Genomic DNA, 56,310 nt, shown 5'->3' with positions numbered 1-56,310 from the left:
ATGTCCCCGGTCCTGGAACCGGTCATTCCACTGTCCGCCCGCCGCCGCGGTGTGCCGCGCTGGCTGCGCCGTACCACCGGCCCGGTCTTTCTGCTCGCGCTGTGGCAGGTGTGCAGCGCGACCGGCGTACTCCACCCCGACACCCTCGCCTCCCCCGGCACCATCACCAGCACCGCCGCCGACCTCATCGAGGACGGGACCCTGCCGCACGCCATGCTGGTGTCCGTTCAGCGCGTCGCTGTCGGGCTCGCCCTCGGCGGCGCCGTCGGCGTCGCCCTCGCTCTTCTCTCCGGGCTCTCCCGGCTGGGTGAGGACCTGATCGACGCCACCGTGCACATGCTGCGCAGCATTCCCTGGGTCGGCATGATCCCGCTGTTCATCATCTGGCTGGGCATCGGCGAGGCGCCCAAGGTCGCGTTGATCGCGCTGGGTGTCGCCTTTCATCTCTACCTCAACGTCTACGCGGGCATCCGTGGCGTGGACGCCCAGCTCATCGAGGCAGGGACGTCCCTCGGGCTGAAGCGCTGGGGGCTGATCCGCCATGTCGTGCTGCCCGGGGCCCTGCCGCACGCGATGACCGGGTTGCGGTACTCACTGGCGACCGCGTGGCTCGCGCTGGTATTCGGCGAGACGATCAACGCCGACGACGGCATCGGCTTCCTGCTGAACCGGGCGCGGGAGTTCTTCCAGACCGACGTGATCGTCGTCTGTCTCCTCGTCTACGCCGCCCTCGGCCTGATCGCCGACTTCATCGTCCGCACGCTGGAAAGGCTGTTGCTGCAATGGCGACCGACGTTCACGGGCGCGTAGCCCCCACCGCAGGTCCGCCCGGGAGGCAGGGCCTTGAGAAGGCCCCGAAGCGCGGCGTGGAACGTGGGCGAGGCGCGGTGGCGGAGACCGCCGTCGGCTCCGCGGCCGTCCGGGTTTCCGGGCTGACGCGCGCCTTTGCCGGGCGGCCCGTCATCGACCGGCTCGAACTGACGGTGCGGCCCGGGGAGTTCGTCGCTCTGCTGGGGCGCAGCGGTTGCGGCAAATCCACTCTCCTGCGCGTCCTCGCCGGGCTCGACCGGGAGATCGAGGGTGAGGTGCTGGTGCCCCGACGGCGGGCCGTCGCCTTTCAGGCACCGCGGTTGATGCCGTGGAAGCGGGTCTGGCGCAATGTGCTGCTCGGATTGCCGGGGCGGCCCGAACGCGCCGTCGCCGAACGGGCGCTGCGCGAGGTCGGCCTCGGTGACCGGTGGGCCGACTGGCCCAAGACGCTCTCCGGCGGTGAGGCGCAGCGCGCCTCCCTCGCCCGCGCGCTGGTGCGCGAGCCCGATCTGCTGCTGCTCGATGAGCCGTTCGGCGCGCTGGACGCCCTCACCCGCATCAAGGCCCAGCGCATGGTGGCCGAGGTGTGGCAGCGGCGCGGCTGTGCGGTGCTGCTGGTCACGCACGACGTCGAGGAGGCGCTGCTGCTCGCCGACCGGGCACTGGTGATGGACTGCGGCGTGATCGCGTACGAGACGCGCGTGGATCTCCGCCGGCCGCGTGACATCGCCGATCCACGCTTCGCCGCACTGCGGACCGAACTCCTCGACCGGCTGGGGGTCGCGGCACCCGGCCACGGCAGCGCCGCCCCGTCCGGCGCCGGCGACCCCACCGTCGATGACGCCGCCCCCGCCGATGGCGCCGCTCCCGCCGTACCCCCCGTACCCCCCGTACCGCACCGACGAACGGACCCGCTGACATGACCGTGCGCACCGCCTACGCCGCCCCGGCCCTGCTGCTGCCCCTGTGCCTGCTGGTGGCGGGCTGCTCGGGGATCTCGTCGGCGAACGGCTCCGGCGGCTCCGGAAACACCGACGGCAAGGGGTCGGTGACCTTGAACGTCGGCGACCAGAAGGGAGGTTCCGAGGCGGTGCTGCGCGCCGCCGGGGAGCTCGACGACCTGAAGTACAAGATCAAGTGGTCCACCTTCACGTCCGGGCCGCCGTTGCTCGAAGCGGTCAACGCGAAGGCCGTGGACATCGGCGGCGTCGGCAACACCCCGCCCGTCTTCGCCGCCGCGGCCAAGTCGAGGATCAAGGTGGTCGGGGCCTCGCACGGCACCGCGAACGGCGAGGCGGTCCTGGTGAATAAGGGCTCCGAGCTGCGGGAGACCGCCGACCTGAAGGGGAAGTCCGTCGCGGTGGCCCAAGGCAGCTCGGCGCACTACCAGTTGGCCGCTTCGCTGGCCAAGGCCGGACTCACCCCGAAGGACGTCAGACTCACCCTGCTGCAACCCGCCGACGCGCTGGCCGCGTTCACCCGGGGGAAGGTGGACGCCTGGGCGGTGTGGGACCCGTACACCTCGCAGGCCCTGCGGCAGGCCGACGCCCGCGTGCTGACCACCGGCCAGGGCGTCGTCAACGGCCTCAGCTTCCAGGTCGCCTCACCGTCCGCGCTCGGCGACGGCAAGAAGTCGAAGGCCATCGGCGACTACCTGGACCGGCTGCGCCGCGCCCAGGACTGGGTGTTCGAACACCCCGAGGAGTGGGCGAAGGTGTGGGCCGAGGAGACCGGGCTGCCGTACGGGACGGCGCTGGACTCGGTGCGGCGTACGCACGGCATCCGGGTGACCGTCGCCGTCGACAAGCCCGCCGTCGCCTCGGAGCAGCGGATCGCCGACACCTTCGCCCGGCTGGGCCTGACCCCGCGGCGCTACGCGTTCGCCGATTTCGTGGACACCCGCTTCAACGCCGGGCTGCCCCCGTCCAGCACCAAGCCACGCTCCTACGGAAAGGCCCACTGATGTCCGTACACCTGCACTGGTTCCTGCCGACCGGCGGCGACGGGCGCACCCTCGTGGACCGGCACGCCTACACCGACGGCGGAGTGAAGCGCTCCCGCGTCACGCCGGTCAGCGGGGTGCGCGCGCCCAGCATCGACTACCTCACGCAGATCGCCAAGGCAGCCGAACAGCTCGGCTTCGAGGCCGTGCTCACCCCGACCGGGACCTGGTGCGAGGACGCCTGGCTGACGACGGTCGCGCTGGCCCAGCACACGGAGCGGCTGAAGTTCCTGGTCGCCTTCCGGCCCGGGGTCATCTCCCCGGTGCTGGCCGCGCAGATGGCGGCGACGTACCAGCGGATCACCCGTGGGCGGCTGCTGCTGAACGTGGTGACCGGCGGTGACTCCACCGAGCAGCGGCGGTTCGGTGACCACCTCGACCACGATCAGCGGTACGCGCGTACGGCGGAGTTCCTGTCGGTCGTCAGGGGCGTGTGGGGCGGCGAGCCGTACGACTTCGACGGCGAGCACTACCAGATCACGGGTGGGCTGACCGCCCTGCCGCCTGACCCGCTGCCGCAGATCTTCTTCGGCGGTTCGTCAGCGGCGGCGGGGCCGGTGGCGGCCCGCCATACGGATGTGTATCTCACCTGGGGCGAGCCGCCCGCGCAGGTCAAGGAGAAGATCGACTGGGTCCGGGGGCTCGCCGAGCGGGAGGGCCGGGAAGTGCGCTTCGGCATCCGGCTGCACACCATCTCGCGGGATTCCGCGAAGGACGCGTGGGCCACCGCCGACCGGCTTCTCGACGACCTCGATCCGGACACCGTCAGCGCGGCGCAGGAGGCGCTCGCGCGCAGCGAGTCGGTGGGCCAGCAGCGGATGCTGGCGCTGCACGGCGGCTCGCGCGACAAGCTGGAGATCTCGCCGAACCTGTGGGCGGGCGTGGGCCTGGTGCGGGGCGGGGCGGGTACGGCACTGGTCGGCAGCCATGAGGACGTCACCGACCGGATCGAGGAGTACCACGCGCTGGGCATCGACCATTTCGTGCTCTCCGGCTATCCGCATCTGGAGGAGGCGTACTGGTTCGGGGAGGGGGTCACTCCGGTCCTGGCGGCGCGCGGCCTGCTGGACGCGCCGCCGCCCTCCCTGGTGGCGCCCCATGCCGGTATCGCCACGAACGGACGTCCGGCGTCCGCGCCCGGCGGCGCACCGCTGCTGGTCGCCGGGGGGCGCTGAGGGGCGCGGGTGTGACGGTGGGCCGCCGTCCGGCGCCGCTCTGGCCGCGCGGGGCCGGACGGCGGCCGCCACCGGCGGGCGCAGGCGCTGGGAAGATTCCCGCACCCTCCCGAGTTAATAGAAACGTGAACGATTTTGTGGCGGTGCCAGAGGCAGCGGCGGACCACGGTGTGGCCATCAGCTCGGACCTGGCCCGATCCCGCACGACGGACATGGCCGTCCCCGCAGAGGCGGCAGTCGCCGTCGACGCGCGACGGGCCGCGACCCCGGCTGCGGCCACGCTCGTCGACGTCGTCGTGATCGGAGCCGGGCAAGCGGGCCTGTCCAGCGCGTTCCACCTGCGGCGGCGTGGCTACGAGCCGGACACCGGCTTCGTCGTCCTCGACCACTCCCCCACCCCCGGCGGCGCCTGGCAGTTCCGCTGGCCGTCGCTCACCTACGGCAAGGTGCACGGGATGCACGCGCTGCCGGGCATGGAGCTGACCGGCGCGGACCCCGGCCGCCCGTCCGCCGAGGTGATCGGCGCGTACTTCGCCGACTACGAGCGCGCCTTCGACCTGCGGGTACGCCGCCCCGTCGCGGTGAGCGCCGTACGCGAGGGCGACGGCGGCCGACTTCTCATCGAGAGCTCGGACGGCATCTGGGCGGCCCGGGCCGTGATCAACGCGACCGGTACCTGGGACCGCCCGTTCTGGCCGCGTTATCCGGGCCAGCAGGGCTTCGCCGGACGCCAGCTGCACACCGCGCACTACCCCGGCCCGGCGGCGTTCGCCGGGCAGCGGGTGGTCGTCGTCGGTGGCGGCACGTCCGGCGTGCAGCATCTGCTGGAGATCGCGGAGGTCGCCGCGGAGGCCACCTGGGTGACCCGCCGCCCACCGGTGTTCCGCTCGGGGCCCTTCGACGAGGACCAGGGGCGGGCCGCCGTCGCCCTGGTGGAGCAGCGGGTCCGGCAGGGGCTGCCGCCGCAGAGCGTGGTGTCCGTGACCGGGCTGCCGATGACGGAGGCGATGGAGCGGGCCCGGGAGGCCGGTGTCCTGGACCCGCGACCGATGTTCGACCGGATCACCCCGACAGGCGTCGCGTGGGACGATGACCGGCACGTCGAGGCCGACGTGATCCTCTGGGCCACCGGCTTCCGCCCCGCCATCGACCACCTCGCTCCGCTGCGCCTTCGCGAGCCGGGCGGCGGCGTGGCGCTGGAGGGCACCAGGGCCGTCCGCGACGCCCGGGTCCACCTCGTCGGCTACGGCCCGTCGGCCAGCACCATCGGCGCCAACCGGGCGGGCCGGGCCGCGGCCGGTGACATCCACCGGCTGCTGGGAGCGGACGCGCTGGTCGCCGCCTGAACCAGCCGGGCCGCGGACACGGCGCGGCACGGTACGCGGGCGTTCCCTTTACGCGGGCTCATCGCCTCCAAGACCCCCGGCCCGGCGGCGGAGTGTCACGCCGTGTGATCCGGATGGGTGACACGGATTTTCGACTGGCCGTGCGGGCGCCGCTCCCAGTCGTCCATGAACGTGGCGGCCAGGCCGTTTTTCCGGGCCAGCGCGAGCAGCGTTCCGGTGCGGTAGTAGAAGTCCTCGCGCAGCACCTGGTGTTCGGTCCCCTCGGTGCGGTCGAAGGTGAAGTCGAAGAAGCCGCCGGGGGCCATGACGCGTCCGACGTGGGCCAGGCACTCGTCGATGACGGACAGCGGTGAGTGCGAGAAGACGCTGTGCGCGTGCACCACGTCGAAGTACCGGTCGGGCAGGAAGTCGAGCGTCAGGTCCCGGGTCATGGTCAGATGCGGGAGCTTGTCCTGGAGCCCGTAGGTGGTCACGGTCTGCTTGGCCGACACGAGGATGTCGGGCGAGATGTCGATGCCGTAGTAGTGACCGGGGTCCAGGTAGTCGATGAAGCGCCAGCCCGCGCGCAGGTTCCCGCAACCGATGTCGAGCATGCGCTGTCCGGGGGTGAGGCCGTGCTCGATGAGGTAGTCGAACTGCATCTTGCCGAGTGCCAGCCACCCGGCGTGGCTCTGGCTGCCCACCGCAGCCTCCGGATCGCGACCGGCGTCGGAGGCCATCACGGCCCGGTAGTACGCGACGTGATCGGGATGCTTGATCCGCAGCAGGCCGTCCCGGAGACTGCGCCGGAAATGGGGGACGATCCGGTCCGGGTTGCGCAGCGCGTAGCGGACCTTGTGCGTGACACTGCCCCGGTTGGCGGACAGGGACGCGGGAGTCTTCATGGCCATCGCGGGTCCTTCAGCGTGGAGCGTGAGCGGCTTCTTCAGCGGGGGGCGTGCGGGCGGGGGCGGGACCACAGCCGGTCGGGGCTGTCCGCGCGGGGAGCCACCGGGGGGCGGGCCCTCGCGGCGTGGCGCGGTGCTGACTTCATCATGCGGCGAGCGGGACGAGTCCGCTCGCTGTCCGCGTCCGGGCCCACCGGCGGGACCGAGCGGGCGGCGGCGTTCCGCCGCACTTCACAGCCGTCAGGCACTGCGGCAGTATGGCCCGGCGAACGATCACCCGCCGGGACCGGCCGACGGGAGGCCGCCGTCTCCAGCGCCATCGGCGGCCAGAAGGAGCAGCCGTGCGCGTAGCCCTCTTCGTCACCTGCGTCAACGACACTCTCTATCCGCGCACCGGGCAGGCCGTCGTCACCCTGCTCGAACGCCTCGGCGTCGAGGTCGGCTTCCCCGCCGACCAGTCGTGCTGCGGCCAGCCCCAGTACAACACCGGCTACCGGCACGAGACGGAACCCCTGGTCCGCCGCTACGCCCGCGTCTTTCGCGACTACGACCACATCGTCACCCCCTCCGGGTCCTGCGCGGCGATGGTGCGGGACAACTACCCGCGTATCGGGGCGCGGGCCGCGGCCGAGGGACGCGGCACGGCGCTCGCCGAAGCGGCGGCGGGCGCCGTGCCGAAGACGTATGAGCTGACGGAGTTCCTGGTGGACGTGCTGGGCGTCACCGATGTCGGCGCCTACTACCCGCACCGCGTCACCTATCACCCCACCTGCCACGGGCTGCGCCTGCTCCGGCTCGGCGACCGGCCGCGCACGCTGCTCCAGCACGTCAAGGGGCTGGAACTCGTGGAACTTGAGGGAGCGGAGGAGTGCTGCGGCTTCGGCGGCACGTTCGCCGTCAAGAACGCCGCCGTATCGGCCGCCATGGGCGCCGACAAGGCCCGTGCCATCACTGCCACCGGAGCCGACGCCGTGTGCACGGTGGACAACTCCTGCCAGCTGCACATCGGCGGCACCCTGACCCGGCAGGGCTCGCCCGTCCGCCCCGTCCACCTCGCTGAGATCCTCGCCGGAACGGAGGCAGACCCACGATGACCAGCACCTACCTGGGCATGCCCGGGACCGCCCCGCCCGCTCCGCCCTTTCCCGTGGCCGCCGTCAGCTCCACCGCTGACGCCCAGCTCCGCGCGAACCTGCGGCACGCCACCCACACCATCCGCGCCAGGCGCGCCGCGGCCGTCGCCGAGCTGGACGACTGGGCCGAGCTGCGCGCCGCCGGGGCCGCGATCAAGGACCGGACGCTCCACCACCTCGACCACTACCTGGAGCAGGCCGAGGCGGCGGTCACGGCGGCCGGTGGCCAGGTGCACTGGGCCGCCGACGCGGCCGAGGCGAACGCGATCGTCACCCGCCTGGTCCGCGAGACGGGCGAACGCGAGGTCGTGAAGGTCAAGTCGATGGCCACTCAGGAGATCGGCCTGAACGAGGCGCTCGCGGACGCGGGGATCACCGCGTACGAGACCGACCTCGCCGAACTCATCGTGCAGCTCGGTGACGATCTTCCCTCCCACATCCTGGTGCCCGCCATCCACCGCAACCGCACCGAGATCCGCGACATCTTCCGCGCGAACATGGCCCGCTGGGGCCGCCCGGCGCCCGAAGGGCTCACCGACTCCCCGGCGGAGCTCGCCGAGGCGGCGCGGCTGCACCTGCGGGAGAAGTTCCTCACCGCCAAGGTCGGCGTCTCCGGCGCCAACTTCCTCGTCGCGGAGACCGGCACCCTCGTCGTCGTGGAGTCCGAGGGCAACGGGCGGATGTGCCTGACGCTGCCCGAGACCCTGATCTCCGTGGTCGGCATCGAGAAGGTCATCCCCAGCTGGCGGGACCTGGAGGTCTTCCTCCAGTTGCTGCCCCGGTCCTCCACGGCCGAGCGGATGAACCCGTACACCTCGATGTGGACCGGCACCTCCGACGGGGACGGCCCGCGGACCTTCCACCTCGTCCTCCTCGACAACGGCCGCACCGACGCCCTCGCCGACCAGATCGGACGCCAGGCCCTGCGCTGCATTCGCTGCTCCGCCTGCCTGAACGTCTGCCCCGTGTACGAGCGGGCCGGCGGCCACGCGTACGGCTCGGCCTACCCGGGGCCGATCGGCGCCATCCTCACCCCGCAGCTGCGGGGCACGGCCGGCGCGCTGGACGCCTCGCTGCCGTACGCGTCCTCGCTGTGCGGCGCGTGCTACGAAGTCTGCCCGGTCGCCATCGACATCCCCGAGATCCTGGTACGGCTGCGGGAACGGGTCGTCGAGGGCGGTGAGGTGACGCTGCGCGGCACCAGGACCGTGATCAAGCCCGCCAAGGGCCACGCGGCGGAGCGCGCGGCGATGCGTGCCGCCCGTTGGGCCTTCGAGCACCCGCGCGCGCTGCGCACCGGGCAGCGGCTGGCCGCCCGCACCCGCCGCCTTCATCCCCAGCGGCTGCCGGGCCCAGGGCGCGCGTGGTCCGACACGCGGGCGCTTCCCGAGGTGCCGCCCGAGTCCTTCCGGGACTGGTGGCAGCGCACCCGTGGCGAAGGAGAGGCGAAGGCGAAGTGAGCAGCCGGGAGCGGGTGCTGGGGCGAGTACGCCGGGCGCTGGCCGATGTGCCGCGCGGTGAGAGGTCCGCGGGCCCGGCGACGGCGGAGACCGTCATCCGGGACTATCACCGCGTGCACGGCACGCGTACGGCGGCCGAGCGGACCGGGCTGCTCGCGGACAACCTCGCCGACTACCGTGCCCGTGTGCACCATACGGACGAGGCCGGGCTGCCTGACCTCGTCGCGCGGCTGCTCGACGCGCGGGGCGCGCGCAGCGTCGTCGTTCCCCCGCGGTTGCCCGCCGCGTGGCTGGCCGCGAGCACGGCCGAACGCGTCCCTGACGCGGCGGACGCGTCCGCCGCGGATCTCGACGCGGTGGACAGTGTCGTCACCGGGTGCGCGGTGGCCATCGCCGAGACCGGCACGGTCGTCCTCGACGCCGGACCCGACCAGGGCCGGCGCCGGATCACCCTCATCCCCGACCATCACATCTGCGTGGTGTTCGCCCCCGGCCAGGTGGTGGACTCCGTACCGCAGGCGCTCGAACGCCTCGATCCGGGGCGGCCGTTGACATGGATCTCCGGTCCTTCGGCGACCAGCGACATCGAGCTGGACCGGGTGGAGGGCGTACACGGCCCGCGTGCGCTCGATGTCATCCTCGTCGCGTCCGCGTCCGCGTCGGCTCCCGCCCCGTCAGCGTGAGCGGGTGACGCCGCCCGTCGCTCCCGGCGCTCCGGCGGTACGGACGAAGCCCGCGGCGCAGACCTTCTCGATCGCGGGCGCCCAGCTCAGCAGCCGCTCGTCAGCACCGCTCGCCGCCACGCACTGCGAGCCGAGCGGCAGGCCGCGCGAGCGCCCGGCGGGCAGGGTGAGCGACGGCAGCCCGGCGTAGCTCCAGGGCAGGCACATGACCGGGTCGCCGGTGGTGCCGAGTCCCCGGGGCGCGGGGCCGGTCGCCGCCGGGGTGATCCACAGATCGATGCCCTCGCCGGACAGGGCGGCCGCCATGCGGGCGCGGAACCGTTCCCGGTCGGCGAGCGCCCGCGCGTAGGCGGCGTCCGTCACCGCCTGCCCCTCCCGGATCGCCGCGGCCGTCTGCTCCTGGTAGAGGTCGCAGAAGCGCGGGAACCACTCGGCGTGGGTGCGGGCGACCTCGTAGCGGTTGATGGTGTGCTGCTGGGCGGCGATCTCGTCGAAGTCCGGCAGGAACGGGACCTGGAGCACGGTGAAGCCCGCCTGGCGCAGCCGCTCCGTCCACGCCGTGAACGCCTCCAGCGCTGTCTTTCCGGCGCGGGAGAGATACGGGCCGACGGGGACGCCGAGGACGGGCAGCGTGGCTGTCCCCGGAGCCCGGGAAAGGTCGTCGGCGGCGCCGTCCGTACGCCAGTCGTCGCACAGCACCGGGGCCGCGTGGGCCACCCCCGCCACGTCGGCGGCGAAGACGCCCACCGTGTCCAGGGTGGGCGCGTTGGGGATGACGCCGTCCACCGGGACCCGGCCGTGGGTGGGCTTGAAGCCGGTCACGCCGCAGTAGGCGGCGGGGCGGATCACCGATCCGTCCGTCTGCGTGCCGATGGCCAGCGGCACCAGGCCCGCGGCGACGGCCGCCGCCGAACCGCTGCTCGACCCGCCGGGGGTGTGGCCGAGGTGGTGCGGGTTACGGGTGTGGCCGGGGGCCGCGCAGGCGAACTCGGCCGTGACCGTCTTGCCCGCCACCAGCGCACCGGCCGCGCGCAGCCTGCCGACCACCGTCGCCTGATGCCCCGTCAACTCTGTTGCCGGAAGCGCCGACCCCGCACCGGTGGGCAAGCCGTCGGCGTGCACGATGTCCTTGACGCCGACCGGCACGCCGTACAGCGCCGGACGGTCGTTCCGCGACGCCCACCGCGCGCGGACCGCCTCCGCCTCGGCCCGCAGCCGCCCGCGCCGGCCGGGTTCCGGCACGAAGGCCCGTACGCGCTGGTCCACCGCGTCGATCAGGTCGCAGGCGCGCTCCGCGTGCGCGGCGATGTCCAGCTCCCCGGAGCGCAGCGAGGCGAGTTCGGGGGCCAGCGGACGGTGCGCGGTCAGCTCTCCCATGACGGACAGGCTAAGTCCGCGACCACGGGAGTACGCCGGGAAATCCCCGTGAGAACTCCGGGATTCGGGGAGTCCCCAGCGGGCGGGAACCCTCAACTCCCGGGCCCCTCAGCTCAGGAGACTCCCCGCTCCGGCCTCGCGTTCCGGACCGCGCCTCCGGACCTCTCACTCCGAGGTGAACAGCCCCAGCAGGTCCTGCCGCCCGAAGACCTGGGCGGCCTCGATGGCCGACGGGGTGCCGGCGGAGGGGTCGGCGCCCTCGGCGATCAGCAGCCTGACCACCTCGTCCTCCCCCTTGAACACCGCACCCGCCAGCGGGGTCTGGCCCTTGTCGTTGGGGCGGTCCGGGTCGGCGCCGCGCCGCAGCAGCGCCTCCACGGCGGCGGCGTGGCCGTGGTAGGCGGCCAACATGATCAGTGAATCGCCGCGGTCATTGGTGAGGTTGGCGGGGACACCGGCGTCCACGTACGCGGCGAGCGTGTCCGTGTCGCCGTGTCGGGCGAGGTCGAAGACCTTCGCCGCCAGCTGGAGCACCTCGGGGTCGTGCGCGGGCTCCGCCGCCGCGTCCGGAGCCGCCTGTGCGGTGCGCCGCTCCTGCGGCGTGCCCGGCTGACCCTGGCCGCCCTGTGCGCCGTGTTCGGTCATGAATTCCGTCCTCCGTCTTCCTTCGATCGATGCCCTTGGACCACGCGCGTGACCCACGAGTGCCCTGCCCGCGCCGCCCCACCCTACGGATCGATCATGACGTGCGCCTGGGTGATTCCACTGACAAATCACCCATTTGCGACTTTCGCGCTATTGGACTTTCTGTGAGGCTTAACGCACTCACGGTGATCGTCCCCACCAACCAGGAGAACCGTCATGATCCTCTCCATCTCCGGAGTCGTTCTGCTTGGCGTCATCGCTTTTCTGTTCTTCCGCAAAGACGGCCTGAAGGCGTCGCATTTCGTCGTCTGCGCGCTCTTCGGCTTCTATCTGGCCGGAACAGCCATCGCCCCGAGCATCCAGGCGGGCGGTGCCAGCCTGGCCAACCTGCTGGGCGGCATCAAGGTCTGATCCGTCCCGCAGCCCACCGCCATCCCCAGGAGACCGACGTGGCCCGCCTCCCGCTCCCCCGCGTCCTGACCGACAGCCCCACCGTGGTCCGCGGCCGCGAGTACGCGCGAACCGCCATCGACAGTGCCAGCGACGTCCTGCACCCGCTGCTCACCGTCACGCGCGGACTGCGCGCTCTCGCTGCCGCCGGGCTGCGGAAGTGGGCACAGACGCCCAAGGAACGGCGCGGTCCCACGCTGTTCCTCACGGCGGCCTGTGTGCTGGCCGTCGCGATGGCGCCCTACGGTCCGCTGCTCGCACTGATCGGGCTGATGGCCGCGGCGGCGTGGGCCGGACGCGACCGCGCACCGGCGGACAACGAGCTGGACGGACCCGCGGCGGAGCGGCTGCGGACCCTCTACGACGCGCTCGTGCCGTACTTCGCCACCACGGACGACCCCGAACCGCTCTACGCCTACGCGGGAGACTGGGAGGAGGCGTTCGAGGAGTACGAGTTCGACGACACCGGGCGGCTGAGCCGCCTGGTGCTGCGCTACCCCGCGTACTTCCCCGACGGGGAGGCCGACGCGCGCGCCCGCGTCGAGCGGCTGGTCTCAGTGAAGTCCGGGCGCGACCGGGAGTACCTCTTCCGCTGGGATGAGGAGGCCAACCGGCTGGAGCTCAGCGTGCTCCCCGCGCTCCCCACCACCATCTGCGCCCAGCGCTTCGTCACCACCCCGGGCGAAACGGTGCTGGGCTTCACCGACCCGGCAGCGGTCCAGCGGACCCTGCCCGTGACGGACCCCGAGGGCGGGCCGACACGGGACGCGCCACCGGTCGTGTGGCGCACCGGGTCCCGGTCCACCGAGCCGCATCTGCTGGCGGTCGGCCAGCCGGGCAGCGGCACCACGACGCTGCTGCGCTCGCTCGCGCTCCAGGCGCTGCCCCACTCCGACATGCTGGTGATCGACGGCGGCGGCACCAGCGGGTACGCCTGCCTCGCGGGCCGTGCGGGGGTGTTCGCTGTGGAGTGCGGGCTCGCCGGCGCGCTGACCGCCCTGGAGTGGGCGGCCCACGAGACCGAACGGCGGCTGCTCTGCGCCAACCGCGCCCGCCAGTACGGGCAGAGCGTGCCGGCGGATGTCCGTCGCCCGTTGTGGATCGTGCTCGACCAGCCTGCCGCGCTCAGCCATCTGGCCACCGCCGACGGCCGCCCCGACCCCCAGGAACTGCTGCGTGTCCCGCTGCGCCACGGGCGACTCGCGAACGTCACCGTCGCCATCGCCGAGCAGCTGGACAGCCTGGACGCGCTGAGCGACTACGTCAGGTCCCACACCCGGGCCCGCGTGGTGCTCGGGCCCGTCGCGTACGAGCACGTGCAGGCAGCCCTCGGCGCGCCGCCGCCCACCTCACCGACCCCCCGGGTGCCGCCGGGCCGCGGATACGCGCGGCTCGGCAACGGCCAGGTCCACCGGCTCCAGGTGCCGGCCACCCCCGACCCGTACGACGACGCGGCCAGCGAGGCGCAGCGCCGGGCAGTGCTGGCCCTGCTGCCCGAACGGACCCTGCCGGGCGGGCCCGCCCAGAGCCACGGCGGCCAGCCGACCGGCACCCAGGCGCCCGGCGACCCGGGGACCGGAACGCCGGCGCCCGCGGCGCACGTCCGCGGCGCACGGCGGCCGGAGCCACCGGACGGCGGCGCTCCGGGGCCACTCGATGCCCGGATGGGCAATCCGGGCCAGGGCGCCGGGGCGGGCGCGCCGGGCGGTGTGGGCGTCCTGGCCGGGCGGTCCGCCGCGCAGGCCGACGGGGACGGCTCGCTCCCCGCCCACGCGACGTAACACGGGCCTGCCCACGCGACGTCACGCGGGGAAGGCGGGCATCGCGCTCCGCGCCGGACGGCCCCTGCTCCAGGGCGCGGTCACACGACGCGTACTCCGGGGCGGTTACGCGACGAACGACCGTGGGGCGTCCGCGTCGGCGCTCGCGCCGGAGGCCACCAGCCGGGCGGCGGAGGCGAGCCGGCCTGCCGCTTCGTCGGCGAGGGCGCCGGCGACGGTGAACGGCAGCCGGACGAAGCCCTCGAAGGCCCCGTCGATGCCGAACCGCGTTCCCGAGGGGACCCGCACCCCCAGCCGCTCCCCCACCTCGGCGATCCGCGAACCCGAGAGCCCGCCGGTACGGGTCCACAACGTGAGCCCGCCATGCGGAGTGGTGAACTCCCAGTCGGGCAGGTGCCGCCGGACGGCGGCGACGAGGGAGTCGCGGTTGTCCCTGGCCTGGGCGCGCCGGATGGCGACGGCCTCATCCCAGCCGCCGCCTTCGAGCAGCCAGGTCACGGCGAGCTGGTCCAGGACGGGCGTGCCGATGTCGGCGTAGGCGCGCGCGGTCACGAGGCTTCGGATGACGTCGGGAGCCGCACGCACCCAGCCGATGCGCAGCCCGGCCCAGAACGCCTTGCTCGCCGAACCCACGGTGATGATGGCGTTGCCCGCGGGGTCGAACGTGCTGACCGGGCGCGGAAGTTCGACGTCAGGGTCGAGGAGCAGATCGGACATGGTCTCGTCGACGACGAGGATCGTGCCGGCCGAGCGGGCGGCGTCGACGAGGGCGCGGCGCTGCTCCTCCGAGGCGAGCGCCCCGGTGGGGTTGTGGAAGTCGGCGACGACGTACGCCATCCGGGGTGCGGCGTCCCGCAGCACCTGCCGCCAGCCGGGGATGTCCCAGCCACCGAGGCCGTCGGCCATGGCGACGGGCACCAGCCGGGTACCGGCCTCCCGCATGAGCTGGAGCACGTTGGCGTACGAGGGTGACTCGACGGCGACGCGCTCCCCGGGGCGCACGAGGAGGCGGCAGATCGCGGCGACCGCCCCCATCGCGCCGGTGGTGACCATGATCTGTTCGGGCATGGTGGGGATGCCGCGCGCGGTGTACCGGTCGGCGAGGGCCTGCCGCATGGCGGGCAGCCCGGCCGGATAGTCGCCATGCGTGTGGGCGTAGGGAGGCAGGGCCTCCATCGCCCCGCCGACCGCGCGCGTCAGCCAGGGCTCGGGCGCGGGGAGCGCCGCGCAGCCGAGGTCGATCACCGAACCCGCGGCCTCGGGCGGCAGCGGATGCAGCCCGCGCGAGGGCAGCGGGTTGCCCGCGGGCACGGCGGTCCAGCTGCCCGAGCCCCGGCGTGAGGCGAGGAAGCCCTCACCGCGCAGCGCCTCGTACGCGGCGGCGACCGTGGTGCGGCTGACGGCGAGGGCGGCGGCGAGTTCGCGTTCAGCGGGAACACGGGCGGCGACGGGAAGCCGGCCTTCGAGGATGAGCAGCCGCATGCCGTCGGCGAGGGCGCGGTACGCGGGCACGCGACGGCCGGACGCCTTGGCCGGAAAGTCACTGGTGTGCTGCGACCCGAGGAGCCGCGCAAGCTGCGGAGCGCCCACAGCCGAGGTCCACTGACTCATGATCTTCAGTCCACCTTTCCGGGATTGGCCCTGGAATTGGACCACCCACAAGCCACAGAGTGTCACAGGGCAGGCCACTGTTACCACTTTCCCACCGTGGCGCTGCTGTCACTTTTCTGCCGTCACCGTCCGGTTTCCGCTGTCACCGTCCGGATGACCGATCGCGAGGAGCGCGCTGTGTCCAGATCGAGGGGGGCTTACCTCACCCGCCGTCTCACTCAGTTGTATGTGGGGCTGGTGCTGTACGGGGTGAGCATGGGACTTCAGTTGCGTGCGGGACTCGGGCTCGACCCCTGGGATGTCTTCCATCAGGGCGTCGCCGAGCGCACGGGCCTGTCGATCGGGACGGTGGTGATCCTGGCGGGCGTCGCGGTGCTGATGCTGTGGATTCCGCTGCGGCAGCGGCCCGGGCTCGGCACGGTGTCGAACGTGGTCGTGCTCGGGCTGGTGATGGACGCGACGCTCGCGCTGGTGCCCGACCAGCGGGCGATGGCCGTGCGCATACCACTGCTGCTGTTCGCGATCGTGCTGAACGGCGTGGCGACCGGGCTCTACATCTCGGCGCGCTTCGGGCCGGGCCCACGCGACGGCCTGATGACCGGGCTGCACCGGCGCACGGGCCGCTCAGTGCGCCTGGTGCGGACGGGGATCGAGGTGACGGTGCTGGCCACCGGGTTCGCGATGGGCGGTTCCATCGGCGTCGGCACGGTGCTCTACGCGGTCGCGATCGGCCCGCTCTCCCAGTTCTTCCTGCGCGTCTTCGCGATCAGGGAGCCCGCCGACGAGGCGGCCGCCGAGAAGACCACCGGGACACCGGCAACCTCTGAGCCCTCCGGCGCGTCCAGGATAGGAGAGGGCGCACGGGGGTACGAGACCCCTGAAGCCACGGCCGTCGGGGGACCAAATTCGGACCGGATTTAGATTCGGCGCGTGTGGGCGAGTAGTGTACGCCCTTGGCCTACCAGGCGGACCGTTACTGCGCGCTAAAGAACCAAGAACGCTGGGTGACATCTACTGCCAGATGTGACAAACCGGGCGCCGGTGGGTAGAACAACGGGGCGGCACGACGGGCGACGCATGTCCCTCTATGGGAATCTTCACCGCCGACCGGACGTTGAACGAATGACGACGACAGCGACACATGTCCTGTGGGCGACAAAGCCCGGGAGGCACGATTCATGAGTGAGCGAGCTCTCCGCGGCACGCGACTCGTGGTGACCAGCTACGAGACCGACCGCGGCATCGATCTGGCCCCGCGCCAGGCGGTGGAGTACGCATGCCAGAACGGGCATCGATTTGAGATGCCTTTCTCGGTAGAGGCGGAGATTCCGCCGGAGTGGGAGTGCAAGGCGTGCGGCGCCCAGGCACTCCTGGTGGACGGCGATGGGCCTGAGGAGAAGAAGGGCAAGCCCGCGCGCACGCATTGGGACATGCTCATGGAGCGACGCACGCGCGAGGAGCTGGAGGAAGTGCTGGCCGAACGGCTGGCGGTCCTGCGCTCCGGCGCCATGAACATCGCGGTGCATCCGCGGGACACCCGCAAGTCCGCCTGACGGCGAAGCGGTAACAAGCGGTACACAGAGGGCCGGGGCCACTGCTCAGCAGTGGCCCCGGCCCTCTGTCGTATGGCGCTGTCGTATGGCGGTCTGCTCGCGGTCTGCTGTCGTATGCCGTTCGCGGTCTGTCGTCTGCGATGTTGTTCCCGGAACACCCGGCGCTCTGGCCCGGCCCCGCCGCGCGGCGGGGCCGCGGCCGGTCTCAGCGCGGCAGTGGCGGGTCCTGGCGGCCCGGACCCTCGTCGCCGGGACGCGAGCCCGGCGTGGGCGGCTCATCATCGTGGATGACCTCGCCCTGCACGACCTTGCCGCCCGGCCGACGCGTGCGGGCCTGCTGGAACGCGTCACCCAGGGAACCGGGGCCGTACCCCATGCGCCGCGAGAGGGAGCGTTCGGCCCGGCGGCTGAGCAGCGCCCGGGTCGGCGGGAAGACGCAGACCAGGGCGAGCACGTCGGAGACAAGACCGGGAAGCATGAACAGCAGCCCGCCGAGCATGACCAGGCTGTTTCCGACACCCGCCGTGGGGTCCTGGTCGGCGCCGCCCCCACCGGGCTGGAGCCCGGCGGTGAGGGTCCGCCAGGCCCGGCGGCCCGCCCGCTTGATCACGTAACCGCCGAGCACGGCACCGGCCACCAGCAATGCCAGGACGGTGAACACACCCGCCGCGTCGGCGACGACGACGAGCAGCCAGATCTCCAGGACCAGCCACGCCGCGATGGCCAGCGGGACGTACCCGCGGGCACGCGAGCGGCCCTGCGGACGGGGATTCGAGGAGTGCGGTGCGCCGAAGGTCATGTCTTAAGTGTGCCTGCGACCCATGATGCGGTTCACCCGGGAGCCCACACCCCAGGCGGTGACCCGCCACAGCGCCTCGGCGACGATGTCGCGGCTCATCTTGCTGTCGCCCAGCTCCCGCTCGACAAAGGTGATGGGCACCTCCACCACGTGGTAACCCGCCTTGATCGCGCGCCAGGCCAGATCCACCTGGAAGCAGTAGCCCTGTGAGGCGACGGCGTCCATGCCAAGACCCTCCAGGGTCTCCTTGCGGAAGGCACGGAAGCCGCCGGTGACATCGCGGATCGGGACGTCGAGCAGCAGCCGGGAGTACGTGCTGCCGCCCCGGGAGAGGATCTCGCGGGACTTGGGCCAGTTCACGACCCTGCCGCCGGGCACCCAGCGCGAGCCGAGGACGAGGTCGGCACCGCCGAGCGCGGTGAGCAGCCGGGGCAGTTCCTCCGGCTGGTGGGAGCCGTCGGCGTCCATCTCGACCAGGACGCCGTAGTCGTGCTCGATGCCCCAGCGGAAGCCCGCCAGGTAGGCCGCGCCCAGCCCCTCCTTGCCCTTGCGGTGCAGGGCGTGCACGTGGTCGTCGTCGGCGGAGATCTCATCGACGATCTTGCCGGTGCCGTCGGGGCTGTTGTCGTCGGCGACGAGCACATGCGCCTCGGGGACGGCTTCCCGTACCCGCGTGACGATCGGCTTGATGTTCTCCGCCTCGTTGTAGGTCGGAATGATCACCAAGGTCTTGCCGAGCGGACCGTACTTCCTCCCCTGTGTCCCGCCACGGGCAACCTCAACGCCGTCGTTCACTGCATCCCCTTCTCGTCCGTACGTCCTCGCCGTGCCACCATGATCGCAGCGGCGCAGGACAGAACTCCCACCATAGCGAGCACCCACTCGGGCGCCGCGCCGACGTGGTCGGCGACGGTGGTGTCATCGCGCAGGGGAATTCGCGCGCTCAGCACGTCCTGAGTGAATTCCTTGGTGCGCTGCTCAATGGTCCCATCGGGCGCGACCACAGCGCTAATCCCGCTCGGGGCGGCGGTGACGATGGCGCGGCCGTGCTCGATGGCCCGCAGCTTGGACATCACGAGCTGCTGTTCGGGCTGGCCACTGCGGCCGTACGTGGCGTTGTTCGTCTGGATGACCAGCGCGCGGGCCCCGGCGTTGACCGTGTCCCGCACGATCTCGTCGTACGCCACCTCGAAGCAGATCACGTCACCGAGCTTGGCCGGGCCGACCTGCAGGACACCGGTGTGGTCGCCCGGGTAGAAGTCGCGCGGCACACGCTGGAGCCGGGTGACGACCTTGCTGAGCTGGTCACGGAAGGGCACGTACTCGCCGAAGGGCACGGGGTGCTGCTTGGTGTACGAGGCGCCGGGGCCGGTCTCGGGGTCCCAGACGATGCCCTGGTTCTCGACGTAGCCCTCCTTGGTGGGGTGGTCCACGAGCGCCCCGACCAGCACGGGGACGTCGATCGCCTTGACGGCCTCGTCGATGCGCGCGTACGCCTCGCGGTACTGGTAGGGGTCCAGGTCAGAGGCGTTTTCCGGCCAGATCACCAGGTCGGGTTTGGGCTTGTCGCCCTCCTTCACCTCCTTGGCCAGTCGCAGCGTGGCCTCGACATGGTTGTTGAGGATCTTCATGGGGCGGCCGAGGAAGTCCATGCCCGGCTGCTGGACGTTGCCCTGGACGACCGCGATGTCGACGGTGTCGTCGGCGTCGGTGGGCACCGGCACCAGGTACCCGGCCAGCAGCACGGCTCCGGCGAGCGCCATCGATTCCACGGCGGGCAGCGCGGAGCGCAGCAGCCGCGGCCCGCTGACCTGGCGACCGACGTCCGTGGCGGCGGGCGCGGGCGCCTCTGCCGTACGGGCCTCCGGCTCTCCCTCGGCCGTGCCACCGGCCGCACCGCCAGCGAGGGCGTACAGCCGCCAGGCGGCGAGGACGGTGGCGCCGAGGAGGCCGCCGGTCAGCGCGACGGCGAAGGTGACCAGCGGCGCGCCACCCAGCGCGGCGAGCGGGACGAACGGCGAGCCCGTGTTGGCGAACGCCAGCCGGCCCCAGGGGAAGCCGCCGAAGGGGAGGCGGTCCCTGGCCCACTCCTCGGCGACCCACAGGCACGCCGCCCACAGCGGCCACGCGGGAAGCCGGGAGATGAGGGCGAGCCCGGCGCCGAGCGGGAGAAAGAACAGGGACTCGGCGAGCGAAAGGCCGATCACCGCGTCCCAGCCGACGACATCCAGCCACTTCAGCAGCAGCACGAAGAAAGGCAGCCCGAAGGCGAACCCGGTCCAGGCGCCCTGCCGGGCGGTCCTGCCCCAGGTGAGCAGCGACAGCGCGGCCACGGCGACGAGCGACAGCGGCCACACGTCGTACGGCGGGAAGGCGCAGCCGAGGGCGAGCCCGCTCGCCGCGGCCAGCGCGCTGCGGCACCACTCCCGGCGCCCCAGCCGCGTCAGCCGCCGCCACCGGGAAACCCGCTGGGCGGAAGCGCCCTCGGGGCTCTGAGGGCTCTGGGTGCCCTTGGGGGCGGGCTCGTCGGGCGTCGCCGCGGTGTCGTCCGCACGCGCGCCTTCCGGCTCTGCGGTGGCCACGCTGTCGGGCCGCTCGTTCGCGGCGGACGGCTCGGCGGTGGCCACGGGCTCGGCGCCGGCGGGCCCGGTCAGTGGGTCCGCCGGGGGGCCGGCCAGTGGGTCGGCTGCCTGGCCGCCGGCAGCGGCTCCAGCGGAGGTGTCGGAACCCGGGTGCAACGTCGCGGCCTTCCTGAAGTTTGTGCGGTGGTGAAGTGACCGTATACCGGGCGGGGGTGGGGGTGGGTCTGGGGTACGCGAACGCTTGCCGCTCGGCGGGGGGTGGGTGGGGCTTGGCGCCCTTGGGTGGGGGCCTGGGCTTTCCGTTTCGCCCTTCGGGCGGAGGTGTCCTCAATCGCCGGACGGGCTTGATTTCGCGGGCCGGCTCGTTTTGGTTCGCGTGGGGGTGTCCTCAAACGCCGGACGGGCTTGATTTCGCCGGGCGAGCTGGTTTGCCGGAGCGGCGTGTATGTGCCGGAGCCGCTGGATTTCCGGGCGGGCTCGTTCTGCTTCGGGGCGCAGTGTCCCCAAGCGCCGGACGGGCTGGAGTTTGCCGGGCGAGCCTTTTGCCGGGCGGGCTTGTGTAGCGGAGGGGCTCGACTCGCCGGGCGGGCTTGGCTCGCGGGGTTGTGGCCCGTGGGGCGTCAGCGGGATCAGGCGGGGCGGGCCTCCGCGGGCGGGTGGGCGGCGTATGCCGCGCTGCGCGGTGGGTCGTGGGTGGTGCGGATAGGGGCCCGTCGCCCTTCGGGCCGACCTGGGGCCCGCTGGCTGCGGGTCGACCGAAAGCCGTTGTCTACTGAGCGTCCGGGCCCCACCCGGGTCGCACCTGCCGGCCTGGGGGACTCCTCCCCCGCCCCCGTGCGCTGGACCTGGCTCCCAGTGGACGCCGAGCCGTCATCGGCTCGTCATCCCATGGCCCAGCGGCGCTCGACGACTGCGTGGAGAATCCCCGGCCGGACGTCCTGTGGTGGACTCGGCCGAACCTACCCGCCGTCTCCCGCACCCTGTCAACACCCGTGCCACCTGCGGCGTTATCTCAAATCAGCAGGTCAGTACGGAGGGCGCGGAGGGAACGCGACAGGCCGAGGGCACATCGTTCGGCGGTACGTGGCGGCCGAGCGTCACTCGTTCGGCTGCTCGTACACGGTGCGCCCGGCGACCACCGTACGGACGCAGACCGGCAGCGGGTGACCTGGGGTCATGTCGGGCAGCCCGGGGGTGCCGGAGCGCGGGTCGGTGGACCAGTTCGCTACGCGTGCGTCGGGGACCTGGACGACCAGGTCACCGGCCCGCCACACCGCGAAGTCGGCGGGCGCGCCGGGCACCAGGATGCCCGCGTCGTCCCGGCCGACGGCCCGCCAGCCGCCCCGGGTGTGCGCGGTGAACGCGGCGCGCACGGAGATCCGGTGCTCCGGGGTGCGGTGGAAGGCGGCGGCACGGATGGTGCCCCACGGGCCGAGCGGGGTGACCGGGCTGTCGGAGCCGAGGGCCAGCGGGACTCCGGCACGGAGCATGGCGGCGTACGGGTTGAGGGTGCGGGCCCGCTCGGCGCCGAGCCGCCGCGCGTACATGCCGGACTCGCCGCCCCACGCCGCGTCGAAGGCGGGCTGTACGGAGGCGGTGAGGCCCAGTTCGGCGAAGGCGGCGATGGACGCGGGGGTGAGCATTTCGGCGTGTTCGACGCGGTGCCTGGCACCGCGCACCCGGGCCAGTCCGACGCGGTCGGCGGCCGCGCGCACCCCGTCGATGACGGCGGTGATCGCGGCGTCGCCGATGGCGTGGAATCCGGCTTGCGTTCCGGCCTCGGTGCAGGCGGCGACGTGGGCGGTGATGGCCGCCGCGTCGAGGTAGGCGGTGCCGGTGCTCGGCGCCGCGTCGGCGTACGGGGCGTGCAGGCAGGCGGTGTGCGAACCGAGCGCGCCGTCGACGAAGAGGTCACCCGCGGCGCCGATGGCGCCGAGGTCCCGCACCTTGTCGAGGTCGCCCGCGTGGGTGGCGGCCTCGGCCCAGTAGCCGAAGACGCGGGGGCCTGGCGTTCCGGGCTCGGCCGCGAGCCGCAGGAGCGAGATCAGATCGTCCTCGCTGGAGATGTCCGGGCCCGCGCACTCGTGCACCGTGCCGATGCCGAGGGTGGCGGCGTGGCGCAGTGCGGTGCGCTGGGCGTCGGCCCGCTGGGCGGGGGTGATGCTCGCGTGGGCCACCGCGCGCACCGCGTGGTGGGCGTCGGCGGTGAGCGGCGCGTCCGGGCGGTATCCGGCCCGGCCGGTGATGTCGGGAACGAGGTCGAACAGCGCTGTGGTGACGACCGCCGAGTGGACGTCGACGCGGGAGAGGTAGAGCGGGCGGCCGCCCGCGGCCTCGTCGAGTTCCGCACGGGACGGGGCCCGTCCCTCGGGCCAGCGGGTGGCGTCCCAGCCGTGGCCGAGCAGCACCCGGTCGCCGGGGTGGCCGGTGGTGTACGCCCGTACGCGGTCCAGGGCGGCGGCGAGGGTGTCCGTGCCGGACAGGTCGAGTCCGGTGCGGGCGAGTCCGGTGGCTGTGGTGTGCACGTGTGCGTCGGTGAACGCGGGAGTGACGAGGTCCCCGGCCAGGTCGATGACCTCGTCCACCCCGTCGGCGAAGGAGTCGGCCGCGCCCTCGGAGCCCACCCAGGCCACGCTGCCGCGCTCGATGACCATCGCGGTCGCGAACGGGTCGGCGGGGCTGTGGACGGTCCCGCCGCGCAGCAGGATGGTGCGGTCGTCGGCGGGGGAGGCAGCGGCCTTGGGGGCCGGGGCGGAGGGGTCGGTCACGGGGTTCGCCTCGCGGTGGTGTGCGGTCGGGCTGGTGTGCGGCGGTCGTCAGGTGGAGCGGTGTCAGGTGGAGCGGTGCCAGGTGGAGCGGTTGTCGCGTGCGGGTGTCGGATCGTCAGTGTCGCTCCCGCGCGTACGCCGGGGTGAGGCGGGGTGGGCGTGCCGTGGCGGTCCCGTGGGCGCCCGGCGGACGGTGCGCGGGGCCGGGGCATGGGGCGGCGGCGCGCCGGGACGTACAGCCCGGCTGCGGCGGTGCGCTCGGGCCGGACACCGGGTCACACGTGGGGCGGGCGGGCCTCGTACGGCGTGGAGAGCACCACCGTGGTGCGGGTGGAGACCCCGGCGAGGGAGCGGATGCGGGTGAGCAGGTGTTCCAGTTCGAGCGGCGTCTCGACGCGCACCTTGAGGATGTAGTTCTCGTCACCGGCGACGCTGTGGCACGCCTCGATCTGCGGGACCTCGGCGAGCCGGTCGGCGATGTCGTCGGGGGCGCTGGGATCGAAGGGTTTCACCGAGATGAAGGCCGTGAGCGGAAGTCCGACGGCCTCGGGGTCCACGACGGCGGCGTAGCCACGGATGACGCCGCGCTGTTCCAGGCGCCGGACGCGTTGATGCACCGCCGAGGTGGACAGGCCAGTGGCCTTGCCCAAGTCGGTGTAGCTCATGCGCCCGTCCTTGACGAGCAGTTCCACGATCTGTCTGTCCAGCTCCTCCACCCGGTCACCCTATGGGGTCGCGGGCTCTGCGGCACAGCGGGCGTGAGCGGGCGCGTGCGCCGCACCTGCGCGGGGCATGTGACGAATGCCACAGCCAGGGGCCAGTCACATCGGCGCGCCCGCGATTACTCGCGGGGTGACAAGGGAAATGCTTGCTGTGGTCGAGGCGACGTTGTCGCCTTGTCGACCCAGCCCTAGGGGGAGAATCACGATGCCTGGCCTTGATCACCTGAACAGTGGCGACAGCGATGTCTACGAGACGTACGAGATGTTCCGGGTGACCTGCCCGGACTGCGCGCGGCCCATCGCACTGCTGGCGGACGAGGAAGTGCTGCCCGAGCACGCCCTGTGCCCCTCCCCGTGGAACCCGTTCGGGCTCACGGTGTGCCCCGGCACCGGGCGTGGTGTGACCGACGCGCTTCCCGCCGACGACTCGCTCGACGCCCAGGAGCAGGACGTGGCACTGCTGTTGACACTGCCGGAGAGCCTGGACTGGCGCAAGCAGCCGTTCTCCCACGTGGGCAGCGCGGCGCCGCGCCCGGTGCGGGTTCCTCACCAGCCGTCGTCGCCCCGGAAGTAGTCCGGCGCACCGGCCGCGGTCCGGTCCCGTCAGGTGTGCGGCACTCCGCCCGGCCGGGGTGCCCGTCACAACCGTCCCTTCAGACATCCGTCGCTCCAGGCGTCCGTTCCGTGAGGCGTCCGTTCCGTGCGGCATCCAGCTCACCAGGTGTCTGGATGTCCAGCAGTGCCTGCACCGGCAGGTGGTCGCTGGGGAACTGGCCGTCCAGCGAGAACGTGTTCATCGCGGTGTGGCGGGTGCGTACGCCCGGCGAGGTGAGAATCCAGTCGATCCGCTCGCCGTCAGGGACGAGCGGCCGGTAGCCGTGGAAGGTCGCGTACTGCGGCCCCCGCCGGTCGGCGGTGTCCCAGGAGTCCACGAGACCGCCCCGGTTGAGCATCGTGTCGTAGACCGGGTTGTGGTGCGCCGGAACGTTGAAGTCGCCGGTGACCACGCGCGGCAGGCCCGGGTCGAGGCTGCCGAGCCGGTCGGTGATGAGCGTGGCGGAGCGCTCGCGCGCGGCCTGGTTGCGGTGGTCGAGGTGGGTGTTGAGGGCGTAGAACTGCCGCCCGGTGCGCAGGTCCTGGAAGTGGACCCAGGTGACCATGCGCACGACGGCGTTGCCCCAGTCGTTGGAACCGATCACTAGAACTCAAGGGTCGGGGGTGGGGGCGCGCCGCGCGGGTGGCTGCCGGGAGCGGCCCGGCATCGGTCAGCGGGATTCGTGGCCCGCGATGTGCCGGGCCACGACCATGCGCTGGATCTGGTTGGTGCCTTCGACGATCTGCAGCACCTTGGCCTCGCGCATGTAGCGCTCGACGGGGAAGTCGACGGTGTACCCGTAGCCACCGAGCAGCTGGACGGCGTCGGTGGTGACGCGCATCGCGGCGTCGGTGCAGAACAGCTTCGCCATCGCCGCCTGCTTGGAGAACGGCAGTCCCGCGTCCCGCAGCCGGGCAGCCGTCAGGTAGAGCGAGCGACCCGCCTCGATCTGGGTGGCCATGTCGGCCAGCATGAAGCGCAGGCCCTGGAAGTCGGCGATCGGGCGGCCGAACTGCTGCCGCTCGGCGGTGTAGCGCAGCGCCTCGTCGAGGGCCGCCTGGGCGACACCGACGGCGCAGGCGGCGATGCCGAGGCGGCCCGCGTCCAGGGCGGCCAGGGCGATGGGGAAGCCCTGCCCTTCGTCGCCGACGCGCCGGCCCTCCGCGACCCGTACACCGTCGAAGTGGACCTGGGCGGTCGGTGATCCCTTCATGCCCATCTTGCGTTCGGGCATGGCCGCCGACAGGCCCTCGGCGTCGCCGGGGACGAGGAAGGCGGTGATGCCGCGCGGGCCGGGGACGCCGGTGCGGGCGAGCACCGAGTAGAAGTCGGCGACACCGCCGTGGGTGATCCACGCCTTGGTGCCCCGGATGGTCCAGCTGCCGCCCTGGCGTTCGGCGCGGGTGACCAGGGAGGCGGCGTCGGAGCCCGAGGCGGGTTCGGACAGGCAGTACGCGCCGAGCACGCCGCCGCCGAGCATGACGGGCAGGTGCTCCGCCCGCTGCTCCTTGGTGCCGAACTCGGCGAGCGCGTGGCAGGAGAGGGTGTGGACGCTGACCCCGAGACCCACGGTCAGCCGGGCGGCCGCGAGCTCCTCAAGGACCTGGAGGTAGACCTCGTACGGCTGCTCACCGCCGCCGTACTCCTCCGGGTACGGAAGGCCGAGCAGTCCCGAGGTGGAGAGCAGGGCGAAGACCTCGCGGGGGAAGTGGGCTGCTTCCTCTTCTTCCGCCGCCCGGGGCTTGATCTCCCGGTCGACGAGGTCGCGTACGAGCGTGAGCAGGTCGCGTGACTCCTCGGTGGGCAACTGACGCTCCACCGGCTGCGGGCCGTAGGACATGGCGGCGCTCTCCTCCCTGTTCGGGCTCTTGGCCAGACGCGGCGGCGGAGGCGCCTGGGTGGGGCGGCACCGCCGTTCTTGCGGCTCAACCGATCTTCCCTCGCCGGGTTACGACCCAGGATGACCTGCGGCTGTAGCGATTGGAGTATGCCCGATGGATGGCCGTACGTCACCGGTTCGCCGATCAACGACCGGCGCGCGGGATTGGTCCGAACCATTGACCGCACTGGTCTAGTCCTTCTACGGTTCCCCTGCACGGAACATCGCGTTCATGTCAACTCTGTGCGCACCACAGCTCTCCCCCGCTCTCCCCCCACCGAGGAGACCCCATGCCAAGATCGAAGCGATCCCGCACCCGCCTGCCGGCGACGCTCACGGCGTTCGCCGCTTCGGCGGCGGTGCTGGCCGGCACCTTGTTCGCCGGCGCGGGCCCCGCCACCGCCGAGGACTCCGGCACGGACAGAGCCACCAGGTCCGACAGGGCAGAGACGGCCGCCACGGCGCCCGTCGCGCCGTCCCCCGCGACCGCCCCCGCGACGAAGGCAGCCGCCAGCAAGGTCGTCGGCTACTTCACCAACTGGGGTGTGTACCAGCGCAATTACCACGTCAAGAACATCCAGACGTCGGGTTCAGCGGCGAAGCTGACGCACATCAACTACGCGTTCGGCAACGTCCAGGGTGGCAAGTGCACCATCGGTGACGCGTACGCCGACTACGACAAGGCGTACACCGCCGACCAGAGCGTCGACGGCAAGGCGGACACCTGGGACCAGCCGCTGCGCGGCAACTTCAACCAGCTCCGCAAGCTCAAGAAGCTCCACCCGAACCTCAAGGTCGTGTGGTCCTTCGGCGGCTGGACCTGGTCGGGCGGCTTCGGTGAGGCCGCCAGGAACCCGGCGGCCTTCGCCGAGTCCTGCCACAAACTCGTGGAGGACCCGCGCTGGGCCGACGTCTTCGACGGCATCGACATCGACTGGGAGTACCCCAACGCCTGCGGTCTCACCTGCGACACCAGCGGCAGGGACTCCCTCACCAAGGTGATGTCGGCGCTGCGGTCGAAGTTCGGGCAGCAGAACCTGGTCACCGCGGCGATCACCGCGGACGCTTCGAAGGGCGGCAAGATCGACGCTGCCGACTACAAGGGCGCGGCGCAGCACGCCGATTGGCTGATGCCGATGACGTACGACTTCTTCGGCGCGTGGGACGCCAAGGGTCCGACGGCCCCGCACTCCCCGCTGACCGCGTACAACGGCATCCCGCGTGAGGGCTTCAACTCGGACGCCGCCATCAAGAAGCTCAAGGGCCTCGGCATCCCGTCCGACAAGCTGCTGCTCGGCGTCGGCTTCTACGGCCGGGGCTGGACGGGCGTGACGCAGAAGGAGCCGGGTGGCACCGCGACGGGCGCGGCACCGGGCAAGTACGAGGCGGGCATCGAGGACTACAAGGACCTCAAGGGCCGCTGCCCGGCCAACGGCACGGTCGGTGGCACGGCGTACGCCCACTGCGGGAACCAGTGGTGGAGCTACGACACCCCGGCCACGATCGGCGGCAAGATGAACTACAAGCAGCAGCAGGGCCTCGGCGGCACCTTCTTCTGGGAGCTCAGCGGCGACACCGCGGGCGGCGAGCTGATCAAGGCGATCAGGTAGGCGAGGCGGCCGCGTAGCCCGCTCACGGCCGCGGGCAACGGGGCCCGCACAGCCACTCAGCGCGCGCACGCACGCGTGGCGGCGTGCGGCCCACCCGGCGGTACGCCGCGGCGCACGGGGGCGGGGAGCCAGCAAGACGGCTCCCCGCCCCTTCGTCTCGTCTCTCCCGGCTGTCTTTTACCGTTCCCGGTTGTCTCTTTCCCGGGTATCTCTTTCTGAGTGACCTCGGCCGCCCTGTCGGCTCTCAGCGCTCCTGCGCCGGGCTCACATCGGGGGCGGTGAGGGCGCCGGGCACTGCGGAGCGAACTCCTCGATGGTGCACAGCGTGTCCCGCAGCCCGCGCACCAGCAATGCCCGTACGGCCTCGCGTTCCAGCTCCTGGCGCTGCAGCCAGTCGAGCGTGACGCCCTCCACCCCGGCCATCCAGCCGACCAGTGCCAGCCGGGCGATCGGCGGAGGTGAGCTCTGACTCCACGCCAGCTCGGCTATCGCGGTGACCAGCCGCTCCCGCACCCGGTCCCTGATGGCGAGCACCTCGGAGTCGAACCCGACGCCGCCGGTGACGATCGCCCGGTAGGCGGCCTGATGGTTCTGGGCGTAGCGCAGATAGCCGTCGATGGTGTGGCGTACGCGCTCCGCGGGCGGCAGGTCACGGGTCGCGGCCGCCCGGGTGACGAGTTCGGCCACGGAGTCCTCGATGATCGCGAGGTAGTAGCCGCGCTTGTTCTTGAAGTAGTAGTAGATCAGCCCTTTGGCCACCCCGGCGCTGCGTGCGATGTCATCCATGGACAGCGCGTCGTAGGACGTGTCGGCGAACAACTTCCTGCCGATCGCGATGAGTTCGGCGCGGCGCGCCTGGGAGCGTTCGGTTCCGCGGTCGGTTTCGGAAGGACCGCGTCCGACCCGTTGACTATTATTCAAATTCGCGCCTACCCTCCAACTGCCGTGAGACACCCGCAGTATGGCAGAGGGACCGCCAGCAGCGGACTTGCCCACACGGCTGAACAGGGCCGGGCTTGGAGCCGCTCCCGCCATGAGTTCACCACCCGCCCGCACAGCGAAGGACAGCTGTAACGCGAGCGGCTGCGCCAGCAGCCGTTGGATGCCCGCTCCCCCGCCGACGGCAGGGGAGCCCATCACCCCGGGAGGACGCAGTGAGCGCATCCGATGGACGCCTGCCAGAGGGCAGAACAGCGTGGAAGAAGACAGCCGTCGTGGGGCTGCCCGCGGTACTCGCGGTCGGCGCCATGGCCATGCTGATGGCACAGGGCGTACTCGCCGCCTCGTTCGCCGTCTCCGGTACGAGCTTCCAGGTCGCCTCCAGCAAGCTGACGAGCGACGGCCTCGCCTCCTACGTGGAGACCGACCGGTCCCTCGACGGCAAGGGCCACCCGGTCTCCCTCCTCGGGCTCGACCAGGCGACCCTGTCCGACATCTGCCAGGCCGCCGAGGTCAAGACGCCGCTCGGCACCGTCGTCTTCAAGCTCAGCGCGGGCGGCGACGCGGGGAACGTGACCGCCAGCAACCTCATCATCGACGCGGAGGACCTGGCGGGCGACGCCCGCTTCGGCACGGTGCAACTCGGCCGCGACGCCTCGACGCTGGACGAGGTGCCCGGCATCAAGGGCGACAAGGGGAAGTTCGGACTCCAGGCCGGAAACGTCGAGGTCGCCGACGTGAAGTCCCATGCCTGGTCGGCCACCGGCGGGAACTTCCGGCTGAAGGGGCTGAAGCTCGGCGTCAGCCTGGGCGGCGACAAGTGCTTCTGAGCCGTGGCGCGCCGTACCGCGAACGGCTCGCGGAGCTGAACGAGCGGCTTCCGCTGCTGCCCCAGCGCGTCGCCTTCCGGGACTGGCGGCGGACCCGTCCCTTCTGGGCCGGGCTCCTGCTCATACTCGGCGGCCTGGAACTGGTGGCGATACCGCTGTCACCGCTGACGGTGCTGGTCAGCCTCGGCCTCGGCGGGATCGCCGCGATCGGCATCGGTATCGCGCTGGTCATCGCCGGGCTGTTCCTGTGGTTCGCGCCCAGGGCCCGGCACTACGTCAGCCTCAACGCCCTGCTGCTGTCGGTGCTGTCCTTCGCGGCGACCAACCTCGGCGGCTTCCTGATCGGCATGCTGCTGGGCATCGTCGGGAGTGCGATGGGCTTCGGCTGGACACCGGCTGAGCCGTCAGCGGCGGAGGCGGCGGCGGGCCCTGAGCCGGACGACGAGCGGCCGGGGCCGGGCGGCCCTGGAGATACCGCACCGGCGACGGACCAAGGTTCCGGTCCGGGTTCCGGCCCTGGCCCCGGCGGCGACAGCGGTACCGGGGCCGGTGCCGGGAAGACCGTGGGCCACGGCCCGGCGGGCGCGGGGGCGGGCAGCGGTCAGGGGAGCGCGGGGGCGGCCGGGGAGCGGGCTCCCGTGGGCGCGGACGCCACACGGGGACGGCGGCCGGGCGAGAAGCAGTCGGTGGCCAGGGCCTCGGGCGGCGACAGGAGCGCCCGGGTCCTCGCCGTCCTGCTTCCCGTAGCGCTGGTGGCTGCCGTCGGCACACCGGCCGTGGGCGCGCCCGCGCCCAAGAGCACCGAGTTCCCGGTCGCCGCCCACCCGCCCACCATCACCACGACGAAGTTCACCCCCCGCGGATTCATCGTCGCCGGGGTGACCGAGCTGCCCACCGAGAGCGGCCCGCTCAAGGTGATGGTGCTCAAGATGCGGGCCGCCTCGCTGACCGACTACCGGATGACGTCCCGCGACGGCGGCCCCGACCTCGACCTCGGAGCCGACTCACTCGAACTCACCGGGCAGGTGACCCTCTACCTCAGCCGGTTCCGCGGCTGTATCCAGGGCCTGCTGTGCCTGACCTTCACCCCCGACCGGCTGCCCATACCGCCCCTGGTGCCGCCGTTCATCTTCATCACGGACGTCGAGGCCGAGCAGGCGCTCGTCACCTCCGACGTCATCGCCACCGAAGGGCTGAGGCTCACACCCCGTGCGTGAGGCGAACCCAGCCGGGCCCGCCGCCAGGGCCCGGCCGGGCCGAAGGGGAAGGGCCACTCCTCCGGTGGGCTCGCGGGCGGCCGCGTGCGGTGGCCGGGTCCGGGCGTCCGTGCCAGCCTGAGATCGTCCCCCCGCCCGCCCCGGAGGTCTCACACCAGTGCCGTGGAGGTTCCGTACCCGCGCATTCACGAGCAGCCTCTTCATCGTGCTGCTCGGGTACCTCACGGCGATCGTCTTCGTCGACCAGATCACCCCGACGTACCTGCGTCTGGACGTCTACGCGGCATGCGCGCCCATGGTCGCCGCCGCCCTGTGCACCTTCCGCCAGACCGTGGTCATCGGCGTCCTCGACTTCGCCGCCATGACCCTCCTGTACGGCGTACTGCCCACCAACGTCCCGTCGGTCACCCGCGGCGGTGCCATCCTCAGCAACGCCCTCATGGTCGGCGCGAGCATCGCCGTGGCGCGCCTGCTGCGCGACCGCGGACTGCTCCTTGAGCGAGAACGCGCCACCGGTGAGGCCGCACAGCGCGCCCTGCTGCGCCAGCTGCCGCTGCGCACCCGCGATGTGGTCGTCGACGGCTTCTACGTCTCCGCACACCGGGGCGCGCTCGTCGGCGGCGACATCTACGAGGTCGTCGACACCCCGCACGGCACCCGGGTCCTCATCGGCGACGTCAGGGGCAAGGGGCTGGGCACCCTCGGCGCGGGCGCCGCCGTGCTCACCGCCTTCCGCGAGGCGGCCTACCACCGCCGCAGCCTCATCAGCGGGGTCGTCGCCATGGAACAGGGCCTGGGCCGCTACAACTGCTCAGCGGAAGGACTGGACGCGGGCGACTCCCAGGAGCGCTTCGTCACCGCCCTGGTGCTGGGGACGGACAGCGCGGGAAGCGGCCCGGGAAGCGCGCAGGGCATCCGGCCGTCCGCCGCGGGCGGGAAACCGGGCGGGCAGCGCGCCCCGGCGAGCGGCGGTGGCAGTAGCCGGGAGTACAGCGGAGACACCGGCGGGGGCGGGGGCTGCGATGTCGACGAGGCCGCCGGAGAGGCGTTCGGGCTGCTCGTCGTGGACTGCGGGCATCTGGCACCCTTCCTGATCAGTCCGGACGGCACCGTACGGGAGCTGGAGCCGAACGAGCCCGGGCTCCCGCTCGGGCTCGGCGACCTGGCGGAGCGCCCCCGTGCGCTCCAGCGGATGACGCTGCCGCTGAACTGCCGACTGCTCGCGTGTACGGACGGGGTCACCGAGGCGCGCGGCTCCGACGGCACGTTCTACCCGCTGGCGGCCCGCCTCGAAGCCTGGGCCGAGCTGCCCACGCCCGACCTGCTGCACCGGCTCCGGGCAGATCTCGACGCCCACACGGGCGGGCAGCTCCAGGACGACGCGGCCGCACTGATCATGGAGCGTGCCGCCGCGACGCCCGACGGCGAGCTGGGCAGCGCGGACCACGGCTGACACGCCGCGCGACGTCTCCGGCCGACGGGGGACGGGGGACGGGGGACGGGGGACGGGGCGAGAGCCTGCGAGGGAGTGAAGGGCTCCTCATTCACAGGAAGTCGGCCCCGCGAGCCGCCCAGTTCCCGGCTGGGACAGGGAGAAACCTCACGTGCCGTGCCAACGGGCGAAGGTGACCGGGAAGGGCTTGGCCCGTGCCACGATGATGCCGCGCGCCTGTTCTCACCCGCCTGTGCGCCCCCGCGCGCCCTGCCCGCTCCCAGCCATTCCGTACAACCGTTCCCCATAGCCGTCCGTGCAGTCCCCGTCCCGCCAGGCCGTGCCGTACAACCGTCCCACTTCCCGTACACGATCGCCTCCCTGACACCCCTGACACCCTGACACCTTTGACTCTCCTGGCTCCTTTGACTCTCCCGACTCCTCTGACTCCCTGGTGGCCTCGTCCCTCTCCCCCGTGATCCCTCCGCCGTGGCCCGTCCCCGGCCGACCGCCCAGCTCACTTGCCCCCCTGCCCGCCTTCGTCTGTCTTGGAGCGGCGATGTCCTCTCGTCAGTACAGTCCAGCCCTCATGCTCGTCGGCTTCGTCCTCCTGCTCGGAGCCATGTTCGGGGCCGCGTACGCCGTCGGCTCGTCCGCCGGACCGGTCGCCCCTGGCATGCACCGCTCCGATGACGGGGGCTCCGGTGACGGGGGCGACATGGGGGACATGGACGGGATGAACAATCACGGGATGAGCGCGACCACGCCGCAAATCGTCGGCGGTGCCCGATGACCGCACCCGTCGCCTCGGTCACGACCGAGCTGGTGATCGGCGGCATGACGTGCGCCGCCTGCGTCGGACGCGTGGAAAAGCGCCTCAGCCGCATCGAAGGCGTCACCGCCACCGTCAACCTCGCCACCGGACGCGCCCACATCACCCACCCCTCCACCATCGACCCCACCGAACTCACCGCCACCGTCGAAAAAGCCGGCTACACCGCCGAGCTGCCGCCCCCCCGGGTAGCCACGGTCTCGACCGAGCTCGCGGTCGGCGGCATGACCTGCGCCGCCTGCGTCGGACGCGTGGAAAAGCGCCTCAGCCGCATCGAAGGCGTCACCGCCACCGTCAACCTCGCCACCGGACGCGCCCACATCACCCACCCCTCCACCATCGACCCCACCGAACTCACCGCCACCGTCGAAAAAGCCGGCTACACCGCCGAGCTGATCCTCGCCCCCGGGGCGGGGAGCGAGGCGGACGGGGACGCCGACGCGTCCGAGCGGGCGGAGGCGGAGCGGGAGGAAGCCGAGCGGGCGGCGGCTCGCGAGGAGCGGGACCGGCTGGTGATCACGGTGCTGCTCTCCGTGCCGGTTCTCGTGCTCTCGATGGTCCCCGCGCTCCAGTTCCGCAACTGGCAGTGGGTGTGCTTCGTCCTCTCCACGCCGGTCGCGGTGTGGAGTTCGTGGCCCTTCCACTCGCGCGCGGCGCGCGGCCTGCGGCACGGCGCCGCCACCATGGACACGCTCGTCTCGCTCGGCGTGATCGCGGCGTTCTCCTGGTCGACGTACGCGCTGTTCTTCGGCGGGGCCGGGAAGCCGGGCATGGAGATGCCGTTCACCCTCCTGCCGTCGGCGTCCGGCGACTCCCCGCACGTCTATCTGGAAGCCGCGGTCGCCGTCCCCCTGTTCGTCCTCACCGGACGGCTGCTTGAGGCCCGCGCACGGCACGGCACGGGCGCCGCACTGCGGGCGCTCGCCTCGCTCGCCGCCAAGAACGTCGTCATAAGGGTCAACGGCGTCGAACAGCGCATCCCGATCGAGCGGTTGCGGGTCGGTGACCGGTTCGTGGTCAGGCCCGGCGAGCGTGTCGCCACCGACGGTGTCGTCACCGAAGGAGGCTCGGCGCTGGACCTGTCACTGGTCACGGGCGAGAGCGCACCGGTCGAGGTCGGCCCGGGGTCGGCGGTCGTGGGTGGCGCGGTGAACTCGGGCGGGCTGCTTGAGGTGCGTGCCGAGGCCGTGGGGGCGGACACCCAGCTGGCCCGCATCACCCGTCTCGTCGAGGACGCGCAGGCGGGCAAGGCGCAAGCGCAGCGGCTCGCCGACGCCGTGGCCGGGGTCTTCGTCCCCGTGGTCCTCGCCGTCGCCGTCACGGTCCTGGGCTTCTGGCTGGGCGCCGGCGCCGACCCGCAGGCCGCTGTCACCGTCTCCGTGGCCGTCCTCGTCGTCGCCTGCCCGTGTGCGCTGGGCCTCGCCACGCCGACCGCGCTGCTCGCCGCCACCGGCCGGGGCGCCCAGCTCGGCATCCTCGTCAAGGGACCGCAGGCGCTGGAGGGCCTGCGCCGGGTGGACACCATCGTGATGGACAAGACCGGCACCCTGACCATCGGCGAGATGGGCGTGACCGAGGTGACCTGCCGTAGCGGCGGACTCGACGAGGAGACCGTGGTCAGGCTGGCGGGCGCGGTCGAGCAGGGCTCGGAACACCCGGTCGGCCACGCGCTGCTGGCGCACGCGCGCCGCGCCCTGCCCGAAGGCGCGGCGCTGCCCCAGGTCAGCGACTTCACCGCGACCGCCGGGCTCGGTGTCTCCGGCCGGGTCGATGAGCACCGCGTGACGGTGTCACGGCCGGACGCCGAAGGAATCGACGGAACGGAGCCGGAGCACGCCGCTTCCAGCGCGGGCGCGCCCGCGTCCGCCGCGCTCACCCGCCCGCCGGGCGCGGACGGGGAGACCGAGGAGAGCGCCGCCGACGACGCCGACGGCACGGCTTCCGCCGTCTCCGGCCCCGCAGCGGCGCCCGCGCTGCCCACGGAGCTGGCCGAGGCGGTACGCGGCGCGGAGAGCGCCGGGCACACCGCCGTACTGGTCCGGGTGGACGGTACGCCGGAGGCCGTGCTCGCGCTGGGCGACAGCCTGCGGCCCGGCAGCTACCGCGCGGTCGACCACCTGCGGCGCCTCGGGCTGCGCACCGTGCTGGCCACCGGGGACAGCGAGGCCACCGCGCGGACCGTCGCCGAACGGCTCGGGATCACCGAGGTGCACGCGCGCGCCACCCCGGAGGGCAAGGCCGCGCTGGTGAGTTCGCTGCGCGAGCGGGGCCACCGGGTCGCCGTCGTCGGCGACGGGGTCAACGACGCCGCGGCGCTGGCCGGAGCCGACCTCGGGATCGCCATGGGCGGCGGTACGGACGCCGCCATCGGCGCCGCCGATGTCACGCTCGTACGCGAGGACATGGGCGCGCTGCCCGACGCGGTGCGGCTGGCCCGCCGCACACTCGGCACCGTACGGTCCAATCTGGCCTGGGCGTTCGGCTACAACGCGGTGACGCTGCCGCTGGCGGCCGTCGGCTGGCTGAACCCGATGGTGGCGGCCGCCGCCATGTCGGCCAGTTCCGTGATCGTGGTCGGCAACAGCCTGCGGCTCCGTGGCTGGCAGCCCACCTCCTCCGGTGGGGCCGCGGGCCGGACCCGCCCCGGCCGGCCGAGGGCCAGGGCCAACGCCGCCAGGACCAACGCCGCGTGGGAGCAGTCATGAACGAGAAGAACCAGCCCATGCCCAACGGAGCAGAGCCGCAGGGCTCAGACCCGGCGGACCCGGCTGCCTCGGCGGACCCGGCTGCCTCGGCGAAAGCCGCCTTGGCGGAAGGGGCAGACGCGGCGGGGCCGCCACGTCCGGTGGCGTCCGGGTCATCCAGGTCCTCCGGGTCGTCCAGTTCCGCTCGGCCGGGCTTGTTCGCCGTGAGCAAAGCCGGGGTGACCGCCGTGCTCGCGCCCGTGCTCGCCTGCGCGGTGACGCTCGGCGCGCTCACCGCGTGGACGGCCTCCGGAGCGGCGGGCAGCCCCTCCGAAGTGAAGCTGACCAGCGCACGCATCATGCTCCCGTCCAACCCGGACGCGACCGCGGCGCTCTTCAACCTCACCAACGAGGGAGGCTCCGACGACGAGCTGGTGCGGGTCACCACACCGGCGAAGGCGGGGCGGACGATGCTGAGCCGCACGGTCGAGGGCAACGGTGTGGGATCGATGGAAATGGTCTCCTCGGTGCCACTGCCCGCGAAGGGCAAGCTGGAGATGTCGGCGACCGGTCTGGACGTCATGGTGGAGGACCCGCCGGAGATGCGGCTCGGCGAACGCGTGCCGTTCGTCCTCCACTTCCGCGACAGCGACCCGATGCGCGTCAACGCACTGGTGGTCCGCCCCGGCAGCTGACACCTCCGACGCGCACGTGCGCCCCGTCCCCGCCAGGCACGTGCGCCCAGGCCCCGGCAGGCAGGTCCGCCCCGGCCGTCCGCCCCGCACCCTCTACGCCCGCGCCCGCGCGTAGAGGGTGCGGGCATTGGCGTCGCGACAGCGCGGCGGCCGCGCTGTGCCCCCGCACGGGACCGTGGGCAGGCTGCCACGCGGTGGCCGGGCGCCCAGCAGCGCCCGCCCAGGCACACCCGCACACCCGCACACCCGCACGCGAGGCCGTCACTCCTGGGTGCCACATCGCATCCCGAGCACGGCACCGTACGCATCATCAGCCAGCCCGGAGCGACCGGCGGTGCCGGCCGGCCGAACTGACGGGCTGAGCCGACCTTCTGGCCTGACGGGGCCAGGCCAGGACGCGAAAGAGCGGGGGTGTACCGGCCCGGCCGGTACACCCCCGCCTCCCGCTCAGCTCAGGTCGGCCCGGGTCAGAGCGAACCCGCCAGCTCCGGCAGCCGTCGGCCGCGCGCAGCGGGCTTCTCCGGCGTCGCGCCGCCCACCGGGCCCCGCCGTGCCCCGGCTGGAGCGGCGGCGCGCGGCCCGCGCGGGGCGCCGACGGCTCCCACAGCGCCGACAGCGCCATCAGCCGCTTCGGGAGCACCGGCGGAGTCGAGAGCCGACCTCTCCGCGTTCTCCAGCTGCTCGATCAGTGCCTCCCTCGCGCGCGCGACGCGCGACCGCACCGTGCCCACCGGGCAACCGGCGACGACGGCGGCTTCGGCGTACGGCAGTCCGAGCAGCTGTGTCAGGACGAACGCCTCGCGCCGCTCGTACGGGAGCAGCGCGAGCAGTTGCGACAGCGCGACGCCTTCGTCGAATCCGGGGAGTTCGCGGGACTGCGTCAGCTCCGCCGCTGTCTGCCAGTCATCGGTGTCCGACAGGCGCGGCCTGGCCGCGTTGAAGCGCAGCCGGTCCACGACCGTGTACCGCGCGATCGACAGCAGCCAGGTGCGGGCGGACGACCTGCCCTCGAAGCGGGGCAGGCTGCGCAGCGCCCGCAGATACGTCTCCTGGACGAGGTCGTCGGCCGACTGCGGGTCGTTGCTCAGCCGGGAGACGTACCGCCACACGTCGCGCTGGGTGGCCCGGATGAACTGGTCCACGGCCTCCTTGTCGCCACCGCGCGCCGCCAGCGCCCACGAGGTCACCGCCTCGTCATCACGCTCATGCACGGGCGCTCCCCTGGGCGGCGGCCTGCTGCGATCGGGACAGGCGGCTGTACGCGCGCACGTGCGCGTGCCTGTCAGCCCGAACGCCCGCCACCCGCTCACCTGGCGGGTGCTGCCGCCCGGCGGCGGGGCCGGGGGTGACGCGCGGGCCGGGGGCGGTACCGGGGACCATGGTGCGGTGCACTGTTCCGATTCCCGTACCGCCCTCTCCGCCCGCGTCGATGGTGAGGACTTGCCACCGGGCGTCACTCGCGCGCGGCTCGACGCCCACCTGCGCGGCTGTGCGGACTGCCGTCACTGGGAGCGGCGGGTGACCGTCTTGCGCGAGCTGACCTCCCGCATGGTCACAGCCGCGGGTGAGGCACCCGGCACGGACATCGACATGGCCATCGAAGGCTCGGACGGGCTCTCGGGGTACGGGCTGCCGCGCTTTCGGCTCCCGTAGCGCGGGCGCGGGCCGGTCGCCGCCTGGTGGCCGGGTGGAGAGAGGGACACGTACCGAAGTCGGCGCCGCGCGCCCTCCGGTTGCGGCCCGGACGCGGGCAGGGATCATCGCCATGGGTCCTTCCTGGATTCCGGCCGCCGCACGGGCGCGCCGGGTCTCGTGGTGTACCGGGTGGGTTCAGCCGTCAGACGACGGCGATCCGCAGCGGTGGACCACGGGTGGCGATGACGTGGGCGAGCAGCAGGCGGCGCGGCCGGTGTGCGGTGTGCTCGGCGGCCGAGCGGCCGTGTTCCGGCCGGTCCACCGGGGCGGCGTCGCAGAAGAGCGCGCCGAGCGGCGCGAAGAGCCACACGGCCAGGGCACGGCCGACACGGAAGGCGGCCTGTTCGCCGCCGCACAGCCAGACCCCGCAGACCAGGGCGACCAGCACGTGGGCTGACCACATGCCGAGGCCGCCATGGCCGTCGTGCAGGGCCATGGTGTGGGCGGAGGAGACCATCTCCCGCCCCATGCCGGCCATGCCGCCCGGGTCATCGCTCCAGCCTCCGCCACCGCCCGGCCCCATGCCGCCCGCTCTCCCGTCGCCGGAGGCCTTGAGTAGCAGGTTGGTGGGGCCGCAGCTCGGCGGCCGGACACCGTCGAACGCCGCGAGTCTCTCCCGTACGGACGAGGAGGCGGCGGCCGATGAGGGCAACTGGGCGTGCGCGTGGGCGGAGGCGGCTGAGGTCTGGGCGACGCTGAAGAGGGTGTGCAGCGCCGTCTGGGCGCCCACCGTGGCCGACATGATCAGCAGCGGTCCGCGTTCGCGGCCCGCCGCGCACCATGCCGCGCCGCCCGTGCCGAACAGAGCGGCGCCGGTCGCCCACCACGGGATGGCCGTACCGGACATGACCGTGTGCCCCGCGGCTGCGAGCAGCACACAGACCGCCGCGAACATCGCTGCTCGCAGCGCTCGCAGTACGTGCCCCGCTTCCATGACGGACTTATCGTTGCACCCGCCGTGGAGCTGGTGACGTGCGGGGGCGCGTAGCGACATGAGAGGGCGCGAAGCGCCGCCCCGCACCTCGGCCCGGTGGTACGGGGCGGTGGAAGGCCGCCGGCTCGGGGGATTAGCCGTCGGCCTGGTCCATCACGCTTCCGTTCGCGCTGCTTCGTCCTGCGTCGCGGCTCACGCCTGCTCATGCCCGCGCGAACAGGGGAGCCCACTGCCTCCCTGCTCGCACTTCTCACGCTCGTACGTTCGGGCCCTCATCAGCCCTTACACCCTCCGACCGCGCGTTCCCGCCGCGCGCGCCTTCCGCAGCTTCCGGGTCCGGCGGCCCGGGTCGCCCCTGTTCGCGTATCCCAGTCAACTCCCCACTGGCTCGGGCCGGGAGCGTGTGCGGGCGGCTGTTCGTGGGTGCGCCGCGCACACCCCGTGTGAATGCGGCTTGTTCCAGGCGTAGCCCGGGGGCGTGCTCCCGCGTTTCCCGGGCATCCACCTGGCAGGGCTCTTGGATACGGCAGAACGGACGAGGAACATGAACGCGAAAAGTGACGTACTGCCCGGCGTCGTCGGCCGACGGCTGACGCGCGTGGCCCCACGAGCCGAACAGTGCCCGAACTGCGGCGGTCAGCTCGCCATCAACCAGGACGGCTGGAAGATCTGTCATACGTGCGGATACGCGTCTCCGCCGTGATCCCCCGGTAGCAGCCCAGGAAGGCAGGGCACAGTGGTCAACCCCGCGGTCAACCCATGGCTGGCGATGGCCTCAGGAACCGACCCCGCCGCCCGTTCCCGCGCGGTGCGCGACGGCATGAAGGAGTTCCTGAACAGGGGGTGTGTCACCCCCTCCGTGCGGCCGGTGGTCGCCGACTCCTGGCGGCGTTCCGCTGACGCGCGGGTGCCGCCCGACGGCGTGCCGCCGATCGATCTGGCGGCCGCCGATCTGGAGGCGTACCGGTCCGCGCATCCGCTGGCCGGGGTCATGCCGCTGTTCCGTGAGCTGCTGGGCACCATCGCCGATGACGGGGCCCATCTGATGGCCGTCTGCGACGAGTCGGGCCGGATGCTGTGGGTCGAGGGACACACGGGCGTGCTGCGGCGGGCCGAGCGGATGAACTTCGTCGCGGGGTCCCGCTGGGACGAGCGGCACGCGGGCACCAACGCCCCGGGGACCGCGCTCATCGTCGACCACCCCGTGCAGATCTTCGCGACGGAGCACTACAGCCGCAGGGTGCAGCCGTGGACGTGCGCGGCCGCACCCGTGCACGACCCGCACACCGGGCGGCTGCTCGGCGCGGTCGACATCACCGGCGGGGATCATCTGGCCGGGCCGCACAGCCTGGCACTGGTACAGGCCACGGCCCGCGCCGCCGAAGCCCAGCTGGCCTTCCTCGGCCTGACAGCGACCGGCCCCGAGGTCTGGCTGAGCGCGCTGGGGCGCGACGAGGCGCTGCTGGTCTCCGACGGGCGGCGGCTGCGGCTCGGCAGGCGGCACAGCGAAATCATGGTGCTGCTCGCGTGCCACCCGGACGGCCTGACCGGCGACCAGCTCGGCCCGCTGCTGTACGGGGACCGGTCCGTGGACCCGGTAACACTACGCGCCGAACTGTCCCGGCTGCGCCGCCTGGTGGGCCCCCTGCTCGGCTCCCGCCCGTACCGGCTGTGCGCCCGTGTCCGCTGCGATGTCCACACGGCCACCGACGAACTGACCGCGGGCTGCCCGCACGCCGCGCTGCGCACCTACCGGGGACCGCTGCTGCCGCTCTCGGAGGCACCGGGCATCCGCCGCCTGCGCGGTGTCCTGGAGCACCGGATGCGGCGCGCGGTGCTCGGCAGCCAGGACGCGGAGCTGCTGCGGCGCTGGTCGGAGACCGTGTGGGGCGAGGACGACCTGGAGGCGCGGGAGGCCCTGCTCGCCGCGCTGCCGCTGGACGCCCCTGACAGGCCGTCGGTCGCGCTGAGCACCGAGCGGCTGCGCACGGGCTACGGCCTGACCGGACCAGTCCCCGCACGAGTCTCCGAACCGGGCGCCTGACCGCACCAGTCCCTGAGCCGGGCACCTGACCGAGCCGGCCTTCGAACCGGTTCGGCCCGGGCCGGCCTTCGAACCAGCTGGGGCCCGGCCGCTGAGCCGGTGGCACGCAACGTCCGCGCAACGTCGCCGTGTCTAGCCTCCCGGCCAGCGCCGCCCGCGAAGGAGCGGACGGCATCCGACCGAGAGGCCGCCTCATGCCCCGCTTCGCGAATCCGGGTTCCGCCGAAGCCGTTGTCACCTACCAGGCGCGCTACGACCACTGGATCGGGGGCGAGTACGTAGCGCCGAAACAAGGCCAGTACTTCGAGAACCCGACCCCGGTCAACGGCCAACCGTTCACCGAGGTGGCCCGGGGCACCGCCGAGGACGTGGAGCGGGCGCTCGATGCCGCGCACGCCGCGGCGCCCGGGTGGGCGAAGACCCCGGCGGCCGAGCGCGCGACCGTCCTGAACCGCGTCGCCGACCGCATGGAGGAGCATCTCGAAGCCCTCGCCGTGGCGGAGAGCTGGGAGAACGGCAAGCCGGTACGGGAGGCTCTGGCGGCCGACATCCCGCTGGCCATCGACCAATTCCGGTACTTCGCCGGGGCGATCCGCGCCCAGGAGGGCAGCCTCTCCGAGATCGACGACGACACCGTCGCTTACCACTTCCACGAGCCGCTGGGCGTGGTCGCGCAGATCATCCCCTGGAACTTCCCCATCCTGATGGCCGCATGGAAGCTCGCTCCCGCACTGGCGGCGGGGAACACCGTGGTCATCAAGCCCGCCGAGCAGACCCCCGCATCGCTGCACGTGTGGGTGAATCTGGTCGGCGACCTGCTGCCGCCGGGTGTGGTCAACATCGTCAACGGCTTCGGAGTGGAGGCCGGCAAGCCGCTGGCGAGCAGCCCGCGGGTCGCCAAGGTCGCCTTCACCGGCGAGACCACCACCGGCCGCCTGATCATGCAGTACGCGGCGGAGAACCTGAAGCCGGTGACACTGGAGCTCGGCGGCAAGAGCCCGAACATCTTCTTCGACGACGTCTCCGCCGCGAACGACGACTTCCTGGACAAGGCGCTTGAGGGGTTCACGATGTTCGCCCTCAATCAGGGCGAGGTGTGCACCTGCCCGTCCAGGGCGCTCATCCAGCAGGGCCACTACGAGGACTTCCTGACCGCCGCCGTGGCGCGCACCGAGCGCATCACGCAGGGGCACCCGCTGGACACCGACACCATGATCGGCGCGCAGGCGTCCATCGACCAGCTGGAGAAGATCCTCTCCTACCTGGACATCGGCCAGCAGGAGGGCGCCAAGGTACTGACCGGCGGCAGCCGGGCGGAACTCGGCGGCGAACTGGAGGGCGGCTTCTACGTACGGCCCACCATCTTCGAAGGCGCCAACCACATGCGGGTCTTCCAGGAGGAGATCTTCGGCCCCGTCGTCGCGGTAGCACCGTTCACCAGCTTCGACAACGCCATCGACATCGCCAACGACACCCTGTACGGCCTCGGGGCAGGCGTATGGACCCGCGACGGCAGCACCGCCTACCGCGCGGGCCGCGCCATCCAGGCCGGGCGCGTATGGACGAACTGCTACCACGCGTACCCGGCGCACGCGGCGTTCGGCGGTTACAAGCAGTCCGGCATCGGCCGCGAGAACCACAAGATGATGCTGGACCACTACCAGCAGACGAAGAACCTGCTGGTGTCGTACTCCCCGAAGAAGCTCGGGTTCTTCTAGACGCACAAAAAGGGCGCCTGACCAGGGCAGATGCCCGTCAGACGCCCTTCTCGGCGCATACCTAAGCGACCAGTCGAAACATGCCCTTACTCCCGATATCTCCCACCGGTATCCCAGCTCTGACCAGCAGTTCCGGGGCATTTCCGGGCCTAGGTCCCGCTAAGGCGCTCTCCTCATCGTCCGTCGCCTCCTCCCACCGCCGCATGGAGTCTTCGATCAGGCTGTTGGCATGGTTCCGCGCTTCAGCCAGGAACTTGGCGTAGTAGCGGAAGAGGACCTGGATACTCTGTCCGGCTCGGCGCGCGCACTCCGCGGGGTCGACGCCGGAGGCCAACCAGAACGAGATGCCGGCGTGGCGCAGATCGTAGGGGCGCTTCGCCAGCTCCAGGGCGTGCTCGTCAAGGGTAAGAACAGCCTCACGCGCTCGCCCCCAGGTGATGCCGTACGCCGAGGCGTCGATGTAGTTCCCCGCTGCATTGCGGAACAGACGTCCATCCGGTGCCACACCGAAACGTCGTATGTGCTCGCGCAACATGCGGACGAGCACTGGCGGGATAGGCACCGGCCGCGTGGCCCTGTCCGCCCGCCGTTTCAGGGAGTGAATCTCGTGGACAGCGCCATCATCCGTCCACTCCTTACCGGCCGTCACAACACCCCCCTTCAGGTCCAGAAGGCCCCAGCCGCTCGCCGGCAGACGGCACTGGGATTTCTGCAGGTGGATGGTCTCAGCTGGGCGCATGGCGGCGTAGTACATGCAGCTGAAGAAGGCGTACAGATGAGGGCCACGGCCGGGCAGGGCTTTGACCGCGGCGAGCAGTCGGGCGACCTGAGCCGGGTTCGGTACGCAGTCGGGGTCTACTTCGTCGGCGACTTCCGGTGCCGTCCAGCGAAGACCGTTCAGCGGGTTCTGTGCGAAGTACCCGCGTTCAACGGCCACACCGAACACCTCGTTGACCGCGGCTTTCTTTCGCTTCACAGTCTTCGCGGCAGCGGCCGTCCCATCGACCTTCCGGCACAGGGCGTCGAGTCCACGCCGGAGCACATCGGGCTCATCCAACTCACTGACAGGCAGCGAGTGGCGCTGCAGCCAGTCCAGTGCAGCCTGCCATTCTTCTGGCGGATCGGTCTGCCAGGCGTTCTTATTGAAGGCCCACGAGTACAGTGCTCGCCGCAGCACTCGGGACGTCCGGTAGCTGGCCCCTGGTTCAACGGGGGCTGGCGTGATGGTCGCCAGGGCATCTGCCAGCGTGCGTCGCGTGTTCCCTGGTGTTCGGTCCCACCGTTGATCGATGTACTCCCGGGCCAGAACGTACCAAGTTGTCCGCTGCTTCAGAGCCCGGATCTCGGAGGTCGGCAAGCCAGTCCGGGCGTCGAAGGGTTCACCGTCGCGGGCGGCGGTCACCAGCTTGGCGCGGCGACTCTCTGCGAGTCCCTTGGTGAGATAGGACTCGGACTTCTCACGACCGTTGACCGTCCAGCGGACCTCAAACCCCTTGCGGCGATCGGACCGCTCGCGAATGTCCCAGAACCGGACCTTGTAACTCATCGCCATTCAGTATCCCATTCACACGCCTTCCACCATGCGTCCGAGTCAGCGCGGCGGCAGCGTAGTTCACCATTAGGTAGCTTGATCATTCGGGGTGCCTGACCGCGCGCACGCAAGCGGTAGAAGGCCGATGGGCTCATGCGGATCTCCGCTAGGACTTCGGCAAGCTTGAGCGCAGGGGGACGAGCCATTGATGTCTTCCTCGGGGGCTTTCGGGAATTGCCAGACGCCCGGACGACAGCGAGCAACTTGCAGCGCTCCGTCACAAAGGCCGTAGCGTCCGAACGGCTCCACCGCCAAGTACAGCCGCTGCGAACGGCATCAATGGTCTACGTGATCCCCGGTTTGGCTAACCGGGGATCGTCGGCTATGTATCGCGCTGCAGCACGCGTGCCTGGCCTTCGTTTTCCGCTTCGGCGCCTGTCAGGAGGCGAGTCGGTAAGACCGCAGTGCAGGGGTCGCGCCATCAGTGACCAGTACCAGCGGCCCGTCGTCGGTGAGACGGTCGAGGTTTGGGGCAAGGATGCGCTCCGAGGCGCGAGCGACGTGGCGAGTCGCAGCTCCGGGGTGCGCCGCAACGTGCGCGAGGACCGCGCGGTCGCGGCGGTAGCCGCGTTGTAGCAGATCCTCACCGGACAGCCCGGCCGCGCAGACGCACAGGTACAGCGCCGTGGACAGGGATCCGTACTCCTCTGTCTGTTGCGCCGTCCACGCGTTCACGGCGCCGAGCGCCAAGAGGGTGGGGCAGTGAAGCGGGCGGATCGGATAGCGGGGTTCGACAGGTGGGCCTCCTTGGAAGGCTCGGTCGCGGGGCCGAGTTGCGCGGGGGCGGGCCGTTTTGACGGCCGACCGATGCGCCGACCGCCCCGAAGCCCTCACCCTTCGCTGACCTGGTGTTTTCCGGGACGTTGTACGTTGACATGGTCTCGGAGGAGGTTCCAGTCCCCTGGGGCTCTTTCTCGTCTGCCGTGGGCGAATGCCCTGTCGGGCTCCCCACTCGAGACGCTCGTCCGAGCACTACCTGGGCGGCGGTAGTAGTGCGCCAGCACCCCGGGCACGGAGCCTTTGTGCGACCTCGTCAATCACGGCCTGATCGTTTCCGACTGGCTGAACGACATCGGCCGTCACCGTTGTCTCACCAGCCGGGTCGAACACGGCTGAGGGGATGTGCACTTCGGCTCTGGTGCCGTCGTACGCAGCGTAGATAGAGCGGGTGGTGTGGCGGTCTTGGCCATCGCGGCGCCAAGCCATCCCCCTCATTCATAGTCAACGGCGCCCCACTCACCGGCGCCACCGCACCGCGAGCAACCAGCCCCGTCAACTTCGTGCTGCTCTGCAGCACCGCGCACCGGGGGCGTACCGCCGCCGGTCCCTGCGCCACCCAACGCCCCGCCGGGGACCTGGCATGCTTCCATGCGCCCTGTACACCCCTATGGCGCCTCCGTTCTTGAGGAATCCCGTGTCGTCGACGATGAGCGCTTCCGGCCCGATCACGTCGTGCATCGTCCACGCCAGTCGGGCCCGCACATGGGCCGGATCCAACGGGCTGGAGGCGATGAAGTGTGCCAGCGCCTGGCGGTTGCCGTCCTCACCGAGACGGGCCGCCATCGGCTCCACCGACTTACGCCGCCCGTCCAGCAGCAGCCCCCGCACATACACCCGCCCCCACCGCCGCTGATCCGCACGGAAGAAACCGTCGAACAACCCCGCTGTGAGCGTCTCCAGGTCCTTCCGGACTCCATCCATCTCCTCAGGTGGCACATCACCTCGACGGCCTCTGTCCGTCCGGCTCGGCTCCTACAGCAAGCCGTCGAGGGCCGCTTCGGCTTTGTCTACGGCTTCGTTGAGGGCGTGATCGTGGGGTTGCGGCAAACGTCCGGTGCCGAGGCCGGATGTGCTGACCGCGGTAGTGAGCTTCTGTATCTGTGCGCTGGCCAGGGCCGTGCCTGCCACAGGGTGGTGCAGGACTTCGCGTGCTGCGTACGCGTCGAGTGCGGCTGCGTTGGCGACCGCGTCTTGCAGTGGGGTGGTGTGGGGGCTTGTCCGGTCGCGGGCGAGGTCGAGTGCGGCCAGACCGGCGCGGGTTTGGAAGGCAGCGGTCGAGGGGTCAGGGTTGACGGCGATCCCGGTCACCTCGCGCAGTACGAGGTCCAGGATGGGCTGCGGCACGGGCGAGGCGGCGGGTCGGCAATGGGCGCGCAGAACGGCGGCGATGGTGGTTTCCCACGACTCAGTGGGGACAGTGGAGTCGATCATGTCGCGGGCCTGGTGGTCGCGGTCGCGCTCCATCAGCGACATGATTTTGATTTGCCTGCCGTCGAGGAGACGGTTGCCGATGCCGCGGTGCTTGGTCATGGCGTCGGCGGCGTCGGTCCAGCGGCCGATCCGCGCCAAGGCGCGGGCGCCGTCGACGAGTACGATGATCCACAGCTCCTGGCAGACCTTGCGATGGTCCGCGTCCGTGGAGGTCAGGTCCGACAGGTCGGCGGTGCGTCCGTGGATCTCGGCCGCCTCGCGTTTCTGGGCCGCGCGATAGAGGCGGGTGAGGACGTCGTAGGCGGCCTCGGCGTCGCCGTCGCGGGTCAGCAGCCGGGAAATATTGATGAGGGGCATCAACGACATCACGGCGGTGTCGCCGCTCAGGCGCCCGGCATTGGCGAAGACGTGGTGCTGTCTCCAGCAGAGGTCGGTGGCGAGATCGGGCTTCCCGACGTCGGAGGCGATCAGCGCGGCGTAGTTGAGGACCCCGCAGGCGCGGGCCACCAGGTCGTGGTGGCCCGCGCCTGCGGACGCGACCGTCAGCCCGTTGAGGTGGGTGATGCGCTCGTCCAGCGGGAGCGCCGGTGCCTTGGAACGGCGGACCAGAGGGATGCGGCTGGCTATCGCGGGGATCATCAGCTCAGCCCTTGCGCTGCCAGTCGACGACGAGACGGCTGTACGTCTTGTCGATGACGAAGCGCGGGTCGGCGGTGGTGAGCGTGTCGCGGGCGTCGCCGACGGCCATGCGGAAGCTGGGCTCGGGCACGGAGTTGCCGCCGCTGTAGTTCCAGTCGCGGATTTCGCTCACCACCTGTTCGGCGAGCGCATCGCCGTGAGAGCCGTGGCCGATGACGCCGATCTCCCAGAAGCGGCCTTTGTCGTCCTCGCCTTCGCGGAGAGTCAGGTAGGCCAGAGAATCGCTGTCGAGCGCGGCCATGGAGCCCCAGCCGAAGTGCGGGGTGAAGCCGGGACGCTGCCCCGGAAGGCGGGACAGGCCGTTGGGCAGCACGCACGCCAGGTACAGGTATAGCCATTGCCATGCGAACTGGCGGATCTTGATTCCGGTGTAGATCTTGGTCTGCGGTTGGTCCAGGACGGTGCGGATCGCTTCGCGGTCCACCTCTTGTTCGCTGAAGGTCTCCAGCCGAACGTTGCCTTCACCGGCCATTGGCACGAGGGTGTAGATGTCGTCGCAGACGCCCTTGCGCAGGGGAATGAAGGTGGCCATCTCGCAGGAGACGGTCTTCCAGGTGTCGCCGTCGCGCTCGAAGGCGAAGCTGCGGCTGATGCTGCCGCGAATCCGCATGGGTAGGACCAGGCGGCCGCCGGGAGCGAGCTGGTCGAGGAGTTTCACGGGGATGTCGCCTGCGCCGACGGTGAACTGGATACGGTCGTAGAGGGCGTGCTCAGGGAGACCGGCGGCGCCGTCGGACAGCGTGGCCGTGACGTTGTTGGCTCCGGCTTGGGCGAGGTTCTTCTGGGCTCCGGCGACGAGGTCCTGGTCGACGTCCAGGGTCCACACCTGCCCGTCGGGTCCAACGAGCTTGCCCAGCAGGGCCGCGTTGTACCCGGTGGCGGCCCCGGCCTCCAGGACCTTGTGGCCTGGCTGCGCTTCGAGCTGTTCGAGCTGAGTGGCGACGATGGAGGGCGCGGAGATGCAGGAGATCATCTCGCCGTGTTCGTCGTGCTTGATCGGGACTGCGTCCTCCGTGTATGCAGACTTAAGGTCGACGCCGGGCAGGAAGTCGTGGCGGTCGGTGGTGCGGAAGGCGTCGATGACGGCGGGCGTGCGGAGGTGTCCGCTCTCGACGAGGCGGTTCGCCAGGGATTCGCGCTGTTCGGTGGGGTCGGTGACGGGTGTCATGGTGGTCTCGATTCGAGGCAGATTAGGGTCGGGGGATTGCTCTGGCGGGCCGACACGTAGGCGTCATTCCCTGTGGAGAAGGCGACTTGGCGTCCCAGCCATGCGGTGGCTGCCTGTTCGGTGGCAGGCACACCGGCGCGGTTGAATGTGAAGATCGCGTGATGGGCGAGGACGGCGCGCAGGCCGCGTATCAGTCGTCCATCAGTGGCAAGCCGACGCAGACGGCGGCCGCCGTCCTCGAAGGCGGCGACACGCTCGGCCCAGCCCGGGTCTGGGTCCGGCCAGCGGGCGGCGTCTGCGTTTATCACGCGCCGCATCGCCGAGACCGAGCGGTCGAGTGCGCCTCCGGTGGGCGGGGTGATGGGGGGACGCAGTGCGGCGAACTGGGACCAGACGTCTCCGGCCTCGAATGGGTCCAGACCGCTTTCGCGGATCATGGCGGACAGCAGCATCACGCAGCGCTCGCGGGTGCCGGCGCTTCCGGTCTCGGGCAGGGCGCTGCGACTGTCGGCGCAGAACACGTCGTGCGCCACGTCCATGCCCTTGGGGCCGCCGAAGGCTTCGGTCTCCGGTTCATAGGTGCCGCCGACCCAGCCGGTGGCCTTCTGCTCGGTGACGAGGTAGTCCAGCAGGGCGGCGGAGGGACGTTCGGTGCGCAGGCGCAGCCCTGAGTCCTTGCGAAGGAAGTGGAAGCGCTGGTCGCGCAGCGCTTGCGACAGCGCCTGGGCGGTCTCGGGGCTCACCGAGCCGCCGGGGAAGGCCAGGCTGGCGTGCCACCAGGTCGTGTCATGGGTGATCGGAAGGTTCTCGTCGTCGAAGGGCATGCGTGTGGGCGCTCCTTGTCGGTGGGATCAGGGCGGGGTCAGGTGATCAGCAGCACGCTGGTCCAGGCCGTGGCGTTCGTTCCGTCGAGGGCGAGTTGCGCGCCGCTGCGGCCCTCCATGAAGCCGGGCTTGGGCAGCCGGTCCAGGTCTGCGGTCAGGCGCTGGTGCAGATCGCAGATCACGGGAGCGAAGCGCTCTGGGGCCGGGCTGTTGGCGGCGACGGCGCGGGCGAGGGTGAACAGGCCAGCCCAGCCGTGGCACAGCGTGGCGTCGGTGATCCGGGAGAGATGGGCGGGATCGGTCAGTGTGTGCACCACGGTGTCCTCGGCCGTCTGGCGTCGGTTTGGGTCGCCCAGAGCGAGCGCGGCGATCTGTTGAGCGCGGGCGACGCCGGGGCGGCCGTAGCACCAGGAGGGGCGGGCGGGCTCCGCGTCGGGCGGCTTCGCGACATTCAGGTGGGCGCGAGGCGTCCAGTGCGAGCCGCCGTGCCAGTCGAGCCGACGTGCGAACACTTCGATCGCCTCGCTCTGCCCAGGTACCTGTACGCCGCGCAGTGCGGCAAGGGAGAGCACTGCCATGGGACCGGCGATGCCGTGCGCCATGCCGTTATTGCCGTGCCCGCCAGGCATCTCCTCGCCACCGGGCCCGACCACGGACCACCAGCCCGGCAGGCCCCGGCCCTCGACGCGGACCGGCCGTGACAGAGAGACGAGGTGGGACAGCACGTCCGTAAGCCGGGCGGAGGGCACTGCGCGCGTCAGGAGCAGCGTGCCCAGCCCGGCCAGGCCGCGGATGAGGTCCCACTCCGCGAGGTGCGGCAGGGCGCCGGATGCCTGCCGTCGCCGGGCTGCGGTCAGCCGGGCATCCACGACGCGGTCGACGACGTCGCGGACAGCGCGGCCGGCGCTCCCGGCGCGGGCGAGCACGAATTCCAGCGCGGGGGCGCCGTGGAACAGAGATGCGTTGCCGCCGGTGCTGACGCCGTGGGCGGTGGCTTGCGCGAGTTGGCGCCGCGCGGTGGCCAGGTCTCCGCGTTCGATAAGCAGCAGCGTCATCCCTAGAGAGCCCTCGGAGAGGTCCTGCGTGCGGGGCGGGAGCGTCGTGGTCGTCATGAGCGTGCCGCCAGGGGAAGAACGAGGTCGTGTCCCCGGCCGCCGATCCAGCCGTCGGCACCGGGCGGGGCCGCATCATGCAGGGTCGCGACACCGATGGGGCTGGCATCCAGGTGGGCACGCAGGAGGTCCAGGTGCATGTCCTGGCGTAGGTCGAGGGGAAGCTGTTGGTCGTTCTCGGACAGCAGGACGCGGTCTGGCACGCGGAACCGACCCTGCCAGGCGTGCAGTCGTGTGGCCCACTCTTCCAGCGTCGCGGTGCGGTCGGGCAGATCCCGCGTACGGACTTTCCACCGGGCGGCCACCAGGATGGAGCGCCGGTAGCGCAGGGCTGGGGTGAAGGGCAGTGTCCAGGCTGTGCCCCAGTCGAACCAGGTCACCTGCGGCGCGGTGGCTCGGCTGATCTCGACGAGGAACCGGGCCAGTGGAGGGGTGTAGTTGTTCCACAGGAAGTTGATCGCGGTCGGCGCGAGCAGTTCCAGGTGCGTGCCGGAGACGGTCTCGGTGAGGTAGGGATGTCCGTCGCGAACGCCTACGGCCAGGCCGGAGGGGAAGAGCACACCCTCGCCTGGGTGCCGGAACTCGCCGACGCTGACCAGCCGGGGCAGCACGCGCGGGGCGCGGGTGAGCAGGTCAGCCGGTACGCGGCCAGCGTGGAAGGAAAGCTGAGCGAGTTCAGCGCCGGGCTCGACCGTGGGGAGATCGCGGTACGTCGCGCCTGTGTCGGGGAACAGGTGCCAGAACCGTCCCGTCATTGAGCCGGCCGAGCGGGAGACGGTGGTCACCTGGAGCCGGAATTTCCCTTGGGTCATGGCATCCGTGGAGCGGGCGTGGATGCGGACGCCTAGTTCGAGGTGGGGCGCGGTGCGCGAGGGCTTCCCCGCGGCGGCCTCCAGCTCCTCGATCATGGCACCGGTCAGGGACATCGAGCGGTAGCCCTCGACTGCTGCGGCTCCGGCCAGCTCCAGCAGGAGGCGGTCACGCCGGGACATCGGGCGGGGAGGCTCGTCCGCTTCGACGAACCCGTCAGGGAAGCCGAGACCTCTCTCGGAGTCGGTCGCCAGCTCCACGGGAACTTGAGTGTTCTCGCCGTAGCGGCCGGTGAACTGCTCGATCCAGCGGCGCCAAGCCGGTGTGCCGTTCGGGTGCGTGGCGATCCGAGCGAGGACAGTCGCGGCGGTTTCCGCCTCGGCCAGGACCGCTCGGGGCAGCTGCACAGTGGCGTCCAGCCGCAGATCAGGAGCCGTTGAGCGCTCGCACACCTGCGCGCGCAACGCGGGCGGTAAGACGTCGGTGGGGTCAATGACGGTGGCGGGGGCGCGTAGCGAGGACCGCAGCAGCCGCACTCTGAGCAGCTCCTCCAAGAGCCTGGTACGGGCGTGCTCGGACGTAGCCGGGAATTCGGCGGCGAGCTTGTTCGCCAGCAGGGAGTAACGAACGGGGGAGCGCGATGCGTCGAGCACGAATCTCAGCGCCGGGCTGAGCGCGAGACGGAACTGCGAGTCGCCCTCGGACGGCACGTAGATGTGGCCCTCACGCTCCTGGACGAGGGTGTTGACGCGCACATCGATGTCAGCCATCCGCGTGCCGTCCGTTTCCCAGGCGCTGATCGCTTCATCGAGGGCTACTGGGTCGGGGCGGGTGACGGCCTGGTGTCCCTCGCCGAAACGGACCTTCGCCGTATCCCCGAAGCCGATCAGCACAACGCCCGCGAAGTGACCGTACGGCGTGGAGCGGCGCGCGTACCGGATCGCGTATCGGGCCGTGGCCAACGCCGCCCGGCGCACGCGGCGCAGCTTCGGTGACCGCCCGTCGAGAATCGCCCGCACCCGGCTGGCCAGGTCAGGGCTGGCGCTGGACACCGCCTGGCGGAAGCTGTCGTCGGCCCACACCGCGCCCAGCCACGCACGCCACTGTTCAAGCGGGGCCGCGCGGTCCGGCCAGGGCAGGGTGGTCGGGACGGCGAGGTTCACCGCAGCGCGCAGCATCCCTTGCCCGGCGCCCTGATACAGGCTGTGTCGTACGCGTGTCATCACCACTCCGTTCTTGGTGAGAGGGGTGCGGGCCGGACGGAAGCCCCGCCCGGCCCGCACTGCCGAGCTGCCCCGGCTTACGAGGTGGTGCAGGCGCTGGGGCAGGAGCTGCCGCAGGTATCTCCCGTGCTGCACATCAGGACCGTCTCGGTCGCCGGTGTGCCTTCGATGAAGGTGATGTCGAGCTCGAACAGGTCGGTCTCCTCGACGTGGTCAGCGGCTGGCTGCGCGGGGGGAACCGGCTTTTCGACTTCGATCGCGGTCATGCGTGCCTCCTCAGTAGTGACGGATGGTGCATGTCCCGAGGCTCACGGGCCTCGGAGCAGCGTGGAGGAGGGCCAGCTACTGGGTGGTCCTCCCCCACACGCTTCCTCCTGCGCCGAGCCCTTTTCGGGTCCGGTCGCCGGGTGGTGCACCCGCCTACCGACTGGGGACGGGCGTCGTGCGGGCTGACTGCGGCTCCCCCACAGAGCACAGCCGGGGCGCGGGGTCTCGGCGCCGCCTCCTCCCGCGAGGGGGCGGTCTCGGGTCCTCCGTGCATGTGCGCGGCGATCCTCACGACCCGGGAGGAGGCCCCAGTGTTGGGGTGTCATCTCCGATGTGGTGTCCATGCGGGGCGGGAACGGGCTTGCTCTTCGCCGACCTGGCCGGTCGCTCGGTTCAGGGCCTTGATGAGGCGGGCGAGGTTCTGTGCGCGGTGCCCGGCCGATCGCGGGGCGGCGCTCCGGGCCAGAGGCTTCAGGTTGAGACGCCTGGAGGCTTCGCTGAGCGTTGCCTGTGCGCTGAGGCCAGCGTGCGAGTCGGCGGGGATGCTGAGCGCTTGGGCCAGGTCGTCGGCGATGATCCGGCCGTAGTCGGTGAACTGCTCCGCCATGTCTAGTGCGTCTTCGACGCACGGGAGAGCAGGGCTGCCCAGGTCCCAGGACAGCGCCGTCTCGACGAGCGCCAGGATCTCGACTGTGTCGAGGACCGCAGGAGGCAGGGCAGTCATGTGCTCATGTGTCTTGTGCGGCGCCACGGCAATCCGGGGGTCCTCAGCTCTTGGCAGCGTCACGCCCATGTCAGGACCTCGGTGCGCGCGGAGGGCTGGGGTGTGGCGTGCAAGGCGGGTGTGAAGCCATGAGGGAGGGCGAAACGTGGGTCTCCCAGGGCCCGCCAGTGCACGCGGTCGCCGATGAATGCTGTACGAGCGTGCAGCCACCGCTCATTGTCCAGGAGGTATCCCTGTCCCGGCTTCAGGCCAAGGGGCTGTTGATAGCGACGGGTCGCAGTCCGAAAGGCGGCCAGGTACGGCTGAACGATGGGGCTCCATCGGGCGAGGGCGTCGAATCGCAGCCTTATGGACACCCGGCCGTCGCTGTGAGGGCTGAGGACTTGAGCTGCGTGTCCGTCTCCTGCCCCGAAGTACGCCGTCCGCGGCCGGGAAAGCACATCAGCGGCCTTGCCGCCCCTGCGATGCAGCAGGTCGGCATGCACGCTGCGTCCGTCAGTGAGCAGGCATTGGCCCCCTCGGTCGGCGGGCTGCTAGCAGACCAGCAGCATCAGGCGCGGCGGGTGGGGTAGGCCGGACCGTTCCGTATGGGGGGCAAGCTCTCCGTTTCCGAGTCCGGCGAACCCGGGCCGACCGGCGTGACGCGGGACGCAGCGGATCGTGGTCAGCCCGTCGGAGTCGCTGTCACGGTGCGCAGAGACGGTCATGATGCGGGCGGAGAAAGCCCGCACGGCATTGCGTGTGGCGAGCTTGTCGAGAGTGACAAGGCCGACTTCGCGCAGCTGCTCGGCGATCTGGGCCGGAGCGCCCGGGGCGTTGTGATCGATGAAGTGCGCTGCAAACAGATCACCGGGGCGCATCGTCGGACTCCTTCGTCGGCGGTCAGTGGTTCCACTGTCGAGATCGGTGGCCCGGCGGGTAAAGCGACAGATTGTCGACTCCGGCAAATCGCCCGAGCGCAGGGAGAGTTGCGCAGCCCGTGCTACGGTCCGAAAACGCTGGCACTGCCCCGCACTGCGAGGAAACTCATGACGTACACGCCCCCCACCTGGCCCGTTTCCGTCAAAGGTGTCGCCCTGGACGTACAGGGCCGGGTGATGCTGCTGAAGAACGAACGTGAGGAATGGGAGCTGCCCGGCGGACGGCTGGAGGCAGCAGATGCCAGCCCCGAGAGCACGGTCGAGCGCGAGCTGCACGAAGAGTCCGGCTGGAGTGTCAAGGCGGGGCCGCTCCTGGACGTCTGGATCTACCAACCGCTTCCGCAGTCCTGCCCCGAACGCCGCGTCGTGATCATCACCTACGGCTGCACCGTCCTCACGCCGGAGGCAGACCCCGTAGTCAGCCAGGAACACCAGCAGATCGGGCTGTTCACCGCCTCGGAGGTTCCCGGGCTCACCATGCCCGACGGCTACAAGCAGTCCATCGCCACCTGGTACGGGCGGATGTAGCCAGCCATGGCCTTGCCGGTATCCCGTCCTTCGGCCCAGCACGTGGTGTGGCACTGGGCCACTCCCCAGGCCCGCACCGTCCTGGGTAGCGGAGACCTCGGCGCCATCCTGCGCTTCCACCGCACCGTCCACGGACTCAACCAGACCGAACTGGGCAACCTTCTCGGCTACGACAAGACCTACATCTCGGCCCTCGAACTCCGGAAGAAGACCCTGGGTGACGTCGGCTCGCTGCGCCGCATCGCCGAACACCTTCGCCTGCCGCCGCACGTCCTGGGCGTCACTGACCCGGCCGACACCGATCACCGGGCGATGCTCCAGTTCGGGCAGTCCACGGTTCGCCTCGCCGAGATCGCCCGCCAGAGCGGCCATGCTTCCGACGCCGTCGCCGAACTGTGGCCGCTGGTCGCCCGGCTCGAAGCCCGACTGGAAGACGGACACACCGAGAGAGACGTGCTGCGTCTGCTCGCTCACGCCCGGGTCGGACTCGGCGTCGCGCTCGGCAACGTCCTCCCCGAGGAGCGGCTGGCCACCGCCGCCCACTGGACCGCTAAAAGCCTCAGCATCGCCACCCACTTCGACGATCCCGCCTTCAGCAGCTACGCCCTGCGAATGCACGGAAACGAACTGCGCAAGGCCCGCATCACGGGAGCCGCGGTGGACCGACTGCGCCACGCGGCGGCCCTGGCACCGAACCCACAAGCCCGTGCGGCGGTACTGCCCCTGTACGCGCGAGCCGCAGGTCAACTCGGCGATGCGGGTCTCTTCGACTGCGTGATGCAGGAAGCAGACGACCTGATTCAAAGCGCTGCTCACACGTCGCTGTTCAATCCCTACGCCTTGCACGAGATTCGCTTGCGTGGCCTCGTCGGTACGGGGCGCGCAGACCTCGCCATAGGGCTTGTCGATCACGGGCCTGGCTCGACGACGACGGTCGCACCGCAATGGCAGGTGATCGAGCTGGTCATGGTCGCCCACGTTCGACTCCTCGCGAACGACCCGGGCGGGGCGACCGACGCCCTGAACACCGCGATGGCTGAGGCTGTGGTTCAGCGTCTGCCGCATCAATTGCAACGGATCGTGCGCACTGCCGGTGACCGGCTTCCCGCGGTACGCGGCACGGCAGTTCAAGCACTCAACCGGATGCGACAGGAAATGGCGGCCTAATACTCCAGTCGCAGTTCGGTATCACCGCTGGTCAGGACCGGGTTTCTGAGCGTACTCGGCTGATGTGCCGTCAGGTTGCGGAAGTTCGTGACCTCTGGTGCGGCGGGCCGTTGTCTTGTCGTGCAAGATGATGTGCAGCCCGATGCCTGGTCCGCGGAACTGGAAGAGCTGCTGGTAC

Annotated in this window: 47 protein-coding genes and 4 pseudogenes; 25 read left to right on the top strand and 26 right to left on the bottom strand. The window is 71.5% G+C overall.

The window, feature by feature from the left end:
* The 5 genes from AC5P1B_RS00255 (at nucleotide 1) to AC5P1B_RS00235 (ending at nucleotide 5,333) form a co-directional block, all read left to right on the top strand.
* Nucleotides 1-810 carry an ABC transporter permease gene (locus AC5P1B_RS00255; RefSeq protein WP_493884056.1) on the top strand — a complete coding sequence of 270 codons (810 nt, stop codon included), beginning with the start codon at nucleotides 1-3 and terminating at the stop codon, nucleotides 808-810.
* A complete protein-coding gene (locus tag AC5P1B_RS00250; protein ID WP_493884055.1) occupies nucleotides 783-1,733 on the top strand; it encodes an ABC transporter ATP-binding protein in 951 nt (316 codons plus the stop codon). Before AC5P1B_RS00255 ends, AC5P1B_RS00250 begins: the two co-directional genes overlap by 28 nt.
* Nucleotides 1,730-2,773, top strand: coding sequence for an ABC transporter substrate-binding protein (locus AC5P1B_RS00245; protein WP_493884054.1), 1,044 nt, complete (start codon nucleotides 1,730-1,732; stop codon nucleotides 2,771-2,773). The genes AC5P1B_RS00250 and AC5P1B_RS00245 overlap by 4 nt, the downstream gene beginning before the upstream one ends.
* Nucleotides 2,773-3,987, top strand: coding sequence for an LLM class flavin-dependent oxidoreductase (locus tag AC5P1B_RS00240; protein WP_493884053.1), 1,215 nt, complete (start codon nucleotides 2,773-2,775; stop codon nucleotides 3,985-3,987). Before AC5P1B_RS00245 ends, AC5P1B_RS00240 begins: the two co-directional genes overlap by 1 nt.
* A gap of 125 nt (nucleotides 3,988-4,112) precedes the next feature.
* Nucleotides 4,113-5,333, top strand: a complete 1,221-nt coding sequence (locus AC5P1B_RS00235) for an NAD(P)-binding domain-containing protein (RefSeq protein ID WP_493884052.1) — start codon at nucleotides 4,113-4,115, stop codon at nucleotides 5,331-5,333.
* Nucleotides 5,334-5,428: 95 nt separating this feature from the next.
* On the opposite strand, the gene AC5P1B_RS00230 is transcribed toward AC5P1B_RS00235, so the two are convergent.
* The gene (locus tag AC5P1B_RS00230; RefSeq protein WP_493884472.1) at nucleotides 5,429-6,217 is read right to left on the bottom strand and encodes a class I SAM-dependent methyltransferase; all 789 of its coding nucleotides are present in this window, start codon (nucleotides 6,215-6,217) and stop codon (nucleotides 5,429-5,431) included.
* Between the two features lie 344 nt (nucleotides 6,218-6,561).
* On the opposite strand from AC5P1B_RS00230, the gene AC5P1B_RS00225 reads away from it, so the two are divergent.
* Genes AC5P1B_RS00225 through AC5P1B_RS00215 form a run of 3 tightly spaced genes read left to right on the top strand, consistent with a single transcriptional unit; the run spans nucleotide 6,562 to nucleotide 9,496 of the window.
* A complete protein-coding gene (locus AC5P1B_RS00225) occupies nucleotides 6,562-7,314 on the top strand; it encodes a (Fe-S)-binding protein (protein ID WP_493884051.1) in 753 nt (250 codons plus the stop codon).
* Nucleotides 7,311-8,813 (top strand): lactate utilization protein B, encoded by a 1,503-nt coding sequence (locus AC5P1B_RS00220; RefSeq protein ID WP_493884050.1) that lies wholly within the window; start codon nucleotides 7,311-7,313, stop codon nucleotides 8,811-8,813. Before AC5P1B_RS00225 ends, AC5P1B_RS00220 begins: the two co-directional genes overlap by 4 nt.
* Nucleotides 8,810-9,496 (top strand): LutC/YkgG family protein, encoded by a 687-nt coding sequence (locus tag AC5P1B_RS00215; protein ID WP_493884049.1) that lies wholly within the window; start codon nucleotides 8,810-8,812, stop codon nucleotides 9,494-9,496. Before AC5P1B_RS00220 ends, AC5P1B_RS00215 begins: the two co-directional genes overlap by 4 nt.
* On the opposite strand, the gene AC5P1B_RS00210 is transcribed toward AC5P1B_RS00215, so the two are convergent.
* Both AC5P1B_RS00210 and AC5P1B_RS00205 read right to left on the bottom strand, forming a co-directional pair.
* Entirely contained in the window at nucleotides 9,488-10,873 is a 1,386-nt protein-coding gene (locus AC5P1B_RS00210; RefSeq protein WP_493884048.1) for an amidase, read from the bottom strand. The genes AC5P1B_RS00215 and AC5P1B_RS00210 overlap by 9 nt on opposite strands.
* Before the next feature lie 165 nt (nucleotides 10,874-11,038).
* Nucleotides 11,039-11,518, bottom strand: coding sequence for an ankyrin repeat domain-containing protein (locus AC5P1B_RS00205; RefSeq protein ID WP_493884047.1), 480 nt, complete (start codon nucleotides 11,516-11,518; stop codon nucleotides 11,039-11,041).
* Between the two features lie 216 nt (nucleotides 11,519-11,734).
* On the opposite strand from AC5P1B_RS00205, the gene AC5P1B_RS00200 reads away from it, so the two are divergent.
* Both AC5P1B_RS00200 and AC5P1B_RS00195 read left to right on the top strand, forming a co-directional pair.
* Entirely contained in the window at nucleotides 11,735-11,929 is a 195-nt protein-coding gene (locus AC5P1B_RS00200) for a hypothetical protein (protein ID WP_493884046.1), read from the top strand.
* Nucleotides 11,930-11,967: 38 nt separating this feature from the next.
* Nucleotides 11,968-13,749: a hypothetical protein gene (locus AC5P1B_RS00195; RefSeq protein ID WP_493884045.1), complete on the top strand. Its 1,782-nt coding sequence runs from the start codon at nucleotides 11,968-11,970 to the stop codon at nucleotides 13,747-13,749.
* Between the two features lie 105 nt (nucleotides 13,750-13,854).
* Here AC5P1B_RS00195 and AC5P1B_RS00190 read toward each other — a convergent pair whose 3' ends face one another.
* Nucleotides 13,855-15,360, bottom strand: coding sequence for an SCO1417 family PLP biosynthesis transcription factor (locus AC5P1B_RS00190; RefSeq protein ID WP_493884044.1), 1,506 nt, complete (start codon nucleotides 15,358-15,360; stop codon nucleotides 13,855-13,857).
* A gap of 153 nt (nucleotides 15,361-15,513) precedes the next feature.
* On the opposite strand from AC5P1B_RS00190, the gene yczE reads away from it, so the two are divergent.
* Complete coding sequence (yczE, locus tag AC5P1B_RS00185; RefSeq protein WP_493884043.1) at nucleotides 15,514-16,281, top strand: membrane protein YczE; 768 nt, start codon at nucleotides 15,514-15,516, stop codon at nucleotides 16,279-16,281.
* Nucleotides 16,282-16,538: 257 nt separating this feature from the next.
* On the top strand, nucleotides 16,539-16,913 hold the full coding sequence (locus AC5P1B_RS00180; RefSeq protein WP_493884042.1) for an RNA polymerase-binding protein RbpA: 375 nt from the start codon (nucleotides 16,539-16,541) through the stop codon (nucleotides 16,911-16,913).
* A gap of 205 nt (nucleotides 16,914-17,118) precedes the next feature.
* Here AC5P1B_RS00180 and fxsA read toward each other — a convergent pair whose 3' ends face one another.
* The 5 genes from fxsA to AC5P1B_RS00155 all read right to left on the bottom strand — a co-directional run bounded on the left by fxsA (nucleotide 17,119) and on the right by AC5P1B_RS00155 (nucleotide 23,778).
* Nucleotides 17,119-17,712: an FxsA family membrane protein gene (gene fxsA, locus AC5P1B_RS00175; protein WP_493884041.1), complete on the bottom strand. Its 594-nt coding sequence runs from the start codon at nucleotides 17,710-17,712 to the stop codon at nucleotides 17,119-17,121.
* Between the two features lie 3 nt (nucleotides 17,713-17,715).
* A complete protein-coding gene (locus AC5P1B_RS00170) occupies nucleotides 17,716-18,507 on the bottom strand; it encodes a polyprenol monophosphomannose synthase (RefSeq protein ID WP_493884040.1) in 792 nt (263 codons plus the stop codon).
* Nucleotides 18,504-20,294: an apolipoprotein N-acyltransferase gene (gene lnt, locus AC5P1B_RS00165; protein ID WP_493884471.1), complete on the bottom strand. Its 1,791-nt coding sequence runs from the start codon at nucleotides 20,292-20,294 to the stop codon at nucleotides 18,504-18,506. The genes AC5P1B_RS00170 and lnt overlap by 4 nt, the downstream gene beginning before the upstream one ends.
* Nucleotides 20,295-21,391: 1,097 nt before the next feature.
* The gene (locus tag AC5P1B_RS00160) at nucleotides 21,392-23,062 is read right to left on the bottom strand and encodes an amidohydrolase (RefSeq protein ID WP_493884039.1); all 1,671 of its coding nucleotides are present in this window, start codon (nucleotides 23,060-23,062) and stop codon (nucleotides 21,392-21,394) included.
* Nucleotides 23,063-23,337: 275 nt separating this feature from the next.
* A complete protein-coding gene (locus tag AC5P1B_RS00155; protein ID WP_493884038.1) occupies nucleotides 23,338-23,778 on the bottom strand; it encodes an Lrp/AsnC family transcriptional regulator in 441 nt (146 codons plus the stop codon).
* Between the two features lie 211 nt (nucleotides 23,779-23,989).
* On the opposite strand from AC5P1B_RS00155, the gene AC5P1B_RS00150 reads away from it, so the two are divergent.
* Entirely contained in the window at nucleotides 23,990-24,358 is a 369-nt protein-coding gene (locus AC5P1B_RS00150) for a hypothetical protein (RefSeq protein ID WP_493884037.1), read from the top strand.
* Between the two features lie 157 nt (nucleotides 24,359-24,515).
* Here AC5P1B_RS00150 and AC5P1B_RS00145 read toward each other — a convergent pair.
* Nucleotides 24,516-24,983, bottom strand: a pseudogene (locus AC5P1B_RS00145) (endonuclease/exonuclease/phosphatase family protein); the annotation flags it as partial.
* A 66-nt stretch (nucleotides 24,984-25,049) separates the two neighbouring features.
* Entirely contained in the window at nucleotides 25,050-26,219 is a 1,170-nt protein-coding gene (locus tag AC5P1B_RS00140) for an acyl-CoA dehydrogenase family protein (RefSeq protein WP_493884036.1), read from the bottom strand.
* Between the two features lie 329 nt (nucleotides 26,220-26,548).
* Between AC5P1B_RS00140 and AC5P1B_RS00135 the strand changes: the two genes are divergently transcribed.
* Nucleotides 26,549-27,868, top strand: a complete 1,320-nt coding sequence (locus AC5P1B_RS00135) for a glycoside hydrolase family 18 protein (RefSeq protein WP_493884035.1) — start codon at nucleotides 26,549-26,551, stop codon at nucleotides 27,866-27,868.
* Between the two features lie 264 nt (nucleotides 27,869-28,132).
* On the opposite strand, the gene AC5P1B_RS00130 is transcribed toward AC5P1B_RS00135, so the two are convergent.
* On the bottom strand, nucleotides 28,133-28,789 hold the full coding sequence (locus AC5P1B_RS00130; RefSeq protein WP_493884034.1) for a TetR/AcrR family transcriptional regulator: 657 nt from the start codon (nucleotides 28,787-28,789) through the stop codon (nucleotides 28,133-28,135).
* A 233-nt stretch (nucleotides 28,790-29,022) separates the two neighbouring features.
* On the opposite strand from AC5P1B_RS00130, the gene AC5P1B_RS00125 reads away from it, so the two are divergent.
* From AC5P1B_RS00125 to AC5P1B_RS00100, 6 genes are all read left to right on the top strand, one after another.
* A complete protein-coding gene (locus AC5P1B_RS00125; protein WP_493884033.1) occupies nucleotides 29,023-29,637 on the top strand; it encodes a DUF6230 family protein in 615 nt (204 codons plus the stop codon).
* Complete coding sequence (locus AC5P1B_RS00120; RefSeq protein ID WP_493884032.1) at nucleotides 29,628-30,854, top strand: DUF6114 domain-containing protein; 1,227 nt, start codon at nucleotides 29,628-29,630, stop codon at nucleotides 30,852-30,854. Before AC5P1B_RS00125 ends, AC5P1B_RS00120 begins: the two co-directional genes overlap by 10 nt.
* Before the next feature lie 205 nt (nucleotides 30,855-31,059).
* Entirely contained in the window at nucleotides 31,060-32,307 is a 1,248-nt protein-coding gene (locus AC5P1B_RS00115) for a PP2C family protein-serine/threonine phosphatase (protein ID WP_493884031.1), read from the top strand.
* A gap of 538 nt (nucleotides 32,308-32,845) precedes the next feature.
* Nucleotides 32,846-33,079 carry a hypothetical protein gene (locus AC5P1B_RS00110; protein ID WP_493884030.1) on the top strand — a complete coding sequence of 78 codons (234 nt, stop codon included), beginning with the start codon at nucleotides 32,846-32,848 and terminating at the stop codon, nucleotides 33,077-33,079.
* The gene (locus AC5P1B_RS00105) at nucleotides 33,076-35,823 is read left to right on the top strand and encodes a heavy metal translocating P-type ATPase (protein WP_493884029.1); all 2,748 of its coding nucleotides are present in this window, start codon (nucleotides 33,076-33,078) and stop codon (nucleotides 35,821-35,823) included. The genes AC5P1B_RS00110 and AC5P1B_RS00105 overlap by 4 nt, the downstream gene beginning before the upstream one ends.
* Nucleotides 35,824-36,026: 203 nt before the next feature.
* The gene (locus AC5P1B_RS00100; RefSeq protein ID WP_493884028.1) at nucleotides 36,027-36,497 is read left to right on the top strand and encodes a copper chaperone PCu(A)C; all 471 of its coding nucleotides are present in this window, start codon (nucleotides 36,027-36,029) and stop codon (nucleotides 36,495-36,497) included.
* A 653-nt stretch (nucleotides 36,498-37,150) separates the two neighbouring features.
* Here AC5P1B_RS00100 and AC5P1B_RS00095 read toward each other — a convergent pair.
* Nucleotides 37,151-37,708 (bottom strand): annotated as a pseudogene (locus tag AC5P1B_RS00095) (sigma-70 family RNA polymerase sigma factor); the annotation flags it as partial.
* Between the two features lie 175 nt (nucleotides 37,709-37,883).
* Here AC5P1B_RS00095 and AC5P1B_RS00090 point away from each other — a divergent pair.
* A complete protein-coding gene (locus AC5P1B_RS00090) occupies nucleotides 37,884-38,150 on the top strand; it encodes a zf-HC2 domain-containing protein (protein WP_493884027.1) in 267 nt (88 codons plus the stop codon).
* A gap of 184 nt (nucleotides 38,151-38,334) precedes the next feature.
* Here the strand turns inward: AC5P1B_RS00090 and AC5P1B_RS00085 are convergent, their stop codons facing one another.
* On the bottom strand, nucleotides 38,335-39,126 hold the full coding sequence (locus AC5P1B_RS00085; RefSeq protein ID WP_493884026.1) for a hypothetical protein: 792 nt from the start codon (nucleotides 39,124-39,126) through the stop codon (nucleotides 38,335-38,337).
* Between the two features lie 769 nt (nucleotides 39,127-39,895).
* Here AC5P1B_RS00085 and AC5P1B_RS00080 point away from each other — a divergent pair.
* Nucleotides 39,896-41,170 (top strand): GAF domain-containing protein, encoded by a 1,275-nt coding sequence (locus AC5P1B_RS00080; protein ID WP_493884470.1) that lies wholly within the window; start codon nucleotides 39,896-39,898, stop codon nucleotides 41,168-41,170.
* A 194-nt stretch (nucleotides 41,171-41,364) separates the two neighbouring features.
* Nucleotides 41,365-42,888 carry an acetaldehyde dehydrogenase ExaC gene (gene exaC, locus AC5P1B_RS00075; protein WP_493884025.1) on the top strand — a complete coding sequence of 508 codons (1,524 nt, stop codon included), beginning with the start codon at nucleotides 41,365-41,367 and terminating at the stop codon, nucleotides 42,886-42,888.
* 61 nt (nucleotides 42,889-42,949) lie between these two features.
* Here exaC and AC5P1B_RS00070 read toward each other — a convergent pair whose 3' ends face one another.
* The 12 genes and pseudogenes from AC5P1B_RS00070 to AC5P1B_RS00015 form a co-directional block, all read right to left on the bottom strand.
* Entirely contained in the window at nucleotides 42,950-44,434 is a 1,485-nt protein-coding gene (locus AC5P1B_RS00070) for a tyrosine-type recombinase/integrase (protein ID WP_493884024.1), read from the bottom strand.
* Complete coding sequence (locus AC5P1B_RS00065; RefSeq protein WP_493884023.1) at nucleotides 44,431-44,625, bottom strand: helix-turn-helix transcriptional regulator; 195 nt, start codon at nucleotides 44,623-44,625, stop codon at nucleotides 44,431-44,433. The genes AC5P1B_RS00070 and AC5P1B_RS00065 overlap by 4 nt, the downstream gene beginning before the upstream one ends.
* A gap of 1,243 nt (nucleotides 44,626-45,868) precedes the next feature.
* Nucleotides 45,869-46,180: pseudogene (locus AC5P1B_RS00060) on the bottom strand (transposase); the annotation flags it as partial.
* A 51-nt stretch (nucleotides 46,181-46,231) separates the two neighbouring features.
* Nucleotides 46,232-47,329 (bottom strand): hypothetical protein, encoded by a 1,098-nt coding sequence (locus tag AC5P1B_RS00055; protein WP_493884022.1) that lies wholly within the window; start codon nucleotides 47,327-47,329, stop codon nucleotides 46,232-46,234.
* A gap of 4 nt (nucleotides 47,330-47,333) precedes the next feature.
* On the bottom strand, nucleotides 47,334-48,557 hold the full coding sequence (fxlM, locus tag AC5P1B_RS00050) for a methyltransferase, FxLD system (RefSeq protein ID WP_493884021.1): 1,224 nt from the start codon (nucleotides 48,555-48,557) through the stop codon (nucleotides 47,334-47,336).
* Nucleotides 48,554-49,381 carry a thiopeptide-type bacteriocin biosynthesis protein gene (locus AC5P1B_RS00045; RefSeq protein ID WP_493884020.1) on the bottom strand — a complete coding sequence of 276 codons (828 nt, stop codon included), beginning with the start codon at nucleotides 49,379-49,381 and terminating at the stop codon, nucleotides 48,554-48,556. The genes fxlM and AC5P1B_RS00045 overlap by 4 nt, the downstream gene beginning before the upstream one ends.
* A 38-nt stretch (nucleotides 49,382-49,419) precedes the next feature.
* Nucleotides 49,420-50,493, bottom strand: coding sequence for a lanthionine synthetase C family protein (locus tag AC5P1B_RS00040; protein ID WP_493884019.1), 1,074 nt, complete (start codon nucleotides 50,491-50,493; stop codon nucleotides 49,420-49,422).
* Complete coding sequence (locus AC5P1B_RS00035) at nucleotides 50,490-52,526, bottom strand: lantibiotic dehydratase family protein (RefSeq protein WP_493884018.1); 2,037 nt, start codon at nucleotides 52,524-52,526, stop codon at nucleotides 50,490-50,492. The genes AC5P1B_RS00040 and AC5P1B_RS00035 overlap by 4 nt, the downstream gene beginning before the upstream one ends.
* 77 nt (nucleotides 52,527-52,603) lie before the next feature.
* Entirely contained in the window at nucleotides 52,604-52,792 is a 189-nt protein-coding gene (locus AC5P1B_RS00030) for an FxLD family lanthipeptide (RefSeq protein WP_493884017.1), read from the bottom strand.
* Between the two features lie 323 nt (nucleotides 52,793-53,115).
* The gene (locus AC5P1B_RS00025) at nucleotides 53,116-53,517 is read right to left on the bottom strand and encodes a DUF6415 family natural product biosynthesis protein (RefSeq protein ID WP_493884016.1); all 402 of its coding nucleotides are present in this window, start codon (nucleotides 53,515-53,517) and stop codon (nucleotides 53,116-53,118) included.
* 59 nt (nucleotides 53,518-53,576) lie between these two features.
* A pseudogene (locus tag AC5P1B_RS00020) lies at nucleotides 53,577-54,035 on the bottom strand (TauD/TfdA family dioxygenase); the annotation flags it as partial.
* A 15-nt stretch (nucleotides 54,036-54,050) separates the two neighbouring features.
* Complete coding sequence (locus AC5P1B_RS00015) at nucleotides 54,051-54,377, bottom strand: hypothetical protein (protein ID WP_493884015.1); 327 nt, start codon at nucleotides 54,375-54,377, stop codon at nucleotides 54,051-54,053.
* A gap of 168 nt (nucleotides 54,378-54,545) precedes the next feature.
* Here AC5P1B_RS00015 and AC5P1B_RS00010 point away from each other — a divergent pair, with 168 nt between their 5' ends.
* Nucleotides 54,546-54,965: an NUDIX hydrolase gene (locus AC5P1B_RS00010; RefSeq protein ID WP_493884014.1), complete on the top strand. Its 420-nt coding sequence runs from the start codon at nucleotides 54,546-54,548 to the stop codon at nucleotides 54,963-54,965.
* Nucleotides 54,966-54,971: 6 nt separating this feature from the next.
* The gene (locus tag AC5P1B_RS00005) at nucleotides 54,972-56,132 is read left to right on the top strand and encodes a helix-turn-helix domain-containing protein (protein ID WP_493884013.1); all 1,161 of its coding nucleotides are present in this window, start codon (nucleotides 54,972-54,974) and stop codon (nucleotides 56,130-56,132) included.
* Nucleotides 56,133-56,310 lie beyond the last annotated feature (178 nt).

The organism is Streptomyces sp. A01 (assembly GCF_059026195.1).
This window is presented reverse-complemented; position numbering and strand designations above follow the sequence as displayed.

Excerpts from the sequence above, each read along its gene's own strand:
- AC5P1B_RS00255 (WP_493884056.1), top strand. The coding sequence starts at position 1 with ATGTCCCCGGTCCTGGAACCGGTCATTCCACTGTCCGCCCGCCGCCGC.
- AC5P1B_RS00250 (WP_493884055.1), top strand. The coding sequence starts at position 783 with ATGGCGACCGACGTTCACGGGCGCGTAGCCCCCACCGCAGGTCCGCCC.
- AC5P1B_RS00245 (WP_493884054.1), top strand. The coding sequence starts at position 1,730 with ATGACCGTGCGCACCGCCTACGCCGCCCCGGCCCTGCTGCTGCCCCTG.
- AC5P1B_RS00240 (WP_493884053.1), top strand. The coding sequence starts at position 2,773 with ATGTCCGTACACCTGCACTGGTTCCTGCCGACCGGCGGCGACGGGCGC.
- AC5P1B_RS00230 (WP_493884472.1), bottom strand. The coding sequence starts at position 6,217 with ATGAAGACTCCCGCGTCCCTGTCCGCCAACCGGGGCAGTGTCACGCAC.
- AC5P1B_RS00220 (WP_493884050.1), top strand. The coding sequence starts at position 7,311 with ATGACCAGCACCTACCTGGGCATGCCCGGGACCGCCCCGCCCGCTCCG.
- AC5P1B_RS00210 (WP_493884048.1), bottom strand. The coding sequence starts at position 10,873 with ATGGGAGAGCTGACCGCGCACCGTCCGCTGGCCCCCGAACTCGCCTCG.
- AC5P1B_RS00205 (WP_493884047.1), bottom strand. The coding sequence starts at position 11,518 with ATGACCGAACACGGCGCACAGGGCGGCCAGGGTCAGCCGGGCACGCCG.
- AC5P1B_RS00200 (WP_493884046.1), top strand. The coding sequence starts at position 11,735 with ATGATCCTCTCCATCTCCGGAGTCGTTCTGCTTGGCGTCATCGCTTTT.
- AC5P1B_RS00190 (WP_493884044.1), bottom strand. The coding sequence starts at position 15,360 with ATGAGTCAGTGGACCTCGGCTGTGGGCGCTCCGCAGCTTGCGCGGCTC.
- yczE (WP_493884043.1), top strand. The coding sequence starts at position 15,514 with ATGACCGATCGCGAGGAGCGCGCTGTGTCCAGATCGAGGGGGGCTTAC.
- AC5P1B_RS00180 (WP_493884042.1), top strand. The coding sequence starts at position 16,539 with ATGAGTGAGCGAGCTCTCCGCGGCACGCGACTCGTGGTGACCAGCTAC.
- fxsA (WP_493884041.1), bottom strand. The coding sequence starts at position 17,712 with ATGACCTTCGGCGCACCGCACTCCTCGAATCCCCGTCCGCAGGGCCGC.
- AC5P1B_RS00150 (WP_493884037.1), top strand. The coding sequence starts at position 23,990 with ATGCCTGGCCTTGATCACCTGAACAGTGGCGACAGCGATGTCTACGAG.
- AC5P1B_RS00140 (WP_493884036.1), bottom strand. The coding sequence starts at position 26,219 with ATGTCCTACGGCCCGCAGCCGGTGGAGCGTCAGTTGCCCACCGAGGAG.
- AC5P1B_RS00135 (WP_493884035.1), top strand. The coding sequence starts at position 26,549 with ATGCCAAGATCGAAGCGATCCCGCACCCGCCTGCCGGCGACGCTCACG.
- AC5P1B_RS00110 (WP_493884030.1), top strand. The coding sequence starts at position 32,846 with ATGTCCTCTCGTCAGTACAGTCCAGCCCTCATGCTCGTCGGCTTCGTC.
- AC5P1B_RS00105 (WP_493884029.1), top strand. The coding sequence starts at position 33,076 with ATGACCGCACCCGTCGCCTCGGTCACGACCGAGCTGGTGATCGGCGGC.
- AC5P1B_RS00085 (WP_493884026.1), bottom strand. The coding sequence starts at position 39,126 with ATGGAAGCGGGGCACGTACTGCGAGCGCTGCGAGCAGCGATGTTCGCG.
- AC5P1B_RS00080 (WP_493884470.1), top strand. The coding sequence starts at position 39,896 with ATGGCCTCAGGAACCGACCCCGCCGCCCGTTCCCGCGCGGTGCGCGAC.
- exaC (WP_493884025.1), top strand. The coding sequence starts at position 41,365 with ATGCCCCGCTTCGCGAATCCGGGTTCCGCCGAAGCCGTTGTCACCTAC.
- AC5P1B_RS00070 (WP_493884024.1), bottom strand. The coding sequence starts at position 44,434 with ATGAGTTACAAGGTCCGGTTCTGGGACATTCGCGAGCGGTCCGATCGC.
- AC5P1B_RS00065 (WP_493884023.1), bottom strand. The coding sequence starts at position 44,625 with ATGGCTCGTCCCCCTGCGCTCAAGCTTGCCGAAGTCCTAGCGGAGATC.
- AC5P1B_RS00055 (WP_493884022.1), bottom strand. The coding sequence starts at position 47,329 with ATGATCCCCGCGATAGCCAGCCGCATCCCTCTGGTCCGCCGTTCCAAG.
- fxlM (WP_493884021.1), bottom strand. The coding sequence starts at position 48,557 with ATGACACCCGTCACCGACCCCACCGAACAGCGCGAATCCCTGGCGAAC.
- AC5P1B_RS00045 (WP_493884020.1), bottom strand. The coding sequence starts at position 49,381 with ATGCCCTTCGACGACGAGAACCTTCCGATCACCCATGACACGACCTGG.
- AC5P1B_RS00040 (WP_493884019.1), bottom strand. The coding sequence starts at position 50,493 with ATGACGACCACGACGCTCCCGCCCCGCACGCAGGACCTCTCCGAGGGC.
- AC5P1B_RS00035 (WP_493884018.1), bottom strand. The coding sequence starts at position 52,526 with ATGACACGCGTACGACACAGCCTGTATCAGGGCGCCGGGCAAGGGATG.
- AC5P1B_RS00030 (WP_493884017.1), bottom strand. The coding sequence starts at position 52,792 with ATGACCGCGATCGAAGTCGAAAAGCCGGTTCCCCCCGCGCAGCCAGCC.
- AC5P1B_RS00025 (WP_493884016.1), bottom strand. The coding sequence starts at position 53,517 with ATGACTGCCCTGCCTCCTGCGGTCCTCGACACAGTCGAGATCCTGGCG.
- AC5P1B_RS00015 (WP_493884015.1), bottom strand. The coding sequence starts at position 54,377 with ATGCGCCCCGGTGATCTGTTTGCAGCGCACTTCATCGATCACAACGCC.
- AC5P1B_RS00010 (WP_493884014.1), top strand. The coding sequence starts at position 54,546 with ATGACGTACACGCCCCCCACCTGGCCCGTTTCCGTCAAAGGTGTCGCC.
- AC5P1B_RS00005 (WP_493884013.1), top strand. The coding sequence starts at position 54,972 with ATGGCCTTGCCGGTATCCCGTCCTTCGGCCCAGCACGTGGTGTGGCAC.